The following is a 56230-nucleotide window of genomic DNA, read 5'->3' on the forward strand; positions in this document are numbered from 1 at the left end:
CGTCGGCATCGCCGAACTACCCGCCGAACGGCGTCCCACCGGACTGCCGCTGTTCACCCTCGACCAGTACGCGCTGTTGGCGAAGGCGGTCGTCGAGGACGCCGGCGTCGACCCCGCGCGCATCAACGGCCTGCTCACCCACGGCGTGGCCGAGTCGGCGATGTTCGCGCCGGCCACGCTGTGCGAATACCTGGGCTTGCCTTTGGATTTCGGCGAGCGAGTCGACCTGGGCGGAGCCACCTCGGCGGGAATGGTGTGGCGGGCCGCGGCGGCCGTGGAGCTCGGCGTCTGCGACGCGGCGCTGGCCGTGGTTCCCGGATCGGCGTCGCTGCCGCAGCCGCCACGATCCCCGCAAAACCCGCCGCCCACGCCGAATTGGTATGGGGCGTCGTCGAACACCTACGGATCGCCGCAGGCCGAGTTCGAGATCCCGTACGGCAACGTGGGCCAAAACGCGCCGTACGCGCAGATCGCCCAGCGCTACGCGGCGGAGTTCGGCTACGACCCCGCCGCGCTCGCCAAGATCGCCGTCGACCAACGCACCAACGCGTGCGCCCATCCGGGCGCGGTCTTCCACGGGACCCCGATCACGGTGGACGACGTGCTCGCCAGCCCGATGATCGCCGACCCCATCCACATGCTCGAAACGGTGATGCGCGTGCACGGGGGAGCCGGGGTCTTGATCGCCAACGCCGACATCGCCCGCCGAGCCCGCCATCGCCCGGTGTGGATCACCGGCTTCGGCGAACACATCGCCTTCAAGACCCCGACCTACGCCGACGACCTGCTGTGCACACCGATCGCACGCGCGGCCGACAAGGCGTTCGCGATGGCCGGGCTGAGCCGACCCGACGTCGACGTCGCCTCGATCTACGACTGCTACACCATCACGGTGCTGATGAGCCTGGAAGACGCCGGCTTCTGCGCCAAAGGCCAAGGCATGCCATGGGTTACCGACCACGACCTGACCTTCCGCGGAGATTTCCCGCTCAACACCGCCGGCGGTCAACTGTCCTATGGGCAGGCCGGCATGGCCGGCGGCATGCACCACGTCGTCGACGGCGCCCGCCAGATCATGGGCCGAGCCGGCGGCGCGCAGGTGCCGGACTGCCACACCGCCTTCGTCACCGGCAACGGCGGCATCATGAGCGAGCAGGTCGCCCTGCTGATGCGAGGCGACTAGCCATGGGCGCACTCCGGCCCGTGCCCGAACCCACGCCCGTATCGCGGCCGTTCTGGGACGGCCTGGCCCAGCACCGAATCCTCGTGCAATACTCGCCATCCCTGCGGCGCCACGTCTTCTATCCGCGTACCCTTGCCCCCGGGTCGCTGGCCGACGACCTGGAATGGCGCGAAATAGACGGTGCCGGAACGCTGTACACCTTCACCGTCGCCCGCAGACCCACCGGCCCGCCGTGGGCCGACGCCGTGCCGCAACTGCTTGCGGTGGTGCAGTGGGACGCCGGGCCGAGGATCAGCACCGAGTTGGTCGACGCCGACCCGGGCGACATTCGAATCGGCATGCGGGTGACGCCGGTGTTCTACGATCTGCCTGGAACCGGAATGACGTTGCTGAAGTACCGGCCGGCGTGACCGGCCCGACGGTGCGGGCGGAGGCCCACATGGACGACCCCATCGATGGTACCGATGGCGCTGTGCGGGCGATGCTGCGCGAGTTGGAGGCCGGATTCCCGCGGGTCGAAACCATGACCGCCGCCGCGGCCCGAGCCGCCGTGGCCCAACGGCGCGTGCCCGTCAACAACATCGGAGACGTTCGCCGCACCGTCGACCATGCCGTTCCGGGTCCCGCGGGAGCCATCCCCGTGCGGATCTATTATCCGCACGGCGGGCCGTTCGGCAACCGCCCGGCGATCGTCTTCTGCCACGGCGGCGGATTCGTGTTCTGCGACATCGATTCCCACGACGGCTTCTGCCGGGCCCTGGCGCGCGGCAGCCAAGCCGTGGTCGTATCCGTCGGCTATCGCCTTGCCCCCGAACACCCCGCACCCGCGGCCGCGCTCGACGCGTTCGCGGCCTTCTGCTGGGTGGTGGAACACGCGGCCGGCCTTGGCATCGACGCGGCGCGGACGGCGGTCGCCGGCGACAGCGCCGGCGGAAATCTCGCGGCCGTCACCGCCATCCTGTGCCGCGAACGCGGAGTCGCGCCGCCCGCCGCACAGCTGTTGCTCTACCCGGTCATCGATCCCTCGTTCGAGACGGATAGCTACCATCGTTACGGCAGCGGATATTTCAACACCCGCGCCGCGATGCAGTGGTATTGGCGTCAATACCTCTGCGGTGAAAGGATCGTCGATCCGCCCTACCTGGTGGCACCGGCCCGCGCGGATTCCCATGCGGGCCTGCCGCCCGCGGTGATCGTCACCGCGGGTCTGGATCCATTGCACAGCGAGGGCTGCGATTACGCACGCCGGCTACGCGACGCGGGGGTGCGGGTCGTGCACCGCGATTTTCCCGGATTATTCCACGGCTTCATGACAATTCAATCCTTTCCGCCGGCGGCGCCGGCCCGCGACCTGGTATGCGGCGACCTGCAGGAGATGCTCGACCCCGCTCGCCTGGAAGGCGCATCGACGTGACCGAGATGTCCTCGACCGACGTCATCGTCATCGGCGCGGGCTTCGCCGGGCTCTACGCCGTGCGCCGGGCCGCATCGGCGGGCCTGTCGGTGATCGGCATCGAGGCGGCTCCCGATGTGGGCGGCACCTGGTACTGGAACCGGTATCCGGGTGCCCGGTGCGACGTCGAAAGCGTCGACTATTCCTACTCATTCGACGAAGAACTCCAACAGAGCTGGACGTGGAGCGAACGCTTCGCCGCGCAACCGGAGATCCTGGCCTACCTGCGCCACGTCGCCGAACGCTTCGATCTGCGCCGCCACTACCGGTTCGGTGTCGACGTCACCGGCGCCACCTTCGATCGAGGGCGCTGGCACGTCCGCACCCGTGCCGTTTCCGCGGGCGGTGAGACGTACGCCGCCCAGTTCCTGGTGTGCGCCACGGGCTGCCTGTCGGCGGTGAACCGCCCCGACATCCGCGGCGTCGACGATTTCGCCGGCGACGTGTACTTCACCGCCGCGTGGCCGCGCGAGGATCCCGATCTGCGCGGCAAGAGGGTGGGCCTGATCGGCACGGGTTCGTCTGGCATTCAAGCGGTTCCGATCATCGCCGAACGGGCCGACCGGCTCGTGGTATTCCAGCGATCGCCAAATTACAGCATCCCGATGCCCAACCGCCCATGGTCGCCGCAGGAGTGGCAACGGATCAGGGAGGACTACCCGGAGCGCCGCCGGAAGTCGGCGTACGCGCCGTCGGGCACGCCGCACGGCACCTATCACAAGAAGGCGCTCGACACCGAACCGCACGAGCGCGTTGACGCCCTGTGGCTGCGCTGGCGCGAGGGCGGGGTGCTGTTCGCCAAGACCTTTCCCGATCAGAACGCTGACCTGGCGGCCAACGACATCGCCCGAAAGTTCGCCGAGGAGCGGATCCGGGAGATCGTCCGCGACCCCGTCGTCGCCGCCGATCTCATCCCGGTCGATCACCCGATCGGAACGAAGCGGATCTGCACCGACGCCGGTTACTACGCGACGTTCAACCGCGACAATGTCCGGCTGGTGAACCTGCGCCGCGAGCCCATCGACACGATCACCGCCCACGGAGTGCGAACCGGCGACGCCACGTATCCCTGTGATGTGCTGATCTTCGCCACCGGCTTCGACGCGCTGACCGGCGCGCTGACTCGCATCGACCCGCGCGGGCCCGGGGGAGTGCGGCTGCGCGACATCTGGGCCGACGGCCCGGTGACGTTTCTCGGTCTGCTGGTTCCGGGCCTGCCGAACCTGTTCACCATCAGCGGACCCGGCAGCCCGTCGGTGCTGGCCAACATGGTGCTGCACGCCGAGGTTCAGGTCGACTGGGTCATCGAGCTGGTCCTGACGGCCCGCCGCCTCGGGGTGACCGAGGTCGAACCGCGCCGGGACGCCGCCGACGCCTGGACCGACCATGTCGCGAAGGCCGTCGAGCAAACCCTGTTCCCGAAAGCGACATCGTCGTGGTACCTGGGCGCCAATATCGAAGGCAAGAAACGGGTCTTCATGCCCTACGCCGGGGGATTCGGCACCTACCGGCGCCACTGCGACGCCGTCGCCGAGCGGAACTATGCCGGGCTGGTGCTGACAACTCGATGACCGAGACGGTGCAGCAGCTGCTGCGGCAGCGCAGGCACGACGACACCCCCGCGATCGCCCACGGCGAGCGGACCTGGACCTGGCGGCAACACCTGGCCGAGGCCGAGGCCGAGGCGGCCGCGCTGATCGCCCTCGCCGACCCGACGCGCCCGCTGCATGTCGGCGCCCTGCTCGCCAACTCCCCGGCGGTGCTGCGCGCCATGGCGGCCGCCGCGCTGGGCGGCTATGTGTTGTGCGGCATCAACACCACGCGGCGGGGCACCGGGTTGCTCGCCGACATCCGGCGATCCGACTGCCAAATCCTTCTCGTCGACGGCGAGCACCTGGGGTTACTGGACGGCTTGGACCTCAAGGGGATTCGGGTTCTCGACGTGAACGCGACCCGGTACGCCGACGCGGTGGCCGCGGCACCATCACTGGTTCCCCACCGCGAGGTCACCGCCGCCGACACCCTGATGATGATCTTCACCTCCGGCACCAGCGGCGATCCCAAGGCCGTGCGATTCGCGCACGGGATGGCGATCATGTGCGGGGCCAGCCTGATCTTTCAGTACGACGTCACCGCCGATGACGTCTGCTACCTGGCGATGCCGCTGTTTCACTCCAACGGCATCGCCGCCGGATGGGCGGTCGCCATCGGCAGCGGCGCCACGATGGTCCCGGCCAAATTCTCGCCGTCACGCTTCATCGAGGACGTGCGGCGCTACCACGTGACGTACCTGAACTACGTCGGCAAGCCCCTCGCGTTGCTCCTTGCCACGCCCGAACGTCCCGAGGACGCCGACACCACCCTGCGGGTGGCGTTCGGCAACGAGGCAACCGATCGCGACATCGCCGAATTCTCAAGGCGTTTCGGATGCCGAGTGGTCGACAGCTTCGGGTCCAGCGAGTTCGCGGTGATCGTGGTTCGCGAGGACGGCGCCCCGCCCGGCTCGATCGGCAAGCCCTATCCCGGTGTGAGCATTTACCATCCGACGACCCGGACGGAATGCGCGGTCGCGCGGTTCGACGAACACGGCGCCCTGACCAATTTCGACGAAGCGGTTGGCGAACTCGTCAACACCCAGGGAGCGGGGCCGTTCACCGGCTACTACAACGATCCGTCCGCGACGGCCGAGCGCATGCGGCACGGCATGTACTGGTCCGGCGACCTGGCCTACCGCGACGCCGATGGCTGGATCTATCTCGCTGGGCGCACAGCGGACTGGATGCGAGTCGACGGCGAAAACCTGGCGGCGGCACCGATCGAGCGGATCCTGGAACGGCTGCCGCAGGTCAGCCAGGTCGCCGTCTATGCCGTGCCCGACGAACGAGTCGGCGACCAGGTGATGGCGGCCCTCGTGCTCCGCGCTGGAACACATTTGGAGCCAGATGATTTCGAGAAGTTCCTGGCCTCACAACCCGACTTGTCACCGAAGGCGTGGCCGCGCTATGTGCGCATCAACGCTAACCTGCCGGCGACGGCCACCAACAAGATCCTCAAGCGCGAGCTGATCGCCGCCGGCATCAGCGCGCAGGGCGGGGCGCTATGGGTGCGCGAAGCGCGCGGCACGACCTATAGCGTCGCGGTCGAAGCTTCGTCGTGAGTCACGCCGATTCGGCCGGCGCCCCGCCGAACCGGGCCAGCATCAGCGTCGCGGACACCGCTACGGCGAATCCCACGATCACGACCCAGCCGAGGCCGTCACGTGCCCGGTCACCCAGCCACGCCACTCCCACAAGCGTCGGCGCGATCGTCTCACCGACCACCATGGCGGCTACCGTCGTGGTCACGGACCCGCGTTGCAGAGCGGAGGTGAGCAATAGGAAGCCCACCGCCCCGCCCCCGGCCACGGCGTAAAGCGCTGGATTGGTGTAGAAGGCGCCCTTGGTGGGGTTGAACACGTCGACCAGGCGCACACCGATTTCTACGACACCGAAGCCGCTTCCGGCACCGAAACCGAGGGCGAGCGCGCGCTCGCGGTCTCTCAACCGGCCCGCCGTGGCACCGGCAATGAATATCGCCGCCACGACGCCGATCAGCGCCCAGCCGAGTCCCGCCGGGGCACGCCGGAAGTGCCCGGGTCCCGCGGCGCAGGCCAGCACGGCGAGGCTGACGCAGACCACCGCCACGGCCGTCCACTCGGCCGAAGAAAGCCGCGCTGAGAGCACCCACACGGACACGATGCCGGTGACCGCGATCGAGGCGGCCAGCGCCGCGGCGACGATATAGATCGGCACCAGGCGCAGCGCCATCACTTGCAGCAGAAATCCGAGGCCGTCGAGACCCATGCCAGCGATATAGCGCCATTGGCGGGCGGCGCGCAACAGCAGCACAGCATCGACACCGGAGGCGGTGCTGGCCTTCACCGATCGCGTCGCCACGGCCTGTAACACCGTCGCCGTGCCGTAGCACACCGAGCAACCCAGGGCGAGGAGCAAGCCAATCAGCACAGACCGACTCTGCCAGGCCCCGGGGTTGCCCAAGGCGGCAGGGCGTACACGAAGGGACCTGCCGCCCGGCTGTCGTCGGGCCGAACCAAAGCGCTCCCCATAACGTTTTTCAGACAAAGGCCGTGGCGTTCGGTGTCGCGGTGCGCGTCGCGCGAAGGAGAACTACAGTTGGGAATCGTGACGAATCGCAAGGTCAGAACGGCGGCCGCATTGTGCGGTGGCGCCGCTTTTGTTTTTGCGTTCGGGTTGGGTGTGGCCGGCGCCGACGTGCCGCTGACCAGCACAATGAGCTCCTCGTCCAGCGTGGCGCCCCCGCCGGGGGTCGTCACCGGGGGAGGCGCTTTATCGGTCCAGCCCGCGGGCGGGGGCGCCTGCATTGCCGGCCTCAACTGCGGCTGCATTCCGCGCGTCACCTGTCCTTGGTCGCGCGTTCGCCCGCGCACCACGGACGCCAACCGACACAACACTCCCGCGCCGCAGCACCCTTAGGGGCGTCCGCGGCCGAACGTCCCTGACCGAACGGCGCGCGGCTTCCCTATCATTTGGGAATGAGCGCCGGTGGGCTGGATGCCGTGGGCTCGCCGGCATTCACCGACGAGGACTCGGCCCGGTTTCGTGCCGCCGGCTGGTGGTCCGACTCGACGCTGTCGGACGCGGTGCGCCGCAACGCCGAGCGCTCGCCGGACCGTGCCGCCTATGTCGACGATCCCGGCATCTCGCTGACCTGGCGTGAATTCGACTCCACGGCAAGCATTCTGGCCGAGCGGCTGGCCGGCGCCGGCGTCATGCGCGGTGATCGAGTTGGGGTGTGGCACGGCGACTCCGCCGCCATCCACGTGCTGTTCGTGGCAATCGAACGCTGCGGCGCCGTCGTGGTTGGCATCGGCGCGCGTGCCGGAACCCGCGAGGTCGCCGCGCTGCTGCGTAACGCGCGGCCGAAGATCCTGATCAGCGATCCACCGCGCAGCGGCGCCGCCACGGCCGTGGCCGGCGAATCCCTCGTGCCCACGCTGGTCTTGGCCGATGATGCCGGCGCGCTGAGCCTGAACGTCCGCGTGCAGCCAAGGGTTGTCGGGATCGAATCCCGCGTGGGCCCGCAATTGGGCCCCGACGACGTCTTTCTCATCAACTCCACCTCCGGGACCACCGGGCTGCCCAAGTGCGTCGTGCACACCCAGAACCGGTGGCATTACTTCCATTGGAAGGCCGTCGCCAACGGGTTGCTGACGCCCGACGACACCTTCTTGCCCGTCATCCCCACCCCTTTCGGTTTCGGAATATGGACCAGCCACACCACGCCGATCTACCTCGGGGCCACGGCGGTGCTCCTTTCGCGGTTCACCCCGAGCGCGGCCTGCGCGGCGATCGCCCGTCATAAAGTGACCGTGTTGTGCTGTGTCAGCACGCAATTGACCATGCTGATGGCCGACCCGGCTTGCCGAAATCATGACTTGAGCTCGCTGCGTGTCGTTTTCGCCGGCGGCGAGGCGTTGCCGTACCGGCCCGCCGCGGAGTTCGAGGAACTTACCGGCGCGACGATCCTGCAGTTCTACGGTTCGAACGAGACCGGGATGCTGAGCGCGACGACGGTCAATGACTCGCGCCAACACCGGCTCCGCACCTGCGGCCGCATCGTCCCCGAGATGGCGGTTCGGCTCTTCGACGGGGATCGGGACGTCACCGGGACCGGGCGCGGGCAGCCGGCATGCCGGGGACCGGCGACCAGCCTCGGCTACCTCGGCGGCACCGACCACGACAGGCTGTTCACCCCCGACGGGTGGATGCGCATGGGCGACATCTGCGAGATCGACGCGGACGGCTACCTGACCGTCACCGGCCGAACGTCCGACTTCATCCTGCGCGGCGGCAAGAACATCAGCGCGACCCAGGTCGAGGACGCCGTCACCACGCACCCCGCTATCGCGGTCGCGGCGGCGGTCGCGATGCCCGACCCGGTGTTCGGCGAAAAGGCGTGCGTCTACACCGAACTCGCCGACTCTGCCACTATCGACCTGCCCGGGCTCGTCGAGCATCTGCTGGCGCTGGGCGTCTCCAAGGAACTGCTGCCCGAACGACTCGTCGTGGTCGACGAACTTCCCCGATCGTCCGGAGGCAAGATCGCCAAAGGCCAGCTCCGCGAGGATATTCGAATCAGGATGGAGGCCGATCATGAACGCTCCTGACCCACGGCGAGGAGGCCTGGAAGTCTGGGCGCCGTCGGTGGTGCCCCCGATCGGAGTCGAGCTGTCCAACGAGCAGGCCCTGGCGGTGGCCTTCCGCCACCTTGCCGCCATTGGGTTTGCGGAGAACATGGCCGGACACATCACCTGGCAGCTCGAGGGCCACACCGACATGTTCGTCAATCCGTGGGGGCTGTGGTGGCAGGAGCTCACCGCCTCGGACATCTGCGCGGTGGACGGCGACGCGCGGGTGGTCCGTGGCCGCTGGGATGTCACCCCGGCGATCCACATCCACACGGAACTGCACCGCGTCCGCGATGACGCCCGGGTGGTCATTCACAACCACCCCTACTACGTGTGCGTGCTCGCCGCGTTGGGCAGGCTGCCGCAACTGGTCCACCAAACCGGTTCGCTGTACCTCGATGACCTGTGTCTGATCGACACCTACGACGGCGAGGTCGACACCCCCGCTCGCGCAGCGGATCTCGCGGCCCGCATCGGTGGCGCCAACCTCACGATCCTGGCCAACCACGGCGTCATCACAACGGGGCGCAACCTGCCCGAGGCCGTTTACCGGGCGGCATCGATCGAACGGGTATGCAAGCTGGCCTACGACGTCATGCTGACCGGCAAGGAGCCGGTGCGGATGAATTGGTCGGACATGGCGGGCATGCAACGCTCGCTCATCGAACGGGCCGCCGACGTCTATTGGGCGGGGGCGGCGCGGATGACCATCAAGGCCGATCCCGATGTGCTCACCTGAGCCTGGTCGTCGGGTGTGCGTCCAGGGCGCAATCCGGCCCCCGATTCCCGCCCTGGACGCACACCGAAAGCCGACGTTGCACACTGGATGCTCCCGCAAGGAGGTTGACGAGTGAAATCGATCGACGAGCTGGCCGCTAACCTGAATTTCACCACGGCGAAGACCGGCGAGCAGCGCTCGGTCACGTTCCTCCCGGATCCGCCCCGGGCGTCGCGCCGCTACACGGTGATCTCGGTGGACGATCACATCGTCGAACCGCCGGATACCTTCGCCGGACGCGTGCCGCGCAAGTTCGCCGACCGCGCACCCCAGGTCGTGGAGACCGACGGCGGGGGACAGGCGTGGGTCTACGACGGCCAGGAGCTGCCCAACGTCGGGTTCAACGCCGTCGTCGGGCGCCCGGTGGCGGAGTACGGCTTCGAGCCGGTCCGATTCGACGAAATGCGCAGGGGCGCATGGGATATCCACGAGCGCGTCAGGGACATGGACCTCAACGGCATCTACGCCTCGCTCAACTTCCCGTCGTTCCTGCCGGGCTTCGCCGGCCAGCGGCTGCAACAGGTGACCAGCGATCGGGACCTGGCGCTGGCCTCGGTGCGCGCGTGGAACGACTGGCACCTCGAGGTGTGGACGGGCTCCTATCCCGAACGCATCATCCCGTGCCAATTGCCGTGGCTGCTGGACCCCGAGCTCGGCGCCAAGATGATCTACGAGAACGCCGAGCGCGGGTTCCACGCCGTCACGTTCAGCGAGAACCCGGCGATGCTCGGGTTGCCGAGCATCCACTCGGGCCACTGGGATCCGATGATGGCGGCCTGCGCCGAGACGGACACCGTCGTGAACCTGCACATCGGATCGTCCGGTTCCTCGCCGTCCACCACCGACGATGCGCCGCCGGACGTGCAGGGGGTGCTGTTCTTCGCCTATGCCATTTCGGCGGCGGTCGACTGGCTGTACTCCGGCCTGCCCAGCAGGTTCCCCACTCTGAAAATCTGTTTGTCCGAAGGCGGAATCGGCTGGGTCGCCGGGCTGCTGGACCGCCTGGACCACATGCTGAGCTATCACGCGATGTATGGCACCTGGCGGGCGCTGGGCGAAAGCTTGACTCCGGCCGAGGTTTTCACTCGCAACTTCTGGTTCTGCGCGGTGGAGGACAAGTCGTCGTTCGTGCAGCGTGACCGGATCGGTGTCGACAACATCATGTTGGAGGCCGACTACCCGCACTGCGACTCCACCTGGCCGCACACCCAACAAACGATCCACGAACAGATCGGCGACCTGCCGCCGGACGTGATTCGTAAGTTCAGCTGGGAGAACGCCTCCCGCCTGTACCGGCATCCAGTGCCTGTCGACGTGCAGCGGAATCCCGACGCATTCTGACGGCGTTAGCGCGGATTTCCGCGTTGCTGATTCGGGGCATGTTGGTTACCTGCCGTCTCGTGGCCATGTCGATCTTGCCTTCCACTTCGGGCAAGCCTTCCGGCCATGCGCTCAAAATAAGTGAGGCACGACCACCCGCGACGCGGTCAAATTCAGTGAGGCACGCTGATGATCACGTCGGGCTGTGGTTTTGACCTTCTCCCGCGACTGAAGATCGCGGGATTCCCTATGCCGCTTGCGCGTCATCGGGTCTTCTCGCTTGCGCGAGCACACCCGCGGTGACGGGTGTTGCCTCCGGTCCGGAGGTGAGCGCGGGCCGGGTGGCCCGGGCGAGGATGGTGTTGGCTGCCTGGATGTCCGCGTGGTCTTCGTGGCCACATTGCGCGCAACGGAATTCCGTTTGGCTCTTACGGTTTTCCTTCACGCTGTGGCCACAGTTGCGGCATTCCAGACTGCTGTACGCGGCCGGCACCTCCACGAGGGCGGTGCCGGACGCGGACGTTTTATGTTCCAAGCGCTGGGCGATCACACCCCAGCAGTTCGCGTAGATACCCCGGTTCAACCCGGCTTTCGCGGCTTTCCCGTTGGGCAGGTAGTGCCCCGCGTTGTCGGGGTCGGGTTTGGGTTTCGGTGCCCGCACCATGTTGCGGGTCGCGAGTTTCTCCACGGCCACCACCCCATAGCCGGCAGTGATCCGTGTGGTGGTTTTCTCGACCCAATCGCGACGCCGATCAGCCACCCTGGCATGCAGGCGCGCGATCTGCGCTTTCACCTTGTCGCGGCGGATACTGCCTTTGCGGCAGCGGGCAAGCTGACGCTGCAGCCGGGCGAGTTTCTTCTGCTCGCCGCGGCGCATGATCGGTGCCCGCAGCATCGTGCCGTCCGACAACGCAAGCGTGGTCTTCACTCCCCGGTCGATACCGACCGCCCGCCCCTCTCTGCCCGGTGCGGCAGTGACCGACGGTTGCGGGGCAGGGAACGCCACATGCCAGCGGTGCGCCCTACACGTGATCCGGGCCATCCCGAGCTTCCCGGCCGGCAGCGGGCGGGACAGCCGGAACTTCACCAGGCCGAGCTTGGGTATAAACACTTGCGCCCACTTACGGTTGACGCTCTCTACGCGGCTATCACGGATACAGAATCCCTCGTCGACAAACTTGCGCCGCCATGTCGGCCGCCGGTGGGTGCCGACGAAGTACGCCGCCGCGGCGCGGTCGAAGTCCCGCAACGCTTGCTGCTGCACCGACGACGATCCGGCCGCCAGCCATTCGAACGCTTGCCGGGCCTGGGCGAGTTGTTTTTGCCGGGCAGCAGGTCCCGGCGCCGATCGGCCCGACCGACCCCAATTGAACTGCTCCACAGCAAGATTCCACACATAACGAGCATCAGCACAGTGCCTGCCCAGCATGAACGCCGCTTGCTCACTGGTGGGATACAACCGGTACCGGTGCGCCACCGCTACGCCGCCTTCCCCTGGCGCGCAGCGGCGACTTTCTGGTTCTCCACATACCGCCTGACCACTTCCAGCGGTGCGCCACCGACAGTGCAGACGAACCAAGACGGCGACCATAAACACTTCATCCGCGCCAGATACGCGAACTCCCACCGAAGACGCCGCGACGAGCGCCCCTTCAGAACCTGGACGAGTTTGGACACCGCCACCTGCGGCGGCAGCTCCACGAGCAGACGCACACGATCGGGCATCGTCTCGACCTCGATCACCATCCCACCGAACTCGGCGACCACCTCACCGATGATCTGCTTCAACCGCGTCTGGATCGGCCCACCCAACACATCACGACGGCACTTCGGGCACCAAATCACGTGGTACTTCACCGAAAACACCGACGTACCTGTCGACCGGTACCACATGAACCTCACGATAAACCACACCCACGACAACAACGGTCCGCTACGCGGACCACAAAACGGGATCGGCTACCCCCCGACTGAAGTCGAGGACTTGCGCCGAAGAAAGTTTCGGTCAGGTATCCTGCTTGCGATGACTGCTGCGAAGGATCAGGTTCTAGCTGCGGTTTTGGCCGCTCGTGAGCGCATTCGGAACGGCGAGGCGAAGCCACGGGAGCGCCGGCCTCGCCGCGAAAAAACCGCAAAAAGCGCCTAGAGGACGTCGCACGATAAAGCGTGCTCAACTGGGACGACGTCGCGTGGGCGAAGTACAACGAACTTCGCGACCGCCGCGATAGGGAACTCGAAAAAGCTCTTGAGGAACGCTCCCGAATTAATCGAAGACGATCCCGATTCGTCCGACGCGCGGCAATCGCGTTTCGAGTCGGTAGAAGATGAACCAACAGTATGGATCGCCGCCGCGCCGCCGCGCCGTCACCCGCTGCTGCGTATCTACTGGCAACTCGAAGATGATGGCCCCGTGATTGTTCACATCGAGGAGCGGTAGCTGACCCGCCAACCCAAACCATCGACCAAGCAACAGACGGAGCTGCGTCGCATGCACGACGTCGGCAACTACACCATCACCGACCTCGGCAAAGCCAAGAAGAGTGTGTGACGTGATCGCAGAATCGGACCCCGACGACCCCACGCAAACCCTGGCGCTATTACCAGACCGCTGGCACGAGCAGTTCCTCGCCGAATACCGGGCCGGACTCGACGCTGCCCGCGAAGTCGGGCAGTGGCCCGAGCTGCGCGCCCTGCTGCACCGCTGGCGGCTCCGCGCCACCACCTACACCGACCCTGGTTTCGGCGCCGCCGCACAGGCCGCCCGCGACGCCCGCCCTGAAGACCTTGTTCCGCTGCCGTGGTGGGACGATAAACGGTGAGCTACCGGCCGATGCTCATCGGACGAGCACAGGATCAGTTCGGCGAGCACGGCCTCCTATCTTTCCGAATCGATGACAACGCCGAACTCCTGAAACATCCCCTGGACCGGATAACGGTCTCGAAACACTAAGCGATACTGGGTTTGCCCGATGTGTGGCACCGAACGATGTTGCATCGCATGATGTTTCGCGTTCTTCGTTCCGGGTGGAGGACCGGATCGTGTCCGGCAGCTTCGGTCAGTTCGACCACCTCCACACGCAACAAACCCGCCCGCGACCGCCGCTGAGCACAATGCGCAAAAGCTCAAAATCGCTTGTTGCGTGGCTATTGCGCACAAGCGCGTCACGGCCGCTGTCGATCCGTAGCTTCGAGTCCACCGAGGTGTCGGGACCCCCTCGACATCGGCACCCACGAGGAGCCCACCGTGTTCACTCATCCAGAACTGACGACGGGAACAAACGCCACCGCTGCGCTTCCGCGGCGCTTGGACGCAAGGCGTGATGGCTATGTCGAGCGCACCGTCATCACGAGTGACAGCGTGCGCGACTACGCCTCTGCCGGTGCCAGGGAGCACACCGTCGTTCTGCTGCACGGTCTTTGCCTGACGCAGTCGAGCTGGGCACTGCAGATCCGTCACCTGGTGCGCCGATGGGGCAACAGCGTGCGAATCATCACCTATGATCACCGCGGCCATGGCCGTTCGACCGGCGCCGACATGCACACCTACCGGATCGACCGGCTGGCCGCCGATCTCGCCGATGTCCTCACCGCGCTACGCGTCACCGAGCCCCTCACCCTGGCCGGGACACTCGATGGGCGGTATGACGGCGCTGGCATACCTGGGCCGTCCCGCCGCCGATCGTCCGGTGGACGCGCAAGGCCTCGCCGATGCGAGCCGGTGACCTGCCAACGGCAATCGGCCCCCTTCCGCAAGAAGGGGCCCGATTCGTGTGCGGACAGCATGGGCATTCGCTTGGAGATGCCCTACGAAATCTCTGCTTCGGAAGCCAGCCGCCGCAGAATGTCGGCCGCGGGCTCGGCGGTGGCGTGCCGATAACCGGTGCCGGCCCACAGATGGACATAGTCGGGTTTGCTCGCCGCGGCGGCGGCTTTGCGCAGCGGGCTGGTCAGGTGGTGGAGCGCCGGATAACCCAGCGGGGCCTCGGCCTCGTGGGCGTCGATGAACGCGTTGCGCAGGCCGCGGGCCGGGCGGCCGGTGAAGGCCCGGGTGAGCACCGTCTCGGTGCGGGCGGGATCGGTCAGGGCCGCCTGGTGGGTGGCCGAGGCGCCGCTTTCGGTGGCACGCAGCAGAACCGTTCCGACCGCGGCCGCCGCGGCGCCCGCGCGGATTACCTCGGCCACGGCCGCGGGGGTGGCGAGACCGCCCGTGGCGATCACCGGCAGCGGCACCGTCGCGACGATCCGTTGGACGAGCTCGGCGATCGGGACCGGCGTCAATGGTCGCAGCGGCGTGAGCGTGCCGGAATGCCCGCCGGCGGCCACCGCCTGCACGGCGAGCATGTCGACGCCGGCGTCATGGGCTTGCACCGCCTCGTCGGCCGTTGTCACCGTTTGCACCACAACGCTATTGGCCTGTCGCAGCGCGGCGATCACGCGGCGCGGCGGTATGCCGAAGGTGAACGACACCATCGGGACCGGGTCGTCGAGCAACAGCGCGATCTTCTCGTCGAACCCGTCGTCGTCCTCGATCGGCTCGGCGGGCAGGGTTAGGCCGAACTGGTCGGCCTCCCTCTGAATGGCGGCGGCGTAGGTCCGGTAGCTGTCGGGGTCGACCGGCAGCGGGTTGGGCGCAAACACGTTGACGCCGAACGGGATTCCCTCGGCCCGAACGCTCGTGATCTCGGCCTCGACCGCCTCCACGGTCTTGTAGCCGGCCGCCAGCACGCCCAGGCCGCCCGCCCGGGCCGCGGCCGACACCATCGCGGGGGTGGTGGGGCCGCCCGACATGGGGGCGGCGACCAGGGGAATGGACATCCCAAACCGTGCCAGCATCTCGGTGCCCCTTCCGTGCTCACGCGTCGTCTCGACAATATCGGCGTCCGCGCGGTCAGTCGCCGGCGAGCGTGCGCAGAATGCCACGCCCGGCGGCGTGTCGGCGTGCAAACACGCCCGCTCGCCGGAGGGTGGTGCCGGACCTGACAGGATGTTTCAGCGTGAAGCGACCCAACTTCCTGGTGATCGTGGCGGACGACCTCGGGTTCTCCGACATCGGCGCGTTCGGCGGTGAAATCGACACGCCCAACCTCGACCGGCTCGCCTACGCCGGGATCCGGTTCACCGATTTCCACTCCGCCCCGGCCTGCTCGCCCACCCGCGCGATGCTGTTGACCGGAACCGACCACCACATCGCCGGCATCGGCACGATGCTCGAGGTGGCGGCCCCCGGGTTCCGGGGCGCGCCCGGCTACGAGGGCTACCTCAACGACCGCGTCGTCGCGCTGCCCGAGCTGCTGCGCGACGCCGGTTACCTGACGCTGATGTCGGGCAAATGGCACCTGGGTGCCACCATCGAGACATCCCCATGGGCCCGCGGCTTCGAGCGCTCGTTCGCCCTGCTGCCCGCCGGCGCCAGCCACTACGGCGGCGCGGCAGGCGGCGGGTTTTCGCCCGTGCCAACGCTTTACACCGAAGACGACCGGTTCGTCACGGTCGGCGACGACTTCTACTCATCCGACTCCTACGCCGACACGCTGCTGCGCTACCTCCGCGAACGCTCCCCGGATGACGACCGGCCGTTCTTCGCCTATCTGCCCTTTCAGGCGCCGCACTGGCCGCTGCAGGCGCCCGACGAATCCATGGCAAAGTACCGCGGCCGCTACGACGCCGGGCCGGACGCCTTGCGCGAGGAGCGGCTGGCGGCGCTCAAGCGGCTCGGCCTGTGCCCGCCCGACGTCGTGGCGCACCCGGTCGTGGCCGACGGCGCCCCGGAGTGGGCCGACATGACCGACGAACAGCGCGCGGTGTCGGCCCGCAGCATGGAGGTCTACGCCGGGATGGTCGACCGGATGGACTACAACATCGGCCGGGTGATCGACTACCTGGCCGACACCGGCGAGCTGGACGACACGGTCGTCATCTTCCTGTCCGACAACGGCGCCGAGGGCGCGATGGTCGAGGCGATGCCGCTCCGCGGCGCCCAAATCGTCGCGCAGATCGAACAATACTGCGACAACAGCCTCGACAACCTCGGCCGCCCCACCTCGTTCATCTGGTACGGCCCACGCTGGGCGCAGGCCGCCACGGCGCCGTCGCGCCTGCACAAGGCGTTCACCACCGAAGGCGGAATCCGGGTGGTGGGCTTCCTCACCTGGCCGGGCTTCGCCCGGCAGGGCGAGATCGGCGCGGCGTTCACCACCGTCATGGACGTCGCCCCCACCGTGCTGGAGCTCGCCGGCGTCGCACATCCCGGCACCGCCTACCGCGGCCGCGGCGTCGAACCCCTGCGCGGCCGCTCCCTGGTGGAGTACCTGTCGGGCGACAGCGACGCGGTACACGACGCCGAGACCGGCACGGGCTGGGAGTTGTTCGGCCGCAGGGCGATTCGTCAGGGCGACTGGAAGGCGGTCTACCTGCCCGCGCCCTACGGTCCGGGCACCTGGCAGCTCTACGACCTCTCCATTGACCCGGGCGAGATCGACGACCTGGCCGGCTCGCGCCCCGACAAGCTGGCCGAGCTGCTGGCGCTGTGGGACCGCTACGTCGGGGAAACCGGCGTGCTCCTGGAGCCCGTGTCAGTGTTCGATGCCGACCTCCAGACGTAAAACCCGCTCCCAGGAAACGGCAAGAAACGTCGGCTATGTTCTGCTCGTGTTTGCGACGCGGAGGGTAGCCCCGGCCAATCTCGAGGTCGACCTCGACACGATGACAACGGCCAGGGAGACGCTCGAGGACTACACGCTGCGTTTCGCGCCACGCAGCTACCGAAGGTGGTCCACGGCGGTGGTGGGAATCTCGGCTCTCGGCGGCATCGCATATCTCGCCGACTTCGCGATCGGCGCCAACATCGGCATCTCCTACGGCACCGGAAATGCCTTGTGCGGCATCGCGATCTTCGCCGTGGTGATCTTCATGACCGGGTTGCCGCTGGCCTATTACGCGGCGCGGTACAACATCGACCTGGACCTCATCACCCGCGGCAGCGGTTTCGGGTACTACGGCTCGGTGGTCACCAACGTGATCTTCGCGACGTTCACGTTCATCTTTTTCGCGCTCGAGGGTTCCATCATGGCCCAGGGCCTCAAGCTGGGCCTGCACGTGCCGCTGTGGTTGGGTTATGCCTGCTCGACGCTGCTGATCTTCCCGCTGGTGATCTACGGCATGAAAGTCCTTTCGCGGCTGCAAGTTTGGACGACGCCGCTATGGCTGATCCTGATGGTGATCCCGTTCATCTACCTGCTGGTCAGCCACCCGCACTCGATTGGCCAGTTCTTCGGATACGGCGGCCGCGCGGGTAACGGCGCGGTGAACATTGGCTCAACATTGTTGGCGGCCGGGGTGTGCCTGTCGCTGATCGCCCAAATCGCCGAACAGATTGACTATTTGCGCTTTATGCCGCCCCGGACGCCGGCGAACGCCCGAAGCTGGTGGACCTGGATGCTGCTGGCCGGACCGGGCTGGGTCGCCTTCGGGGCGATCAAACAGATCATCGGCTTGTTCCTCGCCGTCTATCTGATTTCCAACGTTGCGGGCTCCACGCCGATCGCCAACCAGCCGGTGCACCAATTCTTGCTGATATACCGCAACTTCATGCCGGGTTGGCTCGCCCTTACACTCGCCGTGATTCTGGTGGTGATCAGCCAGATAAAGATCAACGTGACGAACGCCTATTCGGGCTCACTGGCGTGGACCAATTCGTTCACTCGCGTCACCAAGCATTACCCCGGACGCGTGGTGTTCCTGGGCGTAAACCTGGTGATCGCGCTGATCCTGATGGAAGCCGACATGTTCGACTTTCTGAACACCATCCTCGGGTTCTACGCCAACTGCGGCATGGCGTGGGTGGTGGCGGTGGCGTCGGACATCGTCGTCAACAAGTACCTGCTGAAGCTGTCACCGAAGAAGCCCGAGTTCCGCCGCGGCATGTTGTATGCCGTCAACCCGGTTGGCTTCGGGTCGCTGCTTTTGGCCGCGGGGCTGTCAGTCGTCGCGTTCTTCGGCGGTCTGGGCGCGGCGCTGCGGCCCTATTCGCCGCTGGTGGCGATCGTCATCGCGTCGGTGATGCCGCCCATCCTGGCGATCGCCACCAAGGGCAGGTACTACCTGCAACGCACGCACGACGGCATCGATCTGCCCATGTACGACGAACACGGCAACCCATCGGCCGCGCAGTTGAAGTGCCATGTCTGCCATCACGATTACGAGCGGCCCGACATGCTGGCCTGCGAAACCCACGACGCGCACGTCTGCTCGCTGTGTGTGTCCACCGACAGGCTGGCCGACCATGTGCTTCGGATCCACGCCTAGACGTCTCGGTGCCAAATCCTTGCGCTGGAAGCGATTTCACGCATAGCGCGGGCCATGCCCGGCGCCTTGTCGACCGCCCCGTATGCTTAAGCGCCGATGGTCGAGACAACCACCTGCGCGATTGTCGGCGGCGGCCCGGCCGGGATGGTCCTCGGGCTTCTCCTGGCCCGGGCGGGTGTAGAGGTCACCCTGCTGGAGAAGCACGGCGACTTCCTGCGCGACTTCCGCGGCGACACCGTGCATCCGACCACGATGCGGCTGCTCGATGAGCTGGGCCTGTGGGATCGCTTCGCGGCCTTGCCCTTCACCGAGGTCCGCAAGGCGAAATTCGAATCGAACGGGCGCTCGGTGACCTACGTCGACTTCGAGCGGCTCGGGTCTTTCGGCCAACCTCACCCCTTTGTCGCGATGGTGCCGCAGTGGGACTTGCTCAACCTGCTCGCCGATGCGGCCCAAACCGAGCCGAGCTTCACATTGCGGATGAACACCGAGGTCACCGGCCCTCCTGCGGGAGGCCGGCAGGGTCGCCGGAGTGCGCTACCGCGGACCCGAGGGCCCCGGTGAACTGCGGGCCAAGTTGACCGTGGCGTGCGACGGCCGCTGGTCGATCGCCCGTCACGAGGCCAGGCTGAAGGCGCGCGAATACCCGGTGAAGTTCGACGTGTGGTGGTTCAGGCTGCCGCACGAGGAAGACACCGAATTCTCCTTCCTGCCTCGGGTCGGCCCCGGCAAGGCGCTCGCCGTGATTCCCCGGAGAGGCTATTTCCAGATCGCCTACCTCGGCCCCAAGGGCACCGACGCCCAGTTGCGCGCGCGAGGCATCGAGGCGTTCCGTCGCGACGTCGGCGCGTTACTGCCCGACATGCCCGGGTCGGTGGCGGCGTTGACGTCCATGGATGACGTCAAGCACCTGGACGTCCGGGTTAATCGGCTGCGTCGTTGGCACACCGAGGGGCTGCTGTGTATCGGCGATGCCGCGCACGCGATGTCTCCGCTGGGCGGCGTCGGCATCAACCTGGCGGTGCAGGATGCGGTTGCGGCCGCGACTCTGTTGGCCGAACCGCTGCTGCAACACCGGGTCACCGGCCGCGACCTGGCGGCGGTCCGGCGCCGCCGCCTGTTTCCCACCGCGGTGACCCAAGCCGTCCAGCGGGCGTTGCACCGAGCGCTGCTCGGCCGGCTCCTTCGCGGCCAGGACCCCACACCGCCGACGGCCCTGCTGGGCGTGGTCCGGCGGCTGCCGTGGCTGTCGATCGTGCCCGCTTACTTTGTCGGTGTCGGGGTCCGGCCCGAGCACGCTCCCGCGTTCGCGCGTCGCGGCGCCTAAGCCGCGACTAGATCAATCGAGTGTGCGCTCACGGCTTTCGGTGTGCTGTGGCGGCGGGATTTCGGCGGTTTTTCCGCCCGGTACGCACACGCGACCGCCGTGACATGGCGCCGGGCGACCCGCAGCGAGTGCTAGCGTCGGGTCCGTGTCTGGACAGGTGCGGATCGGCATCCTGGGCGCGGCCCGCATCGCGCCCTTGGCGCTGATCAACCCGGCCCGGGAAAACAGGAAAAACGACGGCGTGGTGGTCGCCGCGGTGGCGGCACGCGACGCGTCGCGCGCGCGGGCCTTTGCCGCCAAACACGGCATCCCCCGGGTGCACGAAAGCTACGAGGCGCTGATCTCGGACCCGAACCTCGACGCGGTCTACAACCCGCTGCCCAACGGGCTGCATGGTAGGTGGACCCGAGCCGCCCTGGCCGCCGGGAAGCATGTGCTGTGCGAAAAGCCGTTCGCCGCCAACGCGGACGAAGCCCGTGAGATCGCCGGAGTTGCCGCGAATTCGGACCGGGTGGTGATGGAGGCCTTCCACTATCGCTACCACCCGCTGAGTCGGCGGGTCGAGGAGATCATCGCCTCCGGCGAGTTGGGCAAACTCAAGCGGGTGGAGGCCGCCCTGTGCTTCCCGCTGCCGAAGTTTTCCGACATCCGCTACGACTATTCGCTCGCCGGTGGCGCCACGATGGACGCCGGATGCTATGCGGTCCACATGGTCCGCACGTTCGGTGGATCGACCCCGGAAGTCGTTTCGGCACAAGCGAAATTGCGCGACCCGCAGATCGACCGGGCCATGACGGCAGAGGTGCGGTTCGCCGAAGGGCACACCGGCCGGGTCCGCTGCTCGTTGTGGTCGTCGCATCTGCTGCAGATCAGCGCTCGCGTCGTCGGCGAGCACGGCGAGTTGCGGGTGTTGAATCCGGTGATGCCCAATTATTTCCATAGGCTCTCGGTCCGATCACCCGACGGCAGACGCGTGGAGCGTTTCGCGCACCGCGCCTCCTACGCGTATCAACTCGACGCCTTCGCCGCGGCGGTGCTGCGCGCCGAGCCGGTGCGGACAAGCCCGGAGGACGCGGTCGAGAACATGACCGTCGTCGACGCGATCTATCGCGCCGCCGGCCTTCCGCTCCGCTACCCGAGCTAAGTTCTAATCCCTTAGGTCAGAAGCTACTTCGGACAACAGACGGCGTGCCGCCTCGACGCATGGGCGGAGGCGATCGATCGGGCCGACATCGGCCAGCGCCAACGACCGCCTCGGCACCTCGATTTCGATGACGACGTCGAGGGGAAGCGCGGAAAGGATGTCGCGCAAGGGCAATTCGCCTTCACCGGGAACCATGCGCTCGAACATGGCTTCCTCCATGTAGTTGTCGATGCGAGGCCGCAGCGTCGTATCGTTGAGTTGCGCGTAGCCGATGTGCTCGGGGTTGATGGCCGCGACCTCGGCGGCGCCGGATCCCGACCGCACGAGGTGCATGGTGTCGATCAACAATCGGAACTCGGGCCGTCCCACGTGTTCCCGAGCGGCCAGCGCGGTGGGCAGGTCGCCAATGGTCAGGCCGGGTACCGGTTCGACGACCGTCTGGATGCCGCGTTGGGCGGCAAGTTCGGTCAGCAGAGCGAACTGGTCGAACGTGCGGCTGAGATCGGGGTCGAGGCTGACGACGTTTATCCGCGGGACGGCGAGCTCGGCCAAGACGTCGAGATCCGCTGTGAACGCCCGCATCTCGGCGCTGGGCAGCACGAGGAATCCATCGCCGAGCGAGATCGCCACTCCGCGATCATTCAGGGCGGCGAGCACGTCTCGCCTGAGCGCGGCGTCGTCCTTCAGCGAGAAGGGCGGATAGCCGAGCGCCACCAATGGCAGTCCGCGCACTACGGCCGACATGTACCTGCAGCCGAGGTCGGCGGTGAGATTGACGAAATCGACTGGCGGAAGCCCGAATCCGTTGAGGAACCCGATGCCTAGCCGGTCCATGCCGCTTCCGGGAGTCGTGTGGATGCGGGTCACGCGGGGCGGCCCGCCAGTTGCGCCAACCGGTCGGCGGCTTGGGGTGTTTGGGTGGTCAGCGCGATCCTCCCGGAAGTGACCTGCTCTTGGATGATCGGCGCTTCCAGCACGAGGTCGTCGCGGACGAAGGCGACATGGGCGTGCAGGTGCTGGGCGGTGAACGCCGCCCACGCCGACGCCGACGATGGGTCCATCGTCAGATTCACCTCATAAAAACCCGACGTCAGCGATCTGGGTGGGTCCACGTGTGTCAGCGCGAGCTGCATCGTCTCGGGGCCCAGCGTGTAGACGGTGGTCCGGGCGACGTCACAGGTAACCAGGACGTTGCCCGGCGCTACCGGGCCGGCCGGATTCGCGGCGGGGCATTTGTTGGGCATGGTCGGCTGTGACCTCTGCACCTGCCGAACCGGCAACGGCTGAATGTTCACGGCGGGTGCCGCCGGTTGGCTCGTGGTTCGCGGCACGGTGGTGGTCGACTTGGTGGTCGGGGCCGGGTGCTGCGTGGGGTGGCAGCCACACGTCACGGCGCCGAGCAGAAGAATGCCCGTCAGCCTTGCCCGGCGGCCCGCCACGGCGCTCCTCTCGTCGGCATCGACAATAGATTATTGCAACACACTTTCACCCGAAAACCCGTTGCTCTGGTGCGCAATCTATATGCCTTGTTCGGCAACCGCTTTCGCGTGCATCGGCGGCGATTCCCGCGGGCGGCGAGGTCGCTTGCGGATTGCGACCCTTTACCGGCACTACGAATATAGAGTAGCGTTTCGGTCCGAGATAACGGACCTTCGATGGACAAACGACGAAAGCCCAATCCCGCGGAGCGCCGCCGCGACCTGTGCGATGCGGCGATCCATCTGTTGGCCGAAGACGGGGCCAAGGGCTTGAGCCATCTCAAGGTCGACCGCAAGGCCGGCGTGCCGGACGGCACCACGTCGTTCTACTTCCGCACCCGCTCGGCACTGCTGCGTGCCGTCGCCGAGCGGCTGGCCGAACTCGACCTGGCGAGCCTGCAGTCCGTCGCCGACAGCGCCGACGGCTGCGCAAGCGATGGCTCGCCATCGCGGTTGTCGCAGGTGGTGATCCAGGCCGGCGGTGAGCCACAGTTGTCCCGGACCAGGGCCAGATACGAGCTGACGATGCAGGCCACTCGCGACCCGGCGCTGGCCGCGATTTTGCAGCAGGCGACGGACGGATTCACCAAGCTGCACCGGGAGATCCTCGTGCGGCTGATGCCGCGCGGCGCCGAGCTGGAACCGGCCGTGGTCGAGGATCTGAGCAATGTCACGCTGACGTTCATCAACGGCCTGCTGCTGCGATTCGCCCACGGCGACCGGATTGTCGACAGTCCCGAACAGCTCGACGCCATCCTGGCAGCCATCGCCACCGGCATCCTGAAGAGTTCGGACAAGGGCCGGCTGACCGAGGCTGGCGGACCGCGTCGCGCAAGTCTTGCCACAGCACCCGCCGTATGGTTCTCTACGAGAATAGAGTGAACCGATGTTTCGCGGGCCGTCAGACCAAATGCGTTTAAGCGCAGTGTATAAATCGCCACAACAAGGCGCTGGAGCCGATGAGGGTCATCCGCATGCCACCCGCCCGGCATACGGCACGTACGTCACCCGCGACGCCAGCCTGCATGGCCGGACCGTGCCCGCGCTAACCATATGAGTAAAAGAAGTTGGAGAGATGACATGCCCGAATACGACTACGAAAAGATGAAAAAGGAAGCCGAGCCGTACATCAAGTTCGAGAAGGACGTCGAGAACAGAATCGCCTACATCACCTTCGATCGGCCCGAGGCACAGAATTCCACCACCTTGGGGATGCGGCAGAACTACGCCGACTTGATCCACAAGTGCAACGTGGACGACGACGTCAAGGTCGTGGTGATCCGCGGCGAGGGGGAGGATTTCGGTAGCGGCGGGGACCTGCCGGAACAGCGGGGGATGCTGGAAAACCCCGGCATGCCGCTGCTGCACGAGCTCGCGATCAACGATGACGGCGTCAAGTACCCGCCCGGCGGGTCGTACCGCTACCTGTCCACCGTCACCGACTTCTATGCCAAGGCCCGCGCGGGTAACCGGCCGCTGCAGGAGCTGCGGAAGATCAGCATCATCGAGGCCAAGGGCTACTGCTACGGGTGGCACTTCTATCAGGCCGGCGACGCCGATCTCGTGGTCTCTTCCGACGACGCGCTTTTCGGGCACCCGGCCTTCCGCTACGTGGGTTGGGGACCACGCCTGTGGTGGTGGGCGGAGACGATGGGACTGCGGAAGTTCTCCGAAATGCTGTTCACCGGAAGGCCGTTCAGCGCGAAGGAGATGTACGAGTGCGGCTTCGTCAACAGCGTGGTGCCCCGCGAGAAGCTGGAAGACGAGACGCTGAAATACGCGATGGCTTGTGCCCGTTCGCGGCCCACCGACACGGTCGCGGTGCAGAAGACCTTCCTGGAGCTGTACAAGCAACACAAGGGCGAGTACTTCGGGAGCCTGCTTACCGGCATGGTCGAGGGCATGCTGCCGCTGATCGCCAACGACCAGGAGAACGAGGTCGATCTCACCGAGGGCACCTTCAGCAAGGGCCTCAACAATGTGGTGAAGGACAACGACATGAACTTCCCGCCGGAGTGGCGCCTGAGCCGCTCGGGACGCAAGAAGCCCTGACCCAGCCATGCCGGCGTTGACGGGCATCAGGGTCATTGAGCTAGCCGAGTCGGTCGCGGGAGAGTACTGCGGAAAGCTGTTGGCCGACTTCGGCGCCGAGGTGATCAAGGTCGAGGCGCCGGAACGCGGCAGCCCCACCCGGGCGATGGCACCCATCGTCGCCAAGGACGCCGGGCCCGAAGGCAGCGCGCTGTTCGCCTATCTCAACACCAACAAACGGTCCGTCGTACTCGACGTCGAGCGCCTCCACAAGCTCATCGGTACCGCGGACGCCGTCATCGAAGACCGTGCCACGGACCGGTCCAAACGGCACCCCGATGCGGTGTTCTGCTCGATCACCCCCTTCGGGCGGGGAGCGCCCGCCGAGTTCGACAACGCCAAGAGCATCAACGTGTTCCACGCCAGCGGCTGGGGGTACCACACGCCCAGCCATGCCTACCCCGGCAAACCGCCGCTGCAGGGACCGGGGCGATTCCTGGCCGACTACGAAGCGGGACTGGACGCGGCGCTGTGTGTCGCGTCATCGCTATTCGGGCGTCTGCATACCGGCCGGGGCGAGTTCATCGACGTTTCCCAGCATGCCGTACTGGTCTCCCGCGCCGATTGCATCCTGGGCCGATTCATCACCGGCGAGATTGCGGCCGAGGGCCGTCGCGATGATTACGACCAGGCGGGTCCGGCGGCGTTCTTCGCGTGCGCCGACGGCTTTGTCTATCTGTACATCACCAGCGGCGCCCACTGGCTCGGGGTGAAGGAACTCATGGGTCATCCGCCATGGCTCGACGCCTTCGACGACGACTGGCTGGAGTTCTCCGTCACCGCCGACAAGGTCGCCGTATTTCGGCGGGGCTTCGCGGCCTGGGTGCGAGACCTGGCCAAGGAGTCCGCGGCCGATGAGGCCCAGCGCCTGGGCGTGCCGCTGGTCCCGGTCAACGGTGCCGCGGACCTGCACCGCTCGCCGCAGTACCGCCATCGCGGCTACTTCCAGCGCGTGGGCCACCCCGTATTGGGCGACGCGGCATATCCCACCGTGCCGTACGCGCTCAGCGCAACTCCGGCGCAAATCACCTCTGCCGCACCGACCCTGGGCCAGCACACCGCCGAGGTCCTGGACCGGGTCGATACCCCGCGCCCGCCGCCGACGGTCAAGTCGGCACAGCTGAAGCCGCCCAAAAATCCCCGCGGCGGCCCGCTGGAAGGGGTACGCGTGGTGGAGCTCACCAAGGTGTGGGCCGGTCCGTACGCGGGAAAACTGCTGGCGCTCTTAGGCGCCGAAGTGATCAAGGTCGAAACGGCCGCCAGCCCAGAGGAGATGCGCGCTTACGGCGGCACCGACATCGACCACGCGCCCTACTTTCTGAGCATCAATCCCGAGATCCTCAGCGTGGACCTCGACATCAAGTCGACTGAGGGTATGGCGCGGCTGCGCGAGCTGATCGCCCGCAGCGACATCGTCGTCAACAATCTGCGCCCGGGCGCGATGGAGCGTCAGGGCTTGGGGTATGAACAGCTCAGGGCCATCAAGCCGGACATCATCTCCGTGTCGATCAAAATGTGGGGCAACGACGGGCCGCTGGGGCACCAAACCGGTTACGCGCCATGCTTTGCCGCGCTGGCCGGGCTCGCTTCGCTGGTCGGCTATCCCGGGGGGCCTCCGCTCGGGACGAGCATGCGCTACGGCGATTCCACCGTCGGCGCCGCCGCCGCGTACGCCGCCGTGGTGGCACTGCTGCATCGCGAACTCGGCGGCGCGGGCCAATTCGTCGACGTGTCGGCGGTGGAGACCCTCTCCTCGATGATCGGGGACCGTCTGCTCGAGCAAAGCCTAACCGGACAGCGCCTCGGGCCCGACGGCAATAACCACCCCGGCATGGGCCCGCACGGCTGCTATCCATGCTCGGACGGTTCCTGGATCGCCGTGGCCGTGGCCGACGACACCGAATGGCGTCGGCTGTGCGACGTGCTCGATGCCGCCGCACTGGCCGATGACCCCCGCTACGCCACGGCGGACCAGCGACGCGGCCACGCCGAGGCGCTCGACGCCGACCTCGCGCGGCTGACCCGAAGCCACGATGCCGAGCGGCTCGCGCACCGCCTGCGGGCGGCCGGCGTGCCGGCGAACAAGAGCGCCACCGCGATCGATGTCATTGGCGACCAACGATTGTGGGATCGCGAGCTGTACCGCTTCGTCACCGATCACCGCGAAGGCCAGCGTCCGATTGTGGGTCCGTCGTGGCGGATGGCGCGCTCCCCGGCGCGGATTGCGCGCGGCGCGCCGGACCTGGGCGAGGACACCGAGTACGTTCTGCGCGAGATCCTGGGCGCCGGATCGCCGGCCGAAGGCAGGACATGACGGGGGTACTGGCGGACACCGCGGCCCTGGTGACCGGCGCCAGCAGCGGCATCGGCGCGGCAACGGCGAAAGCTCTGGCCGCGGAGGGCGCCGCGGTGGCGCTGCTGGCACGCCGGGCCGATCGGCTGGCCGACCTGAAAGCCGACATCGAATCCGCCGGGGGCACAGCGTTGATCGTGCCCGCCGACGTCACCGACGCCGAGCAGGTATCGGCGGCCGTGCAACGCACCGTCGCGGCATTGGGGCGCCTCGACACCGTGGTGAACAACGCCGGACTGATGCGGTCGGGGCCCGCGGCCGAGGCGTCACTGCGGGATTGGGACGACATGGTGGCGGTCAACGTGCAAGGGGTCCTCTACGTCGCCCGGGCCGCGCTCCCGCACCTGATCGACGCGGCCGCCGACTCGCCGCGCGGGGTGGCCGATCTGGTCACCATCAGTTCCACGGCCGGCTGGGTGGCCCGCCCCAACACCGCGGTCTATTCGCTCACCAAATTCGGAGTGAACGCGTTCAGCGAGAGCGTACGGCAAGAGGTGCTCGGCCAGCGGGTCCGCGTCGGGGTGGTCGGTCCCGGAACGGTCGACACCGAGATCTTCAGCCATCTGGCCGCGCCGTCGCGGGAAGCGTTCGAGCGCCAGACCGCCGGCATGGTCAAGCTACGGCCGGAAGACATCGCCGACGCGGTGCTGTTCATGGTGACCCGCGACCGCCGGGTGGCCGTCAACCATATGCTGGTGCGCGCGGCCGAACAAACGTGGTGATTTCGATGGTGGGTGTCAATCGAAACGCTGTGGGCCGTCGTGCACGGAATCCAAAGTAGCCAAGACGATTTCATCGTTCGGATGCCCGGAGCGGACCGGCCGGGAATAGAGTGAAGCACATGAATCCACTGCAGCGGGTGGCGCGGAACCCGACGGCATACCGCTGGCTGATCCTGAAAGGGCGGCCGATCGCCGAGGGACTCGAATCCCTGCTCCGTTTCGCGAGTGGCGGGCGCGTCGGTGTCCTGGACCTCATCGGCCTGTCCAGCGTGCGGATCACCACCTCGGGCCGCAAGACAGGCCTTGCCCGCACGGCGACGGTGCAATGCGTGCCCGACGGGGATGGGCTGCTGGTGGTTGGCTCCAATTGGGGCCGGGAGCGCCACCCGTCGTGGTCGGCGAATCTTAAAGCGGCAGAACGGGTTAGCGTTCGCCGGCGCGGCGATCGCTGCACCGCGAAGGTGCGGTTGCTCACCGGAGAGGAACGTGACAAAGCATGGGCCAGGGCCCTGGCGTATTGGCCGAATTATCAGATCGCCCAAGACCGCGCCGGGGCGCGCCAATTCCGTTTGTTTCTTCTCACGCCGACCGCGTGATGCCCATCGCGGTCACCACGGCGATAACGCTTGGGCCCGTGCGCCGCAGGCCTAGCTCAGCCGCCGAGCCCTTTCTTGACTGCCGCGTCCTGTTTTTGACCCACGTCGGTGACGAAGTCCGGCGGCGCGAGCGAGTCGGCCGGGCCGTCGAATTCCAGCGTGACCAACGCCTTGCCCTCGGTGAACAGAAGTATCGTCACGCCCTTCGACCCGTCCGGCGAATTCCCCAGCAGCGTCGTTCCCCCGGCGCCGACGGTGGACGATTGCGTCGTCGGGTCTTTGACGGCGCCACCCTGTGCGCCCTTCGCCGCGTTCAACGCGTTTGTAGCGGCGCCGGGATCCGCGAGGACCTGGATGGTGTCCTTGATGACGTGGCCGCCGTCCTGGGTGCTGAACGTCGTCGCGACACCCGGTTGGCCATTCGGGTTGCTTATCGGGGGGCTGCCAGTGAAGGCTTCCGGTGCCTCGATGTCGGTCGCCTGGATCAACAGCCCGGTGTAGTCGGTCGGCTGTGCCGGCGCCGAAGAAACCGGAGCTGAGCTGGGGGTGCTCGGCGCCGACGTGGACGATCCTGACTTTGACGTCGACGACTTTGACGTCGACGATGCCGGCTTGTTGCCGCAGCCGGCCACCGGCACCGTCAGCGCCGTCACCGCCGCCACGCCCGCGACCACCGTCCGAGAAATCCTCATCGCATCGTGCTCCCTTCCAGGCACCTGCTGGCGACACCGTCCTGAATCGCACAGTACATCGCCTCGTGTTGCCGAAGGTCCTGGCGGTTTCCTGACGGTTGAGGTACGGGCTATTCCAGTTGGTCGCGCAGGCAGCGCAGGGTGTTGGCCAGGATGCGCGAGACTTGCATCTGCGACACGCCGATTCGCTCGGCGATCTGGCTTTGCGTCATCGATTCGAAGAATCGCATGTGTAGAACCTGGCGTTCGCGCTGGGGGAGCGCGGCCACCAGGACGCGCACGGCTTCCCGGTTGGTGATGTGTTCTATTTGCGGATCGATACCACCGACGGCGTCAGCCACCAGCCGCGGCTTGCCGGAGCTGTCGGCACCGACGGGCGCGTCCAGGGACTCCAGCCGGTAAGCGTCGCCCGCGATGAGGCATTCGACGATTTCCTCGTGGGAAACTTCCAGCGCCTCGGATAGCTCCCTGGCCGTCGGTGCGCGTCCCAGCCTCTGGGCCAAATCCCCTGTCGCCCTGCTGATCTGTACGTGTAGCTCGCGCAATCGTCGCGGCACACGCATGCCCCAGCTGTAGTCGCGAAAGTAGCGCCGGACCTCGCCCATCATGGTGGGAACCGCGAATCCAATGAAGCTGGGTCCTTTGGCCGGGTCGAACCGGTTGATCGCGTTCATCAGCCCCAGGCGCGCGACCTGAGTCAGGTCGTCGAGGCCCTCGCCGCGTCGGGCGAAGTGGCTGGCCACATGGTCGGCGAGAGGCAGGCATCGGGCCACGATGCGTTCGCGTTGCCGGCTGTATTCGTGGGATTCCGCGGGCATCTGGCGCAGCGCTGCGAACATCTCGACGACGTCGTCGTAGGAATCGTCCGATTGTCTGCTAGCCCGCCCGGTGGGGCGGGGCGCGGTTGCTACGCCGGTCATAGGCCGGGGCGCGTCTTGCCGATCAGACGCATCGTATAAACAAAAGCGGTGTAACCATAAGCGCACGAACAGGTTTGCATTCTTGGCACACTTCCTCTGATGCGCAGGGAGACATCGCAGGCATGTTGCGCACGGCGCCTCCGCTGCACCCGTATCCGCAGGACGAGTCGGTTGCCAGCGCACGCAACGGTGGAGGGGCGTGACTAGTGCTTCATCGCCGGAGCCACGCTGGGCCCAGCAGCCGTGCGGCTGACTGACCGCTTTTAGCTAAACGGCGACATGTCCAGAAACGGACTTCATTGGCAACTATACGCCTCACCGCGCTGACCCGCCCGGGATTCGGTTCCCCGTGGGCTTCCGAAGTTCGCTGGCTAGCGGTGTGAAGAACCGTCGCTACTGGCCAGGCCGGGCCTACATGGGCCTTCTAGGTAGCCATGCAACGCAGCGGATCTTCTGCGGCGGGCGCCGTGCACGCGGTGACGGGCGCCGCCGGGCGCGAACGTTTGGGTTGCGGTTCTCATCTTTGTGTTGGCTGGGGGTACTGTTCGGCTAATGATTGCGATCCCGCCCACTGCGTCCGGTCACCGTCGAGAAGGCCACTGGCACAATGTGTTCCGGGCATTCCGGAGCTGGTGCCGATGAACAGCCAGGGCCTGCTGGCCGGGCGCGGTGCGGTGGTGTCCGGCGGCAGCCGCGGTATCGGGCGCGCGGTCGCAGAACTGCTTTGCCACCTCGGCGCCGGCGTGGTGGTCAACGGGCGTGACGCCGACGCCGTCGAGGAGACCGTCGCGGCGCTCACCGGGTTGGGAGGGCGGGCCACCGCGGTAATCGGAGCCGCCGACCAGGAGCCCATCGCCGACGCGCTCGTCGAAGAATGCATGAGCACGTTCGGGCGATTAGACGCCCTGATCAATTGCGCCGGGACCGCCGAGCCTGCCGGCTCCTCGATCCTGAACATCTCACCGCAGGAATTCGACCGCCTGATCAGCGCGCACCTCGGCACCGCGTTTCACACCTGCCGGGCCGCGGCCCGCGTCATGGCCTCGCAGGGGCACGGGACGATCGTCAACACCGGCTCGGTGGCCTTTCTCGGCGACTACGGCGGCACCGGCTACCCCGCGGGCAAAGGCGCCGTCAACGGACTGACGATGGCCATCGCGGCCGAACTGAAAGGCCATGGTGTGCGGGCCAACGTGGTGTGTCCCGGTGCGCGGACCCGGCTATCGACGGGCGCCGAGTATGAAAAACACATCGAGGACCTTTATCGCCGCGGGTTGCTCGACGAGATGACCATGCGGGCCTCGCTCGATGCCGCTCCGGCCGCGTTCGTGGCGCCGCTCTATGCCTATCTCGCCAGTGACTTGGCACGCGACGTGACGGGTCAAATCTTTGTTGCCGCGGGTGGATTCGTCGGGAGCCTCGATCGGCCGACGCCGCGCGTGTTGGGGTATCGCGATCACCATGACGCCGGGCCGTGGTCGGTCGAGGAGCTGCACAAGATGATCGGCGCCGCGGCCACGCGGTGAGCGCACTTCAGAGCCGGCTCGGCGACGAGAGGGTCGGCGGGGCCTTCGCGACAACGGTCCGAAGATCGGCCGCCACGACCAGGGGCGAGTCAATTGCGTGGGGATTACGAGGCGTGACCAAGTCGATCTCCATCGCGTTGCCTTCGCGCGAACGAACGGGCGGCGCGCAGCGCGCCCCGGAACGCGTAGGCGGCGGCCACCACCGACAGCAGGATCAGCAAGATGAACATCGGCAGCCAATTGCTCCGGGCATGATTGACGTCCCACCAGATGACCGTGAACAACAGCACGCAGAGCAGCAGCACCACGTCCCGCCAGTTGCCCTGGTAAGACATCGCGGCCTTGCGTAACGCGCGGCTCCTGTCGGCGGCTTCGACCAGGTCATCGATGCGGGCATCGATGGTGCGTTGCAGCGCGGCACGTCGTTCGGCGGACTCCGGCGGCAATCGATCCAGCAGGTCCAAATCTTGTTTGATCAGCCCGCGGTAGTCCGGCCCTCTGAATTGCCCGGCCGCGATGGCCAGCATCGCGCCGCCGAACACCGGTGCGCTGTTCAGCGCGATTTGTCCCAGACCCGCCACGCTCGCTCCTCTATCGGTCGTCGCTCGTCGGGGATCGCCGAACACCGCTCCCGAGTATCCACCGTGGTCGACCTGTGTCGCGAAATATAGTGGCGCACAATGTATCTGAGCTTAGATGACTGAGAGGAATCCGTGCATCCATGTCAAGACGCTCTCGACGGGCGCCTGCGCGCTCGCGGCGGCTCGGTGCCTCGCAGGGCTTCCATCGCGCGCACCATCTGTGGATAGGCGATCGCGGGCCCGATCCAGCGGGTGAGGTATCGGCGGAGATCGGCGCCGCCGCGAGGCGGGCGGCCCGGATCAGTGAGGAAAGAGTGCAGCAGCCGGAGGCTGAATTCGTTCAATTCGTCCAGGCCCGCCTCGTCGAAACCGTGGCGCTCCCAATCGACGTCGAAGCGATGCAGCATCGAACGGCCGAACGCCAACGCGGTGTCCGATGTGATGGAGATCGTCTGGCCGCCGCGGTGGCGTTGGTTCAGCACGAATTCGACCTGGTTGTCGGAGGCCAGCTGTTCGATGGCGAATGCCATTCCCTCGGTCATTGCCACGACCGGGTCGGTGACACCTTTGAGATGGGTTGTCAAACGATCCAGGAAGCCGTCGGCCGACCGCATCGCGGTCGCCACCAGCAACGCCTCCGTTCCGGGGAAGTACCGATAGACGGTCTGTCGGGTCACGCCAAGCGCCCGTGCGACGTCGGCGATCCGCATCGCTGAGCCACGTTCATCAATGATCTTGTTCGCGGCATCCAGGATGCGCTCGATCGCCTCCTCGTCGGAGGCCGGCGTGTTACCCGCCCAACCGTGACTGCGCATGCTCAGCGAACGGCGAACTCGTATTCGGTCATTTCCACAGCTGGATCATAACGTCTATGCGCGGCCAGCTTGGCGCATGGACAGCGACTCAAGTGAATTCCCGTGCACTACAGTGCTTTCAGGCCACACCCCCGGGATGTGGTTGACGGTCTCGTCGAGTTTCCCGCGACCTTGTGGAAGCTGACGAACCGCGCCGTCATCAGGGCCCGGGCGACGGGGCTGCTGTCGGCCGAAGAATCCGCTTCTCTAGACACCGGTCCAGTGTGGGGCGATGGCCGACGGTTGGGTGCCGATGGGCTCCGGCGCGGTTAGTTCTAGGGTGGCGCCTATGGCCGAGGGTGACCGGCTTCGCTGGGACGAACGGTACGCGAGTCAGGGACCGCCGCCGGTGAATGCGGTTGGGCCGCCTGGCGTCCTGGCGCGCCACGCGGACATGTTCCCGGCCGCGGGGCGGGCTCTCGATCTCGCGTGCGGACAGGGACGCGCCGCGGTTTGGCTAGCCCGCCGAGGGCTGGACGTTTTGGGCCTGGACATCTCTCCGGTGGCCATTGGGCAGGCGCGGGACCTGGCCGAGCGCGGCGGGGTCGGCGACCACTGCCAATTTGACGTGCTCGATCTCGACGACGGGCTGCCGGCCGGGCCGCCCGTCGATGTCATCCTCTGCCACAAGTTCCGCGATCGCCGCCTCTATCGGGCGATCGTCGAGCGCCTGGCACCGGGCGGGCTGCTCGCCATCGTCGTGTTCAGCGAGGTCGGGGCCGAGCCGGGGCCGTTCCGCGCGGCGCCCGGCGAGCTGGCCGCGGCGTTCGCCGAACTCGACCAGGTGGCCGCCGGCGAGGGTGACGGGCGCGCCTGGTTACTGGCACGCGGCTGACGGTCCTTTCGTTGCGTCGGCCGGTGAGGCCGAGCGTCTTTGGGCCGTAGGCGCTTTGCCAAAACGCGTCACGTGTGCCGTGGGCCCGCACAGCGCCGCGTCCGAGTCTGCGTCCACGGTCGAGAATTTCCGAAAACCTCGCCCTCACCGCGGACTCGGGATCCAAACGCGAGTCCCCAGCGCATGACCTCGATTACGGTTCAGCACAACGGGTTCGAACATCGGGCCGTCGTCGACCGGAGCGAGCGGTTCCTCGGCGGCCACGGACGTGCCGGCGTCCGGTAATGTCACGCGTATGGAGCGGCGCGTGCTCGAAGCGATCATCTATGAACGCGAACCGCCGATTGCGCGGATCATCTTGAATCGGGTCGACAAGGCCAACACCAAGGATGCGGTCCTGGTCACCGAGGTCGACGACTGCCTGCACGAGGCCGACCGCGACAACGAGATCAAGGTCGTCATCCTCAAGGCCAACGGAAAAGGCTTTTGCGGCGGACACGTGGCCCGCTGGGGCCCGGACGAAAACCCTTACCCGGACTTCGGAAACACCTTCGAGGAGCTCTACAAAGGCACCGCCGACCTGTTTCTGTGGCCGACGCTGTACCTATGGGAGTTTCCCAAGCCGACGATTTCTCAGATCCATGGCTACTGCATGGGCGGCGGGATCTACCTCGGCCTGCTGACCGACTTCTGTGTGGCATCCGAGGACGCGTATTTCCAGATGCCGCTTGCCCAAAGCCTCGGTGAACCCGGCGGGCACACCATGATCGAGCCGTGGCTGATGATGAACTGGCACCGCACCATGGATTGGCTGCTGCTGGCGCCAACCCTGTCCGCGCAGCAGGCGCTCGACTGGGGTCTGCTCAACAGGGTGGTGCCGCGGGATGACCTCGAGGCCACCGTCGAGGAGATGGCACGCAAGATCGCACAAATCCCGCTGACCACCCTGATGGCGGTGAAGAACAACGTGAAACGGGCCTGGGAATTGATGGGAATGCGGGTGCACCTTCAGGTCAGCCACATCTTGACTAACATGGTCGGCGCCGCGTCGGATGTTCAGGCGCGGCGGGCCGAGCTCATGCAGTCGGGCATGAAGCCACGCGACTTCGTCGGCCGCGACGAGTAGGGCGAGCAGACGTAGAATCGCCCTAAAACCCCTGGTTTTGGGCGATTCTGTGTCTGCTCGCGCAACCTAGCGCATGCGCCCGGCGGCGTGCCGCGCCGCGACGTAGCCGAACACCATCGAGCCGGCGATGCTCGCGCCGGCGCCCGGATACGTGCGGCCCATCACCGTCGCGGTGGTGTTGCCGGTGGCGTACAGGCCCTCGATCACCAGGTCCTGCTCGTCCAGGACTTGCGCGTGCTCGTTGGTGATCACGCCCCCGCACGTCCCGACGTCCGCCGGGAAAACCCTCGTCGCGTAGTACGGAGCGCGGTCGAGCGGGCCGACGGCGGCGTTGGGCCGATGCCCCGGATCGCCGAGGCAGTCGTTGTAGGCCGACTGGCCGCGCCCGAAGTCGGGATCCTGGCCCTTGGCGGCGAACCGGTTGAACCGCTGGATCGTCCGCGCCAACTCGTCTGCGGGAAGGTCAATCTGGTGGGCGAGGTCGGCGAGGGTGTCGCCGCGTTTGACGGCACCGCTTTCGATCAGCCCGGACGGCAGGCGCCGCTTGAACGGGTTGGTGCCCGCCACGTATCGGCGCACGTACCCGTCGTCGAAGATCATCCAGCAGGGCACCGCCTTGTTGGCGTACATCGCCTTGCCGACCTCGACGTACGAGTTCGACTCGTTGCAGAATCGCCGGCCGGTTGAGTCGACGTAGATGGCGCCGGGCCGCTGCCGTCCCGAACCGAGCGACGCGGCGGCCGCGCCGCCGTTGGCGATGAAAACGGAAGGCAGCCACCAGGCTTCGTCGAGAAGATCGGTCTTGGCGCCCAGCCGCATCGCGGCCTGCAGCACCTCGCCGGTGTCCCCGGCGTTGGCGATCGACCACCGCGCCTCGTTGGGTTGGGCGCCGCTGTACCGGCGGCGCATCTCGGCGTTGTGGCCAAAGCCGCCCGCGGCCAGCAGGACCCCCCTTCGCGCCTCGACGTTCAACGGCGTGCCGTCGCGGATGACACGCGCGCCGACGACCCGGCCGTCTTCGACGACGAGGTCGTCCAGCGCGGCGTTCGTCCACAGCGGAGGCTGACCATCGGCGAGCTCGATCAGCGCCTTGAGCATTTGGGCGATGAGTGAAGCGCCGTTGGTGAGGATCCGGCGCCGGCGGAGGCGCGCCGCCGCGGTGCGCAGGAACACTTTTGTGGCCACCGCGAACGCGCGCGGGGAACGGTTGTAGTACTGGACCGAGCGCAACTCGTTGGTCAGCACCACGAACCCGTAATTCTTGGCCAGCGGCGGCTGAACTTTGTCGCTCCAGCTACCCAGCTCGGCGGCGTCGTAGGGAATTCCCTCGACCGCGCGGCCGAACTCGTTGCCCCCCTTGTGGTTCGGGTAGTAGTCGCTCCAGCCCTCACACCGGGTCAGCCGAACGCCCTTGCGGACAAGGAAATTGACCATTTCGTAACCCGCGGTGAGGAACGCCTCGCGGCGCGCGGGCGAGGACGGCGCGCCGATGTCGCCGACCACGTCGGCCAGGTAGGCCAGGCCGTCTTCGTGCGAGTCCGCGACGCCCTCGGCCCGCATCAACGGGTTGTTCGGCATCCAGACGATGCCGCCCGAAAGCCCCGTCGACCCGCCGACCAGCGCCTGCTTTTCGACGATCAGCGGCTCGAGCCCGCAGTCGAGTGCGGCCAGCCCGGCCACCATGCCCCCGCCGCCGCTGCCCGCGATGAGCAGGTCGACGGAGCGGTCCCAGTGGATGGTCACCGTGGCCCCGCGGTGAAACCCAGGTCGGCCACCGGCACGTCGATGGTGGTGTTGGTCTTCTGGATCGCGGGCACCAGCGCGTCGTACGGTAGCCCCGCGAGGAAGCCGTCGACGACGCGTTCGAAGTTCGAGATCAAGCCTTCGATCTGGCCCGACAGCCGCATGTACTCGAAGCCTTTGGAGTGCAACCCTTTCTGCTGTCGCGGCAGGTTGGAGAAGTCCTGGGCGGGGATCGGCGGCCAGCGCGGGTCGTCGGGTGCCATCGGCTCCGGCGGTTCGGGTTTGCCCGCGGAGAAGTCCGCGGGAAAGCGGGTGAGGGACCAGATTTCGAACAGCGTTTCCTCGGGGCCCAACGGCCGGATCCGGTACGACGAGGCGCTGCTGTAGGTGGGCAGGATGAAGTGGTGGGGGAAGCAGAAGCCGATGGCGTCGGTGATTCCGCGGCGGACCAGCTCGTTGAGGTCGGGCATCGTGCTGCCGCGGGCTCGATGCCAGGCGACGACCGCGTCGTTGAGGGCACCGCGCCAGGCGACCATCGCCTCGGCCGGATCGGCCGGCAACTCGATGCGCTGCAGGCCCTCGGCGATGCGGATGTCGTTCCCGTGGGTCATGCCGCCCATGCCTTCTCCGAGGGTGCGCATGAAGTAGAGGCTGCTCGCGACGACGGGATGCACCGCTTCGGACGGGCTGCCGGTCTGCGCCGACGGCAGCAATTGGGGATGGGTCTGGGGAACGTGGTAGCCCTCCATGAACGCCGCCGTCGCCAGCTTCCAGTTCACCGGCAGCCGGCACGACCGCCACCACTCGACACGCAGCGACTCCACCTGCCACGCATCGTAAATCGACGCGAACGGCTCGAGGCATTCGCGCAACGCGGGCGCCGCGTCGTCGAGGTTGATCCACGCGCATCCGCCCCAGAGCTCGCACCTGACCGAGACCAGTTGCAGATCCTCCGGGCGCAGGTTCTCCTCGGCGAACGCCTCGGGACGCAGCACGAACGTGTTGCGCCCGTCGATGCCCCAGCACCAGCCGTGGAATGGGCAGACGAAGGACCGTCGAGACCCGTTGCCCTCCACCAGCTTTACCCCGCGATGCCGGCACGCGTTGTGGTAGGCCCGCACGTTGCGGCCGTCGACCCGCACCACGATGATCGACTCGTCGAGAATCTCATACTCCACGAAGTCACCGGGCTTGGGGATCTCCTCGAGGCGACACGCCATCTGCCACACGCGTGGCCAGAACATCTCCGCCTCCAGCGCGTAGAACTCCGGATCGTAGTACCGCTGCTTGGGAATCCGGTCGGGGATCTGGACCGCCCATGGCACCGGCAGCGGCGTCCAGTTCACATCGATGCTCACCAAATTCTTTTCCTCGTTTCACACGATTCGCGACGCCCGCCCCTGCCAGTAGCGTTCGCGAATGCGCCTCTTGTAGAGCTTTCCGTTGGGATCGCGGGGCAGCTCCGGGTCGAATTCGATGGTGCGCGGGCACTTGTAGCCGGCCAGGCGAGTTCGGCAGTATTCGATGAGCTCGGCTTCGAGCGCGGGCCCGGGCGCGACGCCATCGGCCGGTTGCACGACGGCCTTGACCTCCTCGCCGAACTCCTCGTTGGGTACGCCGAACACCGCCGCGTCGACCAGCTTGGGATGCATGACCAACACGTTCTCCACCTCCTGCGGGTAGATGTTCACCCCGCCGGAGACGATCGTGAACGTCGACCGGTCGGTCAGGTACAGGTAGCCGTCCTCGTCGACGTAACCCATGTCGCCCAAGGACCGCCAGCCGCGGTCGTTGCACACCGACGCGGTCTTGGCGGGGTCCTTGAAGTACTCGAAATCGGGTCCACCTTCGAAGTAAAGTTCCCCGGGCTGCCCGACGGGAAGCTCCCGCCCGTCGTCGCCGACCACGTGCACGCGCGACATCGGTTTACCCACCGAGCCGGCATGGGCGAGCCACTCCTCGGGCCCGATCGTGGTACCCGCGAATCCCTCGGTGCCCCCGTAATATTCGTGGATGATGGGTCCGAACCAATCCATCATCCGGTGCTTGACATCCACCGGGCAGGGCGCCGCCGCGTGAATCACGCACCTCAGGCTCGACACGTCATACTTGTGCCGGACCGCCTCGGGCAGCTTGAGCATCCGCACGAACATCGTCGGCACGAATTGGGCGTGGGTGACGCGGTGGGTCTCGATGAGCCGAAGGACGGCCTCGGCGTCGAACTTGCGCATGAGGATCGAGGCGGCACCGACGCGGTGCACCGCCATGGTGTAGTTCACCCCGGCGGCGTGGTAGAGCGGCGCGGGGGAGAGGTACACGCTGGACGGGCTCATCCCGTATTTGTGGATCAGCGCCATCTCCAACACCGCCTGCGCCCAGGATCCGTTGCCGTCGGACGGAAGTGGCCTGCGGACGGCCTTGGGCCGCCCCGTGGTGCCGGACGAGTAGAGCATCTCCGATCCGTCCGACAGCGGCGCCGCCTCGCCGGCTGCAGCCAGGGCATCCTCGTAGGCGCACCAGCCGGGCAGCTTGCCCCCGACGGCCATGTGCACCTCGACGCCCGTGTTGGCACGGCGGACGTGGGCGGCGAGGGTGGCCCCGGAAGCCTCTGAGGCGTCGACAAACACCGCCTTCGCGCCGGAGTCGTCGATCACGTAGGCGACCTCGCCGGGGGTGAAGTGGGTGTTGACGGCGGTGTAGTAGAGCCCAGAAAGCTGGCAGCCCCAGGCGATTTCGAAGAACTCGGGCCGATTCGGCAACACCAGCGCCACGCCGTTGCCGCGGCGTAGGCCGGCACCGTGCAGGACGGCGGCGACCCGTCGGCTTCTCGCGTAGAGTTCGCCGAACGAGACTGTGCCGTCGTCGATTATCAGGGCCGGCGACTCCGCGGCCGTGATCGCGTGGTCGGCGATGTTCACCGGCGAACCTAAGTGGTTGCGGCGCCGTCGGTGGAGGAGGCGGCCGCGGCCTGGCGCCGGGCTTGCTCGGACGGCAGCACCTTGTCCTTGAACACCTGCTGGATCAGCTGCTGCACGTCCTTGCTGATCGACGCGAGCGCGACGAGGTCGTTGGAGCTCTGCCAGTGCACCCGCATGCCCATCAGCTCCCAGGCCCGCTTGAGGTTGGCCTTGGTGGCCAGCAGCGTGGTCATCGGCGCCTGGGCGATATGCCGGGCGATGGCGTCGGCCCGCGCTTCCAGCTGATCGCGCGGAACCACCTCGTTGACCAGGCCGACCTCCAGCGCCTTCTTGGCGTCGATGACCTCGGCGAGATACAGGTAATACGCGGCGCGGCGCCAGTTCATGAAAACCCATGGCTCGATCGAACATTCACCCGAGGGCATGCCGAAGCCCTGCAGCGGCGGGTAGGAGAAGTAGGCGTCCTCGGCGGCGATGACGATGTCGGTGGTCAGCCCGTAGTGGGTGCCCCCGCCGACGCAATAGCCGTGCACGGCCGCGATGGTGGGCTTGGAGAACTCCCACAGGTTCAGGATCGGCTTGACGAACAGGTCGGTCTGCGGCTTCCAGGGAGAGCCCATGACCTTTGCGCCCTCGACGAAGGCTGGGTAGTCGACCGCGTTGTTGCCGATGGCGTGCCCCGAGCAGAAGCCTTTGCCGTTGGCCTTGAGGATCAGCACCTTGATGTCGTAGTCGCGGTCCGCGTCCAGCAGCGCCGCGTCGACCTCTTCGGCCAGCTTCTGGTCTTGTGCGTTGGCCTTTTCGGGCCAGTTGAGCGTGACCTTCGCGATCGGCCCCTCTTTTTGGTAGACGATTCTCTCGCGGGTCTCGTTGAGGTCCATACGTGCTCACCTTTCCTAGTTCAAGAAGTGATGACGCCGATTTCGGCGCCGATGTCGTAGGTGATCCCGACCCGGCCCGTCCAGTGCACAGTGCCCGACGCCCCGGCTTCGATTTCCTGTTCGGCCTTCTCCGTGGCGATCACGTAGATCGGCGTGCCCGCCTCGACGTGCGCGCCGGCGTCGACGAGCAGGCCGGTAAGCTCGGCTTCCGAGACCGCCACCGATACCCGAGGAATGCGAATAACGAAGTCAGCCATGCGCTTTGGCCTTGTCGAGAGTGCGCTGGGCGGCCGCGACGATCCGCCCCGGCGAGGGGTACACCTGCGCCTCGAGTTCCGCCGCGGCCGGGCTGGGCACGAACCTGGCGCCCACCCGCTCGATAGGCGCGGCCAGCTCCCCGAACAACTCCGATTGCAGGATCGCGGCGATCTCGGCTCCCGGACCGGCGAATTGCACCGCGTCGTGCACGATCACCACTTTTCGTGTGCGCCGGGCGGATTCGACGAGGGTCTCGACGTCGAGTGGCACCAGGGTGCGCAGGTCGACGACCTCCGCGCTCACCCCCTGTTCGGCCAGGGTGGCCGCCGCGGCGAGTGCGTCGTGCACGCTGCGCCCGTAGCCGATCAGTGTCACGTCGGTGCCCGCGCGCTTGATATCGGCCTGCCCCAACGGGATCGAGAAGCCGGGTTCGACGGGGACGGGCCCCTTCTTACCTTGCAGCCGGATGGTCTCGATGAACAGGCAGGGATCCTCGTCGAAGATCGCCGCCGTCAGTAGGCCTTTGCCGTCACGCGGGGTGGCGGGCACGATCACCTTCATCCCGGGAATGTGCATGAACCACGCCTCCAGGCTCTGCGAGTGCGTGGCTCCGGTGGCCAACCCGGCGTACACCTGGGTGCGGACGGTGATCGGCGCCGCCGTCCGCCCCGCGGTCATGAACCGCAGCTTGGCGGCGTTGTTGATCAACTGGTCGGCGGCGATGCCGATGAAATCCATGATCATGATCTCGGCGACCGGCAGCATCCCGTCGATCGCGGCACCGATCGCCGCCCCGAGGATCGCGGCCTCCGAGATGGGCGTGTCCAGCACCCGGTCGTGGCCGTACTTCGTCGACAATCCGGCGGTCGGGCCGGAGGCGCCGGGATCGGCGATGTCCTCACCCAGCAGGAACACCCGGTCGTCGGCGGCGAGCGCCTCGTCGAGCGCGAGGTTCAGCGCCTCGCGCATCGTCATCTCCTTTTCCCGCATGTCACACCGGGAACTTGATCGGGGTGGCGTACACGTCGCGGTCGAGTTCGTCGATCGACGGGGCATCCGCGCCCATGACCGCGTGCAAGGTCGTTTCCACCGCCGCCAGGGCCTCGCCGTCGATGCGGTCGAGCTCGTCGGGACCGCAGACGCCGGCTTCGGCGAGGCGGTCACGGAACCGCGGCACCGGGTCGGCCGCCATGGCCGCCGCCAGTTGATCCTTGGGGATGTACGGCATCCGGTCACCGAAGTAGTGGCCGCGGAAGCGGAAGGTCACGCACTCGATGAGGGTCGGGCCCTCGCCGCGACGGGCCCGCCGCAGGGCTTCGTCGAGCGCCGCCTTGACCGCCAGCGGGTCGTTGCCGTCGACGCGCACGCCCGGCATGCCGTAACCGGACGCCCGGTCGGCGACGTGCTCGAGTTTCATGGTCTCCGACGTCGGCGTCATCTCGGCGAAGAGATTGTTCTGGCAGACGAACACCAGCGGCAGGTCCCACAGCGCGGCCATGTTGGCCGCCTCGTGGAAGGAGCCGGTGTTGGTCGCGCCGTCGCCGAAGCTGACCACCGTAACGCGGTCGAGCCCTTTGTGTTTGGCGGCCAACGCCAGACCGACGGCCACCGGCGGTCCGGCCCCGACGATCCCGGTCGACAGCATGACACCCTTACCGGGGTTGGCGATGTGCATGGTGCCGCCCTTGCCGCGGCAGGCCCCGACGGTGCGGCCCAGCATCTCGCCGTAGATCTCCTCGAGCGGAGCTCCCTTGCCGATGAGATCGTGCAGTCCGCGGTAGGTCGTCACCAGCTGGTCGTCGGGCCGCAGCGTCACCCCCATCGCGGCGGCGATGGCCTCCTGGCCGCGCGACGGCCAGTACACGCACATGAACTCGCCGGTGCCGATGCCCGTGAACAGCCGGTCGTCGGCCGCCTTCATCAGGGCCATCAGTTCGTAGAGGCGACGCTCGACGCCCGCCGTAGAGGGGCCGTCGCTCACGGAGTTCCTCCAGTTCCGTTGCCGCTCAGGGTGATTCGTGCCACCGCTGTCACGCGCCCGACCAGGGCTTGACCTTGAGGAACCCGCCGCCGTCGACACGGAGCTGCTGACCGGTGATGTAGCGCGCCGCGTCGGACGCCAGGAACAACACGGCCTCGCTGATGTCCTCGGGTTCGACGTAGGGGATGGGCATCGCCTGGACTACCGGGAAAACCGGTTCGGCGTCCTCGCGGGTCGGGTTTTTCAGGTCGGGCCGGAATGCGCGGTACATCGGTGCGCTGTGCAGCATGTCGGTGTTGACGTTCGTCGGGTGCACCGCGTTCATCCGGATGGAGAACGGGGCCAGCGCCAAGGCAAAGTCGTTGACGTAATGCGCGGCAGCGAGTTTCGCGAACGCGTAGCCGGCCCCGCCCGGGCCGCCGACCCCACTCTCAGCGCCGGAGGCGCTCAGAGACGACATGAATGCGGCGTTGGACCCGATCACGATGATCGACGCGCCGGCGTGCAGATGCTTGAGGCTCGTGTGTACCAGGTTGAGGACGCCGATCAGGTCGACGTCGACGGCGTCGGCGAACGCCTGGGGCGGCAGCCCCGCGGTGAGCGGGCAAATGCCGGCGTTGGCGACCACAATGTCGAGATGGTCGAACTCGGCCACGCCCCGATCGACCGCCGCGGCCAAGGCCGCCCGGTCGCGAACGTCGGCGATCGCGGTGAACGCGCGCTGCCCCTCCTTCTCGACCAGCCGCGCCGTCTCGTCGAGATCCTCCGGCCGCGCCAGCGGGTACTCATTGGTTTCGATATCCGCGCAGAGGTCCACCGCGATGATGTCGGCGCCTTCGGCCGCCAGCAGCCGCGCATGAGACCGTCCCTGACCGCGTGCGGCCCCGCTGACCACGGCCACCTTGCCCGTCACCCTGCCCATCGCGCGTCCTTCGTCGCAGCGCCTACACCAGCGACCCACGTTGGGGCCCAATGTCGTTCGTTACCGCGGCCGCCGAGAGCGCGTCCGAAACGTTCACTGAGATGAAGGGACTGACGCGGGATCGTGCCCCCGAACGGTGGCCGCCGGCCGGCCCGCCGCGCCGTGACGCACCGCGCGTTCGCCGCATCGCGGGTCGGAATGGGACCAACGATCGGCTCCATCGCATCTCTTCCACGAAAGTGGCCGCAGCCGGGCTATCGATATCCCTTAGAGTAGCTAGAATACCTAAAATAGCAAGGAATGGCTGCGACGAGGGGATAGCGATGTCCGGCGTGCACGATGGCGTCCTCCACGGTGTGCGGGTTGTCGAATTGGCGTCGTGGACCTACGTACCGTCGGCCGGTGCCGCCCTGTCCGACTGGGGCGCCGACGTGATCAAGGTGGAAGGCGTCGCCTCGGGTGATCCCGGACGCGCGCTCGTCATCGGCGGTTTCACCCGCGAAGCGGCCCGCCCCGACGCCGACTTCATCCTCGAGTTGGGCAACCGCGGCAAGCGCAGCATCGCCCTCGACATCAAATCCGAACTGGGCCGCGAACTGTTCGGCCGGCTGTTGGCCAGTGCCGATGTGTTCCTGACCAATTGGCTGCCCGGCGCACTCGAGCGGGCCCGGCTGACGGTTGACGACATCCGCGCCTTCAACCCGAAGATCATCATCGCGCGCGGCACCGGGCTGGGGGTCCGGGGCCCGGACCGGGATCGCGGCGGCTTCGACGCCGCCACATATCTGGCGCGGGGCGGGGTCGCCTACACGCTCACGCCGTTTGGCAGCGAGACGCCCGCAGTCCAGGGCCCGGCATTCGGCGACCTGCAGGGTGGGGCCACGCTGGCCGGTGGTGTGTGCGCGGCGCTGTTCCACCGGGAACGGACCGGCGAACCGACGATCGTCGACTCCTCGCTGCTGGCCCAGGCGATGTGGGCCATCGCGCCCTCGATTTCGGCGGCCGACTTCTTCGATATCGACGGCATTCCGGGCGCACCGCCCGGGTTGGCCATCAATCCGCTCGTCAACAGGTACAAGACCAAAGACGGCAGGTGGATTCAGCTGGTTTTCTTGCAACCCGACAAATTCTGGGCCGGCTTCTGCGAACGCATCGGCCTGCCGGAGTTGGCCACCGACGAACGATTTGTCCCGTCGAGCAACCTGATCGCCAACGCGGCCGCGGCGACCGAGATCGTGGCGAATGCCTTTGCCGGCCATGACCTTGCGCATTGGCAAAAGGTGCTCGAAGACGAACCCGGGGTGTGGGGCGCCTTGGCGACGCCGCGGGAGACCCTCAACGACCCGCAGGTCGAACCCAACGGGTACGTCGTGACAAACGTCGACGACCACGGCGAGAAGTACCGGATCGTCGCGGCCCCCGTGCAATTCGACGAAACCCCGCCGGCTCCCGCGCGCGCTCCGGAACACGGGCAGCACACCGAAGAAATTCTGCTCGAGCTCGGCGTCGACTGGGACGACATCGCGAGGGCGAAGGACCACCAAGCCATCCTGTGAGGCCGGACGTCAGCGGGCCGCCTCGGCCTTGCGGGCGGCGATCTTGGCGCGCACCGCATCCATGTCCAGCGATTTCACCTGGGTGATGAGGTTTTCCAGCACGACGGGTGGCATCGCGCCGGCTCTGCTGTAGACCAGCACGCCGTCACGAAAAGCCATGACGGTCGGAACCGAACGAATCCCCAGCGTGGCAGCTAGCTCGGGCTCGGCCTGGGTGTTGACCTTGGCATGCACGACGTCGGGGTGCGTCTGCGCCGATCGATGGTAGATCGGCGCGAAGGCCTGGCAGGGGCGGCAGTATCCAGCCCAAAAATCAACCAGCACAAGCGGGTTGCCGACGATGGTTGGTTTGAATGTCTCTTGCGTAAGGTTGATTGTGGTCATGTTGCTTCCTTCGACTCGGCCTATACACGTGACAACTAATACCCGCCGGGGTATATTCCAATTATGTTGACTGATACCCCCGCGGGTACTCTGTCGGATATCACAACGAGACGGAGGATCCAGTGATTGGTGATCAAGACAGCATCGCCGCGGTGCTGAACCGGCTGCGCCGCGCCCAGGGACAGCTTGCGGGAGTGATTTCGATGATCGAGCAGGGCCGCGACTGCAAGGAGGTCGTCACCCAGCTCGCCGCGGTCTCGCGCGCCCTCGACCGTGCCGGGTTCAAGATCGTGGCGACCGGACTGAAGGAATGTGTTACGGGTAAAACGGCGGACGGTGCCGCACCGCTGAGCGAAGCCGAGCTGGAGAAGCTGTTCCTGGCGCTCGCCTGACCGGGCAAAACAAGATCTGATTAGGAGGGACTCGTCATGGATATCGCAATTTCGACACCGCTGCATACCTCTTTCGACGACGCGGTCACGCGGACCCGCGAGGCACTTGCGGAGCAGGGTTTTGGCGTGCTGACCGAGATCGACGTGAAGGCCACGCTGAAAGCCAAGCTGGGCCAAGACATTGAGGACTACCTGATCCTGGGCGCCTGCAACCCGCCGCTGGCGCATCGCGCGGTGCAGGCGAATCGCCAGATCGGCCTGCTGCTGCCGTGCAACGTCGTGGTGCGCGCCGATCCTGATCACGCCGGCACGGTGCTGGTCGAAGCAATGAATCCCGGGCTGCTGGTGGAGGTCACCGGCGAGCCGGAACTGCGTCCGGTGGCCGAGGAGGTCACCGCGAGGCTGAAAGCGGCGATCGACTCACTCAAGCGCGGTTCGCCGGTGACCGCCGGCGAATAGTCGCGGGGACGGCGGGCCCACGCGGGTGTAAATACCCATAGGGGTATATGATGGCGGTATGTCAGACCAACATCATCACCACGAAATCCTCGACGACCTGCTGCCTCAGCACCGCGCGCTGCGCCAGCAAATTCCCGAGGTTTACAAGGGATTTGCGGCCCTGAGCGGCGCAGCCCTTACCGACGGAGCGCTCAGCCGCAAGGTCAAAGAGCTCATGGCACTGGCGATTGGGGTCGTTCAGGGCTGCGATGGATGTATCGCATCGCACGCCCAGGCGGCTGCGCGCGCCGGCGCCACGCCGGAGGAAGCCGCGGAGGCCATCGGCGTCACGATCCTCATGCACGGCGGCCCGGCGACCATTCACGGCGCCCGCGCTTATACGGCGTTTTGCGAGTTCGCCGACGCCCAGTCGTAGCGGTCCGCCATCCCACACATCCCGTTCGCCGACATGCTGGCACCACCGTCAGCGAGGTGCCGCCACATTGGCCGAAGCACGATCGTCGTGCAGATCAATCTGGGCGATGATCGCGGCAAACGGGTCGCTTAGGTCACCCGAGTCCAAGCCGTTTCTGAGCCACATGGAATAGGCGCGAGTGTGACGAAGCTTGATGAAGCATGACGTTCATGACGTCGCCCTTGCGCGTCGGGATCATGCTGCCCAGCCGTGAAACCGCCATGACGGGACAGCACGACGCCCGCGGGTTGATCAAGTTCGCAACGGATGCTGAAGACGGTGGATTCGACTCGGTATGGGTCGGTGACTCGCTGCTGGCGCGCACCCGCGTCGAGCCGCTATCGATCCTGTCCGCCGTTGCCGCGGTGACGAGCCGGGTGACGTTGGGAACCGCCGCCTTGATCGCACCGCTGCGCCATCCGCTACTCGCGGCGGCACAAGTCGCCAGCGTCGACCAGATCAGCGGGGGTCGTCTCGTCGTCGGGCTCGGCTCAGGCTCTCCGCTACCGGAGAGCCGGCGCGAATTCGACGCCGTCGACGTGCCTTTCGCTGCCCGCGGTGCCCGACTCGATGAGACTGTGGCCCTGTGGCGGCAGGCCTGGGATGAGCAAGGCCGGTTTGCGGGCAGGTTCTGGCGTATCGAGGATCTCGCCGGCGCGCTTCCCACGGTCAAGCCCAAGGGTCCGCCGCTGTGGCTGGCGGGCGGTGACTCGGCCAAAGTGATTGAGCGGGTGGCGAACACCTACGACGGGTGGCTTCCCTACCTGCCCGACGCCGACGCCTACCGTCGCGCCTGGGAACAGATCGCCCAGCGAGCGGTCAGGCCCATCACGCCGGCGCTATATGCCACGGTGAACCTCAACGGCGACCATGCCCGGGCCCGCGAGGAGCTCGACACGTACACCCGGCTGTATTACCGTCAGCCGATCGACGTAATGAGTAATCTCCAGGCATTCCGCAGCGGCTCGGTGGAGGAGTGCCTGGACTGGCTGGGCCGTTACGTCGAGGCCGGCGCCAGGCACCTGATCCTGCGGATCGGTTCGCTGGATGCCCATCCCGAGACGCTGGCGGAACGCCTGGTTCCCGCGCTGCGGACCCTCGACGCGTCCGTCTAGGCGCAAAGCCACCGCCCGAAAAGGTTCTTTATGCTCAAACAACTCACGCGCGTCCCCGCCGGTATCCAGGCGCTGGAGGCCGTCGGGACGGTCACGACCGACGACTAGCCGCCAAGGGCGTCAAGTACCGGCGCGAAGCTCGTTGATCCCGACCGGGCCTCGGGTGCTTGGCGAGTGACGACGATGCCGATCCTGCTTCCGTGACGAATGGCCCGAAGTCTCAGGACCAAAGTCACCAAAGTCATTGTGTGCCAATAATCTGCTGATCTTGCCCCGCCGCGAGCCGTACGTTTGTGCAAGGAGCACACGATGACTCATTTCTTGCGCAACAGCGACGCCTTTACGTGGGCCATGGAAAGCGACCCACGGCTGCGCTCGACCGTGGTGAGCGTCGTGCTGCTGGATCGATCACCGGACTGGGACGCGGTGCGCGAACGATTCGACCTGATGAGTCGCACACTGCCCATGTTTCGGCAACGGGTGGTGCCGTCGCCGCCGCCTGCCCCACCCCGGTGGGAGTATGACCCGTACTTCGACCTCGACTACCACATCCAGCGAGCCGTCGCCCCCGGGTCTGGCACGCTCGACGACGTACTCGAGATGGCCCGACTGGCCGAGATGCAGGACTTCGACCGGGCCAGGGCGCTGTGGGAGACAACGTTCATCGACGGCCTGGAAAACGGCGGTGCGGCCATGGTCTGCAAGTTCCACCATGCCCTCACCGATGGAATCGGCGGCGTGCAGATCGCGATGATCCTGTTCAACCTTTCCGAGGAGCTGTACGAGCGCGAGCCCCTGCCGCCCGAGCCGGAGGCGTCCAGGCCGTCGTGGTCCAGCGGCTACCGAGACGCCTGGCGCTACGACACCGGGCTGATCGCGAATGCCTTGGCGAGCGCGGTTAAAGCGGCGCCGCGACTCGCATACGGCGGCGTTCGGCGGCCGGTTGCGACGGTCCGATCGGCGGCGGCCACCGCGGCATCGGTCTACCGGACGGTTCGGCCGATAAACCGGACCGGGTCTCCGCTGGTAACCGACCGCGGCCTGAGCCGGCGCCTGTTGGTGCACGAGGTGCCGATGACGCAACTTCGGGAAGCGGCGCACCGCTGTGGTGGGGCGCTAAACGACGCCTTCGTCGCCGGGGTGGCCGGTGGACTACGCCGATATCACGAGAAGCACGGCGTCGGGATCGGCGACCTGCATCTGACGATGCCGATCAGCTTGCGGACCGAGGCCGATGGCATCGGCGGAAACCGGATCACCCTCATGCGGTTCGACGTTCCCGTGGGCGAGGCCGACCCGGCGGCACGGATCAAAGCAATACACCAGCGCGCCGACGCGGTACGCGCCGAAAGGTCCCTGCCCTACACGCAGTTGATTGCCGGCGCTCTGAACCTGATGCCGCGCTGGTACATCGGTAGGGCTCTGCGCCACATCGATTTCCTCGCCAGCGATGTGCCGGGGGTGCCGGTTCAGGTCTTCCTGGGCGGCGCCCCGGTGCGTGCGCAATACGCGTTCGGCCCGACGATCGGCTCGGCGGTCAACGTCACGTTGCTCACTTACGTCAATGTGTGCGCCCTGGGCATCGATGTCGATACCGTGGCGATACCTGACCACGACGTTTTTCACGAAGCCCTCGTCGCCGGTTTCGACGAAGTATTGGCGCTCGCAGGGTAATTCGGGCGCTAAGCCGGAGAATGCCAGGCTCGTGGGGTGGCAGCGGGCAGGTCCCGAAACGGTCACAGGTGCATATCGATGTCCGCGACGGTCTGGCGCAACGGCACGAATCCACAAATCATGGCACAGTGCGCCTTTTCGGGGATCGCAGCCGCAAGCAATGCGCGGCTATCGTCGATCCTCAATCCGCTATGTGGGGTAGCGGATTCCGTTGGGGCACAACAGGAGGTATCCGCAGCATGATGGCGAACTGGGTTCCGGCCCAGACATCGTACGGTCCCAACTCTGGCCGCATTCTCGACACCGCGCGGGGCATTCTCATTGGCCTTCGCCGATGCACTTCGCATGCCGCTTTCGATGAATTGCACGGTGCGGCACAACGTCACAAGGTGCCGGTGTTCGCGATGGCCTGGGCGTTGGTGCATCTGGCGGGCGATGGTGAGAACACACCCAGCTTCATCGATGCGCAGTCCGCAGCTCGGCACGAGTGGGGTCCGCTGTTCGCCAGCTCGGCTACCGCGCCTTGTTGAGGGCGATGAGGAACTTGGCGCGGCCGCGGTCCTGGGGGGTACCGCGGCTGTCGCCAACTCTCACCGGCGCGACGGGCCAAAGGCCTTTCGGCCATGACGATTTCCCGCTTCAGCTGCACTGGTCGCCTCGCTGGCGGGGCGCCAAGCGTCTTCGAAGGAATCGAGGAGTTCCCGCCGTCACCCTCGGTCACGCGGTGAACCTGGTCCGGTGACGCGTCGCGCTATTGGCTCTTAACGGGCGCCCACAGGTCGACGGGCACGACTTCCTGCGCCCGTCCGTCAGAACCCAGTAGCCGCCCCCAGGACTTCACCGAGCGCAACACGACGCGCGTGTCTAGCACTGCCACACCTGGATATTCGTCGATAAGCCGGGAAATCACCGAGTCGAGTGCCGACGCGCGGTGGAGTTGCATCGTCACGAATAGATTGGCCGGTCCGCCTGCGGTCGCAACGCAGAACCGGGTCTCCGGATAGTGGACAAGCGCCCGCCCCACCGCGGCGGCCTGCGGCCATGCGACGCGAAGCTTGAGCGCTATCGCCGACGGCCAGCCGGCTTCCACGCGCGCGAAATCCGTGCGGAATGCCAGCAATCCCGAGCGGGTCAGCAGACTCAGCCGGCGACGAACCACGGGTTCCGATCGGCCGAGCGTCACGGCCAGGTCCCGGAAGCTGAGTCGGCCGTCCCGTTGTAGCGCCAGGAACAGCTCGCGGTCGAAGTCATCGAACTCGTGCGCCGATCCGGTCTTGGGCGGCTCGGGAGTCACCGTGCGCACCTGGCCGGTGCTGAGGCCGCCCAGGCGCCAGCGGGTACCGCTGAACAAGTGCGTAATCAGCGCGGACTGGACCCGCCGTACTCCCGGGACCGCCGGCAGTGCTTCCACGATCAACTCGGACATCAGGGCCTGATCGGCGGCCACCAGCAAGGCGTACAAGTTGTCTTGGCCCGTCGTGATGTAGACGCTGAAGACGTGCGGCCTGGCGGCAAATTGGGCGGCGACCGAGTGCGCGGCGCCCGGTTCGCACTCGGCCTCAAAGAGTGCCGCCTTCGCCGGCAGCTGGGGCCCGATCGCCGAGGAAACCCACGCGCGCCCCGTCGAAACCAGGCGCCGCCACCGCCGCGCCGCGGTAACCGGCGAAATGCCGAGGACCTTGCCGAGTTCTTCGAAGCTCACCTGCGGATTGACGTGAAGCGCGTCCAGCAGCGCGACATCCACCTCGTCCACGCCGTCAATCACGGTGGCAATTGTCACCCTTCGGCGACGGTTTCCCGCACAAAGACGCCGATTTCCATCGATTTCGGTCCGTACCGTCCCCGAATTCGGCTGGCAGATATCTGCCGCTCTATCTGCGCGACGTCATCGACGCGGTCCGCGGCGCCACCCTCGAGGAGGTGGGCCGCGCCGCGGGGTTGTCGATGCTGGCCCATTCGGGCCGGCATGACCCGCGGGGGACCAGGATCGGGTCCGGCCAGCGGGGCGGGGTGTGGCTGAAAGTGACTGGCGGGGCGAGCATGTGGACATCGCCCATGGGGCTGTCGGCGTCGTAGCTGGCCGGTTCGCGGATGGTGCGCTCCTTGTCGCGTCCGGCGTCGGCGGGGTCGACCAAGCCGAGCGTTTGATACCACATGGCGTTGCGGGTAAGGCTGACGGTGACGTGCCAGCTGCCGCCTTCGGTTTGTTGTTTGATCAGTCCGGCCGCGGCGCCGAGCGCGCCCATGTAGCCGGTGATGAAGTCGTTGATCAGGCCGGTGGGCGGTAATTGGGGCTGGTCTTGGCTGCCTTCGATGACCATCAATCCGGAGGCGGCCGAGCCGTTCATGTCGAAGCCGCCGCGGTGGGCCCACGGCCCGGCCGATCCGTAGCAGGTGACCGAGACATGCACCAGGCCGGGGTGGGTACCGGCGAGCTCGTGGGGATCTATGCCGAGCTTTTCGAGTTTCAAGCCGCGGTGATTATTGACGACGACGTGGGCGTCGCGCAGTAGCCGGCCGACGTTGGCCTTGCCGGTGTCCTTGGTCAAATCCAGCCAGGCACTTCGGGATCCGATGTTGGCTTCGAAGTAAACCCAGTCGTGTTCGAAGTCGTTGGGGCGGGTCGCGCACAGCACGTCGGCGCCCTGCTCGGCCAGGACACGGCCCACCGTGGGTCCGGCCACGGCGTGGGTGAACGACAGCACGCGCACCCCGCCAAAGGGCCGATCGGATTCGCCGAGCTCGCGTGGTGGGGCGTCGCCGATGCGGGTCAACCCGATCACCGGCTGGGTGGCCAGGAAGGCCCCGTGCGGGTGGGCCAGCCACTCCTCGGGGCTGCGGGCCACGCATGCGGGCAGCCCGGCGTCGTTGGCGGCCTCTTCCAGCTCGAAGGCGTCCCAGCGGGCGAACGCCTGCGCGACTTTGCCGAAGTCGGGTGGCACGTCGAGGAATCGGCACCATTTGGCGGATTGGTGGGGATAGACGGCCGAGGCCATCACGGTGCGCCCGTCGCGGGTGCGGTAGGGAACGAGCGCGAACGGGTTGTCCAAAACCAGTGCGATCGACGGAAACTCGCCCGCAAGGGTGGGATGCCAATAGAAGCTGGGGTTGATGTGATGCACTGCCTGCCGCAGGTCCAGGTGCAAATCCTGGCTCGGCCCGCCACGATGACGGTGCAAGGTGGCCGCCGCCACGGCGTTGCCCATCATCGGGATGCCGATCGCCGCGGCCAGCCGATGACGGGCCGGGATGATCGGATCCCGTCCGGCAAATGTCACGCGCCCGCCCGCATCGGCGGCCGACAGCCCGACGTCGGCAAGCAGATCATCAAGCGCGGCAGTCGGATTGAACATGGTATCGGGCATCAACGGGGCTACCTCAGTCATTCGTGACTCCTTCCCTGGACCGCACGGACATACACGCCGGAGGTGACTCGTTCGCCGCGACATGCTGATTCCACGCCGTCAGCATGGGAGCCGGGCGTTGCCGACCGGCAAAAGTGACGGAAAATGGCCGGAATCGACGGTGTGATGAAGGAAACAGTCGACGCGGCGGGTGCGGCCGTGTAGAAGGCCGACGACGCGCCCCGAGTGCCGTCGCATGGTGCGTTATGCCATAGCGTCCGGGCTGGGCGGCGCGGTTATCGTCGGCCCGGTCTTGGGCGGCTCGTCGGACACTTCTGGGTGACCACCGGCATCGGAGCACTGGCGACACTGTCCGCGGCCACCGTCACCGTCGCGTTCCAGACCCTTCTCGACGTCTTGGGCATCGGCGTGACCGTGATCGTCTTCGTTATTCTCGGCAACCCTTCTGCCGGTGGCGCATATCAAGCCGCGCTGCTGCCGCCATTCTTCAGGGCGATCGGCATTGCCCTGCCCAACGGAGCCGGAACCCACGCCCTGCGTCGCATCGTCTACTTCGGCGGGCACGGCGTGCACACAGAGCTGATGGTGCTGGCCGCGGGAACGGCGCTGACCTCGCTGGCATCCAGGCTGCGGGTCCGTGGCGAATCGGTGGCAGCGCCCCCACGCGTCGCCACGCCAGTACGTGAGCCGGTCGTGAACTGGCCGGGGCTAGCCCGTGCGCGTTAAAAAGCTTCTGCCGCAACGTGATCGACGCAGTCGACAAGCCATCGGGCCGGCCGCCGCGCTTACGCGGATGGAGCCGGCGCGTGAACGGGACCGACCACAACGAACGCCTCGACCGCCGTGGCCTGCTCGAAACCCTCGACCTCCACCCGCCACTCGTAGATTCCTGGCTCCAAGGGGATTCCGGCCGGGATGTTGAGGGTGAGCGGCATGCGAACCGAAGTGCCGTGAATCGCCCCAGGGGGCCGGCCGGCCTCCGCCGCCAATTCAAAGGAGATCCGCTGGGGCCCATGTGTTCCCATCACCACCACCGGCTCGCCATCGGTGGTCAGTAGCTGGCAGGTCAGCTTGTGCTGTTTGTTGGTCTCGTCCCAGTCGATATCCAGGAACAACACCAAAGAGAAAGCGGGCGTTGGTGTTTGACACTGCCGCCACCCCAGCCCGAGGGCATGCACTTTTCCGGATTGGGCGTCGGCCTGCGCCGCGTCGGCCAGCAACAGGCTGATCTTCATGCGCCGGCCGGAGCCACGATCGACCTTCCGGCTGCCGCCGCCAGATCCTGTCCTACCATTGCCGCCGCCTCACGAGTTCCACGAGATCCTTCCCCCGCTCTTGTCGGGGGGATATTACGCTTCGGCCAGACCAGCCACCCTGGCGCCACATGCTCACGGCCACCGACCGGCCTTCAGTGACTGTCTCGGGTGAACGCGGTTGCCGTTTCGCTCCGTCGAGCAACGACAGACGAGCGGGTCGACGTCAGTGCATTGTCCCCGCGGCGGAATGGGGATCAGCGCGCCGGCCGAGTTAGGCGTTGCCGGTCTTGCGGGCTGGGCCCTGACCCTCGCCGTTCAGCTTTTCGGGGCAGTACGCGGAGACCGCGATTGCCGCGAACTTGGCCGCGCCCTGACCCTCGAACCCTGGATTGCGGTCCTGCAGGTTCTTGACAATTTCCTCGCCGGTCATTCCCCCGTCGGCCAGATTGCACACCGTTTTGCCGGCCGCTACCGCGCGGTCGGGGTTCATGTAGGTCAGCCCGGCTTGGCTGAGCGTGGTGAGGAAGGCTTGGTCCTTGCCATCGATGTCGGCGTGGGCCGGCGCGGCCGTGCCGATCACCACGGCGACACTTGCCAGCAGCAGTACGGGTCTCATAATCCCGTGATTGTTCCAAAGTGGCGATGAGCGTGCATCCGTTCTGGCCAACGAGACTTTAACGGAAGCTGGCCAATGGCTTCCCGCGCGATGAAATTCCAATGGACCCGTACGTCGGAGCGATTTTCAGCCATTCCCAATCGTTTTGAAGGCGGCAGCTGACGCGGGCCGGCCCCGGCGCTGGCCATGGCGACTCAGCGCGCGCCGAGACCCCCAAAACGTTTCAGCCTCGCGGACTAGCGGCCGGCACACCGAATCGAAGCGTCTGCCTGTGGTGTTGTTCACTGCCCGAAAAGGCGGGTCCTCGTGATGCCCGCTGGATTCCTCAGCCTTGTCCCGGGCGCATATGACGCGAATTTGCTGCGACGCGAGCAGATCAGCGACGGTTCCGGCAACGGACGTGAGACGGTATAAGCCTATGCAGAATCTCGATTATGTCACCTACGAAGAGTTCGGCCGCAGGTTCTTCGAGGTCGCGGTCACGCCCGAGCGCGTCGCCGCCGGATTCGCCGACATCGCGGGCAGCGAGTTCGCGATGGAGCCGATCGCTCAGGGTCCCGGCGGGATTGCCAAGGTCAGCGCCAACGTCAAGATCCACGAGCCGAAAGTAACCCGGCGTCTGGGTGACAGCATCACCTTCGTCATCCACATTCCGTTGTCGATCGATCTGCTGCTCGACCTGCGGCTCGACAAGCAACGGTTCGTGGTCTCCGGAGACATCGCATTGCGCGCCACCGCGCGAGCCGCCGAGCCGCTGCTCCTGGT

54 protein-coding genes and 1 pseudogene (2 of these 55 only partly in view) are annotated in these 56230 nt (G+C 66.8%); 32 read left to right on the forward strand and 23 right to left on the reverse strand.

What is annotated here, in order from left to right; translation table 11 throughout:
• The 5 genes in view from K3U93_RS11885 to fadD1 are tightly spaced (at most 29 nt apart) and all read left to right on the forward strand, a layout consistent with a single transcriptional unit that may run on beyond the window.
• Positions 1 to 1183: the 3' portion of a thiolase family protein gene (locus K3U93_RS11885; RefSeq protein ID WP_083009738.1), read on the forward strand. 29 nt of this gene lie to the left of the window's left edge; 1183 of the gene's 1212 nt are visible here — the last part of the coding sequence; the start codon falls outside the window, past its left edge; it ends in the stop codon at positions 1181 to 1183.
• Between the two features lie 2 nt (positions 1184 to 1185).
• Entirely contained in the window at positions 1186 to 1593 is a 408-nt protein-coding gene (locus K3U93_RS11890; RefSeq protein WP_083009737.1) for a Zn-ribbon domain-containing OB-fold protein, read from the forward strand.
• A 29-nt stretch (positions 1594 to 1622) separates the two neighbouring features.
• On the forward strand, positions 1623 to 2597 hold the full coding sequence (locus K3U93_RS11895; protein WP_083009814.1) for an alpha/beta hydrolase: 975 nt from the start codon (positions 1623 to 1625) through the stop codon (positions 2595 to 2597).
• 5 nt (positions 2598 to 2602) lie between these two features.
• Entirely contained in the window at positions 2603 to 4207 is a 1605-nt protein-coding gene (locus tag K3U93_RS11900) for a flavin-containing monooxygenase (protein WP_420915415.1), read from the forward strand.
• Complete coding sequence (fadD1, locus tag K3U93_RS11905; protein ID WP_083009735.1) at positions 4204 to 5793, forward strand: fatty-acid--CoA ligase FadD1; 1590 nt, start codon at positions 4204 to 4206, stop codon at positions 5791 to 5793. Before K3U93_RS11900 ends, fadD1 begins: the two co-directional genes overlap by 4 nt.
• A 1-nt stretch (position 5794) precedes the next feature.
• Here the strand turns inward: fadD1 and K3U93_RS11910 are convergent, their stop codons facing one another.
• The gene (locus tag K3U93_RS11910; protein WP_083009734.1) at positions 5795 to 6640 is read right to left on the reverse strand and encodes a DMT family transporter; all 846 of its coding nucleotides are present in this window, start codon (positions 6638 to 6640) and stop codon (positions 5795 to 5797) included.
• A 548-nt stretch (positions 6641 to 7188) separates the two neighbouring features.
• On the opposite strand from K3U93_RS11910, the gene K3U93_RS11915 reads away from it, so the two are divergent.
• The 3 genes from K3U93_RS11915 (at position 7189) to K3U93_RS11925 (ending at position 10963) form a co-directional block, all read left to right on the forward strand.
• A complete protein-coding gene (locus tag K3U93_RS11915) occupies positions 7189 to 8823 on the forward strand; it encodes a class I adenylate-forming enzyme family protein (protein WP_083009733.1) in 1635 nt (544 codons plus the stop codon).
• Positions 8810 to 9583: a class II aldolase/adducin family protein gene (locus K3U93_RS11920; protein WP_083009732.1), complete on the forward strand. Its 774-nt coding sequence runs from the start codon at positions 8810 to 8812 to the stop codon at positions 9581 to 9583. The genes K3U93_RS11915 and K3U93_RS11920 overlap by 14 nt, the downstream gene beginning before the upstream one ends.
• 111 nt (positions 9584 to 9694) lie before the next feature.
• Positions 9695 to 10963: an amidohydrolase family protein gene (locus tag K3U93_RS11925; protein ID WP_083009731.1), complete on the forward strand. Its 1269-nt coding sequence runs from the start codon at positions 9695 to 9697 to the stop codon at positions 10961 to 10963.
• Between the two features lie 226 nt (positions 10964 to 11189).
• On the opposite strand, the gene K3U93_RS11930 is transcribed toward K3U93_RS11925, so the two are convergent.
• A complete protein-coding gene (locus tag K3U93_RS11930; RefSeq protein WP_217808408.1) occupies positions 11190 to 12419 on the reverse strand; it encodes an RNA-guided endonuclease InsQ/TnpB family protein in 1230 nt (409 codons plus the stop codon).
• Between the two features lie 2 nt (positions 12420 to 12421).
• Complete coding sequence (gene tnpA, locus K3U93_RS11935; protein WP_083009812.1) at positions 12422 to 12835, reverse strand: IS200/IS605 family transposase; 414 nt, start codon at positions 12833 to 12835, stop codon at positions 12422 to 12424.
• A 352-nt stretch (positions 12836 to 13187) separates the two neighbouring features.
• Between tnpA and K3U93_RS11940 the strand changes: the two genes are divergently transcribed.
• The 3 genes from K3U93_RS11940 (at position 13188) to K3U93_RS11950 (ending at position 14819) form a co-directional block, all read left to right on the forward strand.
• Positions 13188 to 13379 (forward strand): hypothetical protein, encoded by a 192-nt coding sequence (locus tag K3U93_RS11940; RefSeq protein ID WP_139796788.1) that lies wholly within the window; start codon positions 13188 to 13190, stop codon positions 13377 to 13379.
• A gap of 112 nt (positions 13380 to 13491) precedes the next feature.
• Positions 13492 to 13761 carry a DUF6247 family protein gene (locus K3U93_RS11945; RefSeq protein ID WP_217808407.1) on the forward strand — a complete coding sequence of 90 codons (270 nt, stop codon included), beginning with the start codon at positions 13492 to 13494 and terminating at the stop codon, positions 13759 to 13761.
• A gap of 425 nt (positions 13762 to 14186) precedes the next feature.
• Entirely contained in the window at positions 14187 to 14819 is a 633-nt protein-coding gene (locus K3U93_RS11950) for an alpha/beta fold hydrolase (RefSeq protein ID WP_230981642.1), read from the forward strand.
• Here the strand turns inward: K3U93_RS11950 and K3U93_RS11955 are convergent.
• A complete protein-coding gene (locus K3U93_RS11955; protein ID WP_083009730.1) occupies positions 14747 to 15775 on the reverse strand; it encodes an NAD(P)H-dependent flavin oxidoreductase in 1029 nt (342 codons plus the stop codon). The two genes, K3U93_RS11950 and K3U93_RS11955, sit on opposite strands and share 73 nt — an antisense overlap.
• Before the next feature lie 161 nt (positions 15776 to 15936).
• Here K3U93_RS11955 and K3U93_RS11960 point away from each other — a divergent pair, with 161 nt between their 5' ends.
• The 4 genes and pseudogenes from K3U93_RS11960 to K3U93_RS11975 all read left to right on the forward strand — a co-directional run bounded on the left by K3U93_RS11960 (position 15937) and on the right by K3U93_RS11975 (position 21717).
• Entirely contained in the window at positions 15937 to 17544 is a 1608-nt protein-coding gene (locus tag K3U93_RS11960) for an arylsulfatase (protein WP_083009810.1), read from the forward strand.
• 100 nt (positions 17545 to 17644) lie between these two features.
• The gene (locus K3U93_RS11965) at positions 17645 to 19246 is read left to right on the forward strand and encodes a purine-cytosine permease family protein (RefSeq protein WP_083009809.1); all 1602 of its coding nucleotides are present in this window, start codon (positions 17645 to 17647) and stop codon (positions 19244 to 19246) included.
• A gap of 96 nt (positions 19247 to 19342) precedes the next feature.
• Positions 19343 to 20573, forward strand: a pseudogene (locus K3U93_RS11970) (FAD-dependent oxidoreductase).
• 145 nt (positions 20574 to 20718) lie between these two features.
• On the forward strand, positions 20719 to 21717 hold the full coding sequence (locus tag K3U93_RS11975) for a Gfo/Idh/MocA family protein (RefSeq protein ID WP_083009729.1): 999 nt from the start codon (positions 20719 to 20721) through the stop codon (positions 21715 to 21717).
• Between the two features lie 3 nt (positions 21718 to 21720).
• Here the strand turns inward: K3U93_RS11975 and K3U93_RS11980 are convergent, their stop codons facing one another.
• Positions 21721 to 22551 (reverse strand): sugar phosphate isomerase/epimerase family protein, encoded by an 831-nt coding sequence (locus K3U93_RS11980; RefSeq protein WP_083009808.1) that lies wholly within the window; start codon positions 22549 to 22551, stop codon positions 21721 to 21723.
• 29 nt (positions 22552 to 22580) lie between these two features.
• The gene (locus K3U93_RS11985; RefSeq protein ID WP_071510445.1) at positions 22581 to 23156 is read right to left on the reverse strand and encodes a SecDF P1 head subdomain-containing protein; all 576 of its coding nucleotides are present in this window, start codon (positions 23154 to 23156) and stop codon (positions 22581 to 22583) included.
• A gap of 216 nt (positions 23157 to 23372) precedes the next feature.
• On the opposite strand from K3U93_RS11985, the gene K3U93_RS11990 reads away from it, so the two are divergent.
• The 5 genes from K3U93_RS11990 (at position 23373) to K3U93_RS12010 (ending at position 28957) form a co-directional block, all read left to right on the forward strand.
• Complete coding sequence (locus K3U93_RS11990; protein WP_083009728.1) at positions 23373 to 24077, forward strand: TetR/AcrR family transcriptional regulator; 705 nt, start codon at positions 23373 to 23375, stop codon at positions 24075 to 24077.
• 198 nt (positions 24078 to 24275) lie between these two features.
• On the forward strand, positions 24276 to 25247 hold the full coding sequence (locus K3U93_RS11995) for an enoyl-CoA hydratase/isomerase family protein (protein ID WP_083009727.1): 972 nt from the start codon (positions 24276 to 24278) through the stop codon (positions 25245 to 25247).
• Positions 25248 to 25254: 7 nt separating this feature from the next.
• A complete protein-coding gene (locus tag K3U93_RS12000) occupies positions 25255 to 27600 on the forward strand; it encodes a CaiB/BaiF CoA transferase family protein (RefSeq protein ID WP_083009726.1) in 2346 nt (781 codons plus the stop codon).
• On the forward strand, positions 27597 to 28361 hold the full coding sequence (locus K3U93_RS12005; protein ID WP_083009725.1) for an SDR family NAD(P)-dependent oxidoreductase: 765 nt from the start codon (positions 27597 to 27599) through the stop codon (positions 28359 to 28361). Before K3U93_RS12000 ends, K3U93_RS12005 begins: the two co-directional genes overlap by 4 nt.
• Before the next feature lie 119 nt (positions 28362 to 28480).
• Entirely contained in the window at positions 28481 to 28957 is a 477-nt protein-coding gene (locus K3U93_RS12010; RefSeq protein ID WP_083009806.1) for a nitroreductase family deazaflavin-dependent oxidoreductase, read from the forward strand.
• A gap of 56 nt (positions 28958 to 29013) precedes the next feature.
• Here K3U93_RS12010 and K3U93_RS12015 read toward each other — a convergent pair whose 3' ends face one another.
• On the reverse strand, positions 29014 to 29649 hold the full coding sequence (locus K3U93_RS12015) for a hypothetical protein (protein ID WP_083009724.1): 636 nt from the start codon (positions 29647 to 29649) through the stop codon (positions 29014 to 29016).
• 110 nt (positions 29650 to 29759) lie between these two features.
• A complete protein-coding gene (locus K3U93_RS12020) occupies positions 29760 to 30569 on the reverse strand; it encodes a SigB/SigF/SigG family RNA polymerase sigma factor (protein ID WP_083009723.1) in 810 nt (269 codons plus the stop codon).
• Positions 30570 to 31207: 638 nt separating this feature from the next.
• On the opposite strand from K3U93_RS12020, the gene K3U93_RS12025 reads away from it, so the two are divergent.
• Positions 31208 to 32095, forward strand: a complete 888-nt coding sequence (locus K3U93_RS12025) for an SDR family NAD(P)-dependent oxidoreductase (RefSeq protein WP_083009722.1) — start codon at positions 31208 to 31210, stop codon at positions 32093 to 32095.
• Positions 32096 to 32199: 104 nt separating this feature from the next.
• Here the strand turns inward: K3U93_RS12025 and K3U93_RS12030 are convergent, their stop codons facing one another.
• Together K3U93_RS12030 and K3U93_RS12035 are read right to left on the reverse strand one after the other, a co-directional pair.
• The gene (locus K3U93_RS12030) at positions 32200 to 32622 is read right to left on the reverse strand and encodes a hypothetical protein (protein ID WP_083009805.1); all 423 of its coding nucleotides are present in this window, start codon (positions 32620 to 32622) and stop codon (positions 32200 to 32202) included.
• A 197-nt stretch (positions 32623 to 32819) separates the two neighbouring features.
• Positions 32820 to 33491 carry a TetR/AcrR family transcriptional regulator gene (locus tag K3U93_RS12035; RefSeq protein WP_071508890.1) on the reverse strand — a complete coding sequence of 224 codons (672 nt, stop codon included), beginning with the start codon at positions 33489 to 33491 and terminating at the stop codon, positions 32820 to 32822.
• A 328-nt stretch (positions 33492 to 33819) separates the two neighbouring features.
• Between K3U93_RS12035 and K3U93_RS12040 the strand changes: the two genes are divergently transcribed.
• Together K3U93_RS12040 and K3U93_RS12045 are read left to right on the forward strand one after the other, a co-directional pair.
• Positions 33820 to 34365, forward strand: coding sequence for a class I SAM-dependent methyltransferase (locus K3U93_RS12040; RefSeq protein ID WP_083009721.1), 546 nt, complete (start codon positions 33820 to 33822; stop codon positions 34363 to 34365).
• Positions 34366 to 34660: 295 nt separating this feature from the next.
• Positions 34661 to 35491, forward strand: a complete 831-nt coding sequence (locus K3U93_RS12045) for an enoyl-CoA hydratase-related protein (protein ID WP_083009720.1) — start codon at positions 34661 to 34663, stop codon at positions 35489 to 35491.
• Positions 35492 to 35557: 66 nt separating this feature from the next.
• On the opposite strand, the gene K3U93_RS12050 is transcribed toward K3U93_RS12045, so the two are convergent.
• From K3U93_RS12050 to K3U93_RS12085, 8 genes are all read right to left on the reverse strand, one after another.
• Positions 35558 to 37234: an FAD-binding protein gene (locus tag K3U93_RS12050; RefSeq protein ID WP_083009719.1), complete on the reverse strand. Its 1677-nt coding sequence runs from the start codon at positions 37232 to 37234 to the stop codon at positions 35558 to 35560.
• The gene (locus K3U93_RS12055; RefSeq protein ID WP_083009718.1) at positions 37231 to 38580 is read right to left on the reverse strand and encodes an aromatic ring-hydroxylating oxygenase subunit alpha; all 1350 of its coding nucleotides are present in this window, start codon (positions 38578 to 38580) and stop codon (positions 37231 to 37233) included. The genes K3U93_RS12050 and K3U93_RS12055 overlap by 4 nt, the downstream gene beginning before the upstream one ends.
• Positions 38581 to 38610: 30 nt before the next feature.
• The gene (locus K3U93_RS12060; RefSeq protein ID WP_083009717.1) at positions 38611 to 40152 is read right to left on the reverse strand and encodes an acyl-CoA synthetase; all 1542 of its coding nucleotides are present in this window, start codon (positions 40150 to 40152) and stop codon (positions 38611 to 38613) included.
• An 8-nt stretch (positions 40153 to 40160) separates the two neighbouring features.
• Complete coding sequence (locus K3U93_RS12065) at positions 40161 to 41033, reverse strand: enoyl-CoA hydratase-related protein (protein WP_083009716.1); 873 nt, start codon at positions 41031 to 41033, stop codon at positions 40161 to 40163.
• Positions 41034 to 41053: 20 nt separating this feature from the next.
• Positions 41054 to 41290: a lipoyl domain-containing protein gene (locus tag K3U93_RS12070; RefSeq protein ID WP_083009715.1), complete on the reverse strand. Its 237-nt coding sequence runs from the start codon at positions 41288 to 41290 to the stop codon at positions 41054 to 41056.
• A complete protein-coding gene (locus K3U93_RS12075; protein WP_083009714.1) occupies positions 41283 to 42281 on the reverse strand; it encodes an alpha-ketoacid dehydrogenase subunit beta in 999 nt (332 codons plus the stop codon). Before K3U93_RS12075 ends, K3U93_RS12070 begins: the two co-directional genes overlap by 8 nt.
• Before the next feature lies 1 nt (position 42282).
• Positions 42283 to 43221, reverse strand: coding sequence for a thiamine pyrophosphate-dependent dehydrogenase E1 component subunit alpha (locus K3U93_RS12080; protein ID WP_083009713.1), 939 nt, complete (start codon positions 43219 to 43221; stop codon positions 42283 to 42285).
• A 100-nt stretch (positions 43222 to 43321) separates the two neighbouring features.
• Positions 43322 to 44194, reverse strand: a complete 873-nt coding sequence (locus K3U93_RS12085; protein WP_083009712.1) for a mycofactocin-coupled SDR family oxidoreductase — start codon at positions 44192 to 44194, stop codon at positions 43322 to 43324.
• 323 nt (positions 44195 to 44517) lie between these two features.
• On the opposite strand from K3U93_RS12085, the gene K3U93_RS12090 reads away from it, so the two are divergent.
• Positions 44518 to 45750 carry a CaiB/BaiF CoA transferase family protein gene (locus K3U93_RS12090; RefSeq protein WP_083009711.1) on the forward strand — a complete coding sequence of 411 codons (1233 nt, stop codon included), beginning with the start codon at positions 44518 to 44520 and terminating at the stop codon, positions 45748 to 45750.
• 9 nt (positions 45751 to 45759) lie between these two features.
• Here the strand turns inward: K3U93_RS12090 and K3U93_RS12095 are convergent, their stop codons facing one another.
• Positions 45760 to 46134 (reverse strand): thioredoxin family protein, encoded by a 375-nt coding sequence (locus tag K3U93_RS12095; protein ID WP_083009710.1) that lies wholly within the window; start codon positions 46132 to 46134, stop codon positions 45760 to 45762.
• Positions 46135 to 46256: 122 nt separating this feature from the next.
• On the opposite strand from K3U93_RS12095, the gene K3U93_RS12100 reads away from it, so the two are divergent.
• The 6 genes from K3U93_RS12100 (at position 46257) to K3U93_RS12125 (ending at position 50758) form a co-directional block, all read left to right on the forward strand.
• Positions 46257 to 46526: a metal-sensitive transcriptional regulator gene (locus K3U93_RS12100; protein ID WP_071508877.1), complete on the forward strand. Its 270-nt coding sequence runs from the start codon at positions 46257 to 46259 to the stop codon at positions 46524 to 46526.
• A 36-nt stretch (positions 46527 to 46562) separates the two neighbouring features.
• Positions 46563 to 46985 carry a DUF302 domain-containing protein gene (locus K3U93_RS12105; protein ID WP_083009709.1) on the forward strand — a complete coding sequence of 141 codons (423 nt, stop codon included), beginning with the start codon at positions 46563 to 46565 and terminating at the stop codon, positions 46983 to 46985.
• Between the two features lie 58 nt (positions 46986 to 47043).
• A complete protein-coding gene (locus K3U93_RS12110) occupies positions 47044 to 47400 on the forward strand; it encodes a carboxymuconolactone decarboxylase family protein (RefSeq protein ID WP_071508875.1) in 357 nt (118 codons plus the stop codon).
• A 209-nt stretch (positions 47401 to 47609) separates the two neighbouring features.
• Positions 47610 to 48554: an LLM class flavin-dependent oxidoreductase gene (locus K3U93_RS12115; RefSeq protein ID WP_139796787.1), complete on the forward strand. Its 945-nt coding sequence runs from the start codon at positions 47610 to 47612 to the stop codon at positions 48552 to 48554.
• Between the two features lie 309 nt (positions 48555 to 48863).
• Positions 48864 to 50228, forward strand: a complete 1365-nt coding sequence (locus K3U93_RS12120) for a wax ester/triacylglycerol synthase domain-containing protein (protein WP_083009707.1) — start codon at positions 48864 to 48866, stop codon at positions 50226 to 50228.
• A 239-nt stretch (positions 50229 to 50467) separates the two neighbouring features.
• Positions 50468 to 50758, forward strand: a complete 291-nt coding sequence (locus tag K3U93_RS12125) for an ANTAR domain-containing protein (protein ID WP_071508872.1) — start codon at positions 50468 to 50470, stop codon at positions 50756 to 50758.
• A gap of 221 nt (positions 50759 to 50979) precedes the next feature.
• Here the strand turns inward: K3U93_RS12125 and K3U93_RS12130 are convergent, their stop codons facing one another.
• Both K3U93_RS12130 and K3U93_RS12135 read right to left on the reverse strand, forming a co-directional pair.
• Entirely contained in the window at positions 50980 to 51993 is a 1014-nt protein-coding gene (locus K3U93_RS12130) for an Lrp/AsnC family transcriptional regulator (protein WP_217808405.1), read from the reverse strand.
• A gap of 106 nt (positions 51994 to 52099) precedes the next feature.
• Positions 52100 to 53614: a CoA transferase gene (locus K3U93_RS12135; RefSeq protein WP_176219888.1), complete on the reverse strand. Its 1515-nt coding sequence runs from the start codon at positions 53612 to 53614 to the stop codon at positions 52100 to 52102.
• Between the two features lie 297 nt (positions 53615 to 53911).
• Here K3U93_RS12135 and K3U93_RS12140 point away from each other — a divergent pair, with 297 nt between their 5' ends.
• Positions 53912 to 54319, forward strand: coding sequence for a hypothetical protein (locus K3U93_RS12140; protein ID WP_083009700.1), 408 nt, complete (start codon positions 53912 to 53914; stop codon positions 54317 to 54319).
• Between the two features lie 59 nt (positions 54320 to 54378).
• Here the strand turns inward: K3U93_RS12140 and K3U93_RS12145 are convergent, their stop codons facing one another.
• Together K3U93_RS12145 and K3U93_RS12150 are read right to left on the reverse strand one after the other, a co-directional pair.
• Positions 54379 to 54828: a DUF6941 family protein gene (locus K3U93_RS12145; protein ID WP_071508868.1), complete on the reverse strand. Its 450-nt coding sequence runs from the start codon at positions 54826 to 54828 to the stop codon at positions 54379 to 54381.
• A 292-nt stretch (positions 54829 to 55120) separates the two neighbouring features.
• Positions 55121 to 55465, reverse strand: coding sequence for a DUF732 domain-containing protein (locus K3U93_RS12150; RefSeq protein WP_083009698.1), 345 nt, complete (start codon positions 55463 to 55465; stop codon positions 55121 to 55123).
• 418 nt (positions 55466 to 55883) lie between these two features.
• On the opposite strand from K3U93_RS12150, the gene K3U93_RS12155 reads away from it, so the two are divergent.
• Positions 55884 to 56230: the 5' portion of a hypothetical protein gene (locus tag K3U93_RS12155; RefSeq protein WP_071508866.1), read on the forward strand. The gene runs 211 nt beyond the window's last position; the window shows 347 of its 558 coding nt (coding positions 1-347); it begins with the start codon at positions 55884 to 55886; its stop codon lies off the right edge, out of view.

Origin of the sequence: Mycobacterium malmoense (genome assembly GCF_019645855.1) — a bacterium.
Classification (GTDB): domain Bacteria; phylum Actinomycetota; class Actinomycetes; order Mycobacteriales; family Mycobacteriaceae; genus Mycobacterium; species Mycobacterium malmoense.

What these genes read in the sequence shown, in the direction of transcription:
- K3U93_RS11890 (WP_083009737.1), top strand. Translation starts at nt 1,186, where the DNA reads ATGGGCGCACTCCGGCCCGTGCCCGAACCCACGCCCGTATCGCGGCCG.
- K3U93_RS11895 (WP_083009814.1), top strand. Translation starts at nt 1,623, where the DNA reads ATGGACGACCCCATCGATGGTACCGATGGCGCTGTGCGGGCGATGCTG.
- K3U93_RS11900 (WP_420915415.1), top strand. Translation starts at nt 2,603, where the DNA reads ATGTCCTCGACCGACGTCATCGTCATCGGCGCGGGCTTCGCCGGGCTC.
- fadD1 (WP_083009735.1), top strand. Translation starts at nt 4,204, where the DNA reads ATGACCGAGACGGTGCAGCAGCTGCTGCGGCAGCGCAGGCACGACGAC.
- K3U93_RS11915 (WP_083009733.1), top strand. Translation starts at nt 7,189, where the DNA reads ATGAGCGCCGGTGGGCTGGATGCCGTGGGCTCGCCGGCATTCACCGAC.
- K3U93_RS11920 (WP_083009732.1), top strand. Translation starts at nt 8,810, where the DNA reads ATGAACGCTCCTGACCCACGGCGAGGAGGCCTGGAAGTCTGGGCGCCG.
- tnpA (WP_083009812.1), bottom strand. Translation starts at nt 12,835, where the DNA reads ATGTGGTACCGGTCGACAGGTACGTCGGTGTTTTCGGTGAAGTACCAC.
- K3U93_RS11955 (WP_083009730.1), bottom strand. Translation starts at nt 15,775, where the DNA reads ATGCTGGCACGGTTTGGGATGTCCATTCCCCTGGTCGCCGCCCCCATG.
- K3U93_RS11965 (WP_083009809.1), top strand. Translation starts at nt 17,645, where the DNA reads ATGACAACGGCCAGGGAGACGCTCGAGGACTACACGCTGCGTTTCGCG.
- K3U93_RS11980 (WP_083009808.1), bottom strand. Translation starts at nt 22,551, where the DNA reads ATGGACCGGCTAGGCATCGGGTTCCTCAACGGATTCGGGCTTCCGCCA.
- K3U93_RS11990 (WP_083009728.1), top strand. Translation starts at nt 23,373, where the DNA reads ATGGACAAACGACGAAAGCCCAATCCCGCGGAGCGCCGCCGCGACCTG.
- K3U93_RS11995 (WP_083009727.1), top strand. Translation starts at nt 24,276, where the DNA reads ATGCCCGAATACGACTACGAAAAGATGAAAAAGGAAGCCGAGCCGTAC.
- K3U93_RS12000 (WP_083009726.1), top strand. Translation starts at nt 25,255, where the DNA reads ATGCCGGCGTTGACGGGCATCAGGGTCATTGAGCTAGCCGAGTCGGTC.
- K3U93_RS12005 (WP_083009725.1), top strand. Translation starts at nt 27,597, where the DNA reads ATGACGGGGGTACTGGCGGACACCGCGGCCCTGGTGACCGGCGCCAGC.
- K3U93_RS12010 (WP_083009806.1), top strand. Translation starts at nt 28,481, where the DNA reads ATGAATCCACTGCAGCGGGTGGCGCGGAACCCGACGGCATACCGCTGG.
- K3U93_RS12015 (WP_083009724.1), bottom strand. Translation starts at nt 29,649, where the DNA reads ATGAGGATTTCTCGGACGGTGGTCGCGGGCGTGGCGGCGGTGACGGCG.
- K3U93_RS12020 (WP_083009723.1), bottom strand. Translation starts at nt 30,569, where the DNA reads ATGACCGGCGTAGCAACCGCGCCCCGCCCCACCGGGCGGGCTAGCAGA.
- K3U93_RS12025 (WP_083009722.1), top strand. Translation starts at nt 31,208, where the DNA reads ATGAACAGCCAGGGCCTGCTGGCCGGGCGCGGTGCGGTGGTGTCCGGC.
- K3U93_RS12030 (WP_083009805.1), bottom strand. Translation starts at nt 32,622, where the DNA reads ATGCTGGCCATCGCGGCCGGGCAATTCAGAGGGCCGGACTACCGCGGG.
- K3U93_RS12035 (WP_071508890.1), bottom strand. Translation starts at nt 33,491, where the DNA reads ATGCGCAGTCACGGTTGGGCGGGTAACACGCCGGCCTCCGACGAGGAG.
- K3U93_RS12040 (WP_083009721.1), top strand. Translation starts at nt 33,820, where the DNA reads ATGGCCGAGGGTGACCGGCTTCGCTGGGACGAACGGTACGCGAGTCAG.
- K3U93_RS12045 (WP_083009720.1), top strand. Translation starts at nt 34,661, where the DNA reads ATGGAGCGGCGCGTGCTCGAAGCGATCATCTATGAACGCGAACCGCCG.
- K3U93_RS12065 (WP_083009716.1), bottom strand. Translation starts at nt 41,033, where the DNA reads ATGGACCTCAACGAGACCCGCGAGAGAATCGTCTACCAAAAAGAGGGG.
- K3U93_RS12070 (WP_083009715.1), bottom strand. Translation starts at nt 41,290, where the DNA reads ATGGCTGACTTCGTTATTCGCATTCCTCGGGTATCGGTGGCGGTCTCG.
- K3U93_RS12075 (WP_083009714.1), bottom strand. Translation starts at nt 42,281, where the DNA reads ATGCGGGAAAAGGAGATGACGATGCGCGAGGCGCTGAACCTCGCGCTC.
- K3U93_RS12080 (WP_083009713.1), bottom strand. Translation starts at nt 43,221, where the DNA reads ATGGCCCTGATGAAGGCGGCCGACGACCGGCTGTTCACGGGCATCGGC.
- K3U93_RS12085 (WP_083009712.1), bottom strand. Translation starts at nt 44,194, where the DNA reads ATGGGCAGGGTGACGGGCAAGGTGGCCGTGGTCAGCGGGGCCGCACGC.
- K3U93_RS12090 (WP_083009711.1), top strand. Translation starts at nt 44,518, where the DNA reads ATGTCCGGCGTGCACGATGGCGTCCTCCACGGTGTGCGGGTTGTCGAA.
- K3U93_RS12095 (WP_083009710.1), bottom strand. Translation starts at nt 46,134, where the DNA reads ATGACCACAATCAACCTTACGCAAGAGACATTCAAACCAACCATCGTC.
- K3U93_RS12105 (WP_083009709.1), top strand. Translation starts at nt 46,563, where the DNA reads ATGGATATCGCAATTTCGACACCGCTGCATACCTCTTTCGACGACGCG.
- K3U93_RS12110 (WP_071508875.1), top strand. Translation starts at nt 47,044, where the DNA reads ATGTCAGACCAACATCATCACCACGAAATCCTCGACGACCTGCTGCCT.
- K3U93_RS12115 (WP_139796787.1), top strand. Translation starts at nt 47,610, where the DNA reads ATGACGTCGCCCTTGCGCGTCGGGATCATGCTGCCCAGCCGTGAAACC.
- K3U93_RS12120 (WP_083009707.1), top strand. Translation starts at nt 48,864, where the DNA reads ATGACTCATTTCTTGCGCAACAGCGACGCCTTTACGTGGGCCATGGAA.
- K3U93_RS12125 (WP_071508872.1), top strand. Translation starts at nt 50,468, where the DNA reads ATGATGGCGAACTGGGTTCCGGCCCAGACATCGTACGGTCCCAACTCT.
- K3U93_RS12135 (WP_176219888.1), bottom strand. Translation starts at nt 53,614, where the DNA reads ATGACTGAGGTAGCCCCGTTGATGCCCGATACCATGTTCAATCCGACT.
- K3U93_RS12145 (WP_071508868.1), bottom strand. Translation starts at nt 54,828, where the DNA reads ATGAAGATCAGCCTGTTGCTGGCCGACGCGGCGCAGGCCGACGCCCAA.
- K3U93_RS12150 (WP_083009698.1), bottom strand. Translation starts at nt 55,465, where the DNA reads ATGAGACCCGTACTGCTGCTGGCAAGTGTCGCCGTGGTGATCGGCACG.